56 protein-coding genes (2 of these 56 cut by a window edge) are annotated in these 56981 nt (G+C 62.4%); 30 read left to right on the forward strand and 26 right to left on the reverse strand.

Features of this window, described 5'->3' with window-relative positions; all coding sequences use genetic code 11:
- The 3 genes from NR193_RS10225 to NR193_RS10235 form a co-directional block, all read right to left on the reverse strand.
- A protein-coding gene (locus NR193_RS10225; protein ID WP_256750739.1) for a hypothetical protein crosses the window boundary here: on the reverse strand, positions 1-313 show its 5' portion. The gene continues 116 nt to the left of window position 1, outside the view; the window shows 313 of its 429 coding nt (coding positions 1-313); its start codon is at positions 311-313; the stop codon falls past the left edge of the window.
- A 73-nt stretch (positions 314-386) separates the two neighbouring features.
- Positions 387-623, reverse strand: a complete 237-nt coding sequence (locus tag NR193_RS10230) for a hypothetical protein (RefSeq protein WP_256750740.1) — start codon at positions 621-623, stop codon at positions 387-389.
- A complete protein-coding gene (locus NR193_RS10235; RefSeq protein ID WP_256750741.1) occupies positions 616-783 on the reverse strand; it encodes a hypothetical protein in 168 nt (55 codons plus the stop codon). Before NR193_RS10235 ends, NR193_RS10230 begins: the two co-directional genes overlap by 8 nt.
- Before the next feature lie 201 nt (positions 784-984).
- On the opposite strand from NR193_RS10235, the gene NR193_RS10240 reads away from it, so the two are divergent.
- Positions 985-2256 (forward strand): ATP-binding protein, encoded by a 1272-nt coding sequence (locus NR193_RS10240; RefSeq protein WP_256750742.1) that lies wholly within the window; start codon positions 985-987, stop codon positions 2254-2256.
- Positions 2257-2487: 231 nt separating this feature from the next.
- Here NR193_RS10240 and NR193_RS10245 read toward each other — a convergent pair whose 3' ends face one another.
- From NR193_RS10245 to NR193_RS10275, 7 genes are all read right to left on the reverse strand, one after another.
- Complete coding sequence (locus tag NR193_RS10245; protein ID WP_256750743.1) at positions 2488-4389, reverse strand: hypothetical protein; 1902 nt, start codon at positions 4387-4389, stop codon at positions 2488-2490.
- Positions 4386-6968 carry a sensor histidine kinase gene (locus NR193_RS10250; protein WP_256750744.1) on the reverse strand — a complete coding sequence of 861 codons (2583 nt, stop codon included), beginning with the start codon at positions 6966-6968 and terminating at the stop codon, positions 4386-4388. Before NR193_RS10250 ends, NR193_RS10245 begins: the two co-directional genes overlap by 4 nt.
- The gene (locus tag NR193_RS10255; RefSeq protein ID WP_256750745.1) at positions 6968-8131 is read right to left on the reverse strand and encodes a site-specific DNA-methyltransferase; all 1164 of its coding nucleotides are present in this window, start codon (positions 8129-8131) and stop codon (positions 6968-6970) included. Before NR193_RS10255 ends, NR193_RS10250 begins: the two co-directional genes overlap by 1 nt.
- Positions 8132-9446: 1315 nt before the next feature.
- Positions 9447-9974, reverse strand: coding sequence for a hypothetical protein (locus NR193_RS10260; protein WP_256750746.1), 528 nt, complete (start codon positions 9972-9974; stop codon positions 9447-9449).
- Positions 9975-10185: 211 nt separating this feature from the next.
- The gene (locus tag NR193_RS10265; RefSeq protein ID WP_256750747.1) at positions 10186-10401 is read right to left on the reverse strand and encodes a hypothetical protein; all 216 of its coding nucleotides are present in this window, start codon (positions 10399-10401) and stop codon (positions 10186-10188) included.
- 454 nt (positions 10402-10855) lie between these two features.
- Positions 10856-11662, reverse strand: a complete 807-nt coding sequence (locus tag NR193_RS10270; RefSeq protein WP_256750748.1) for a hypothetical protein — start codon at positions 11660-11662, stop codon at positions 10856-10858.
- On the reverse strand, positions 11663-12904 hold the full coding sequence (locus NR193_RS10275) for a site-specific integrase (protein WP_256750749.1): 1242 nt from the start codon (positions 12902-12904) through the stop codon (positions 11663-11665).
- A 236-nt stretch (positions 12905-13140) separates the two neighbouring features.
- Here NR193_RS10275 and NR193_RS10280 point away from each other — a divergent pair, with 236 nt between their 5' ends.
- Positions 13141-13689 carry a hypothetical protein gene (locus tag NR193_RS10280; RefSeq protein WP_256751021.1) on the forward strand — a complete coding sequence of 183 codons (549 nt, stop codon included), beginning with the start codon at positions 13141-13143 and terminating at the stop codon, positions 13687-13689.
- Between the two features lie 29 nt (positions 13690-13718).
- Positions 13719-14138, forward strand: coding sequence for an MAPEG family protein (locus NR193_RS10285; protein ID WP_256750750.1), 420 nt, complete (start codon positions 13719-13721; stop codon positions 14136-14138).
- A 36-nt stretch (positions 14139-14174) separates the two neighbouring features.
- Here the strand turns inward: NR193_RS10285 and rnd are convergent, their stop codons facing one another.
- The gene (gene rnd / locus NR193_RS10290; RefSeq protein ID WP_091577521.1) at positions 14175-15326 is read right to left on the reverse strand and encodes a ribonuclease D; all 1152 of its coding nucleotides are present in this window, start codon (positions 15324-15326) and stop codon (positions 14175-14177) included.
- Positions 15327-15402: 76 nt separating this feature from the next.
- Complete coding sequence (locus tag NR193_RS10295) at positions 15403-16647, reverse strand: MFS transporter (RefSeq protein ID WP_256750751.1); 1245 nt, start codon at positions 16645-16647, stop codon at positions 15403-15405.
- Positions 16648-16845: 198 nt separating this feature from the next.
- Between NR193_RS10295 and aspS the strand changes: the two genes are divergently transcribed.
- Positions 16846-18636: an aspartate--tRNA ligase gene (gene aspS / locus NR193_RS10300; RefSeq protein WP_256751022.1), complete on the forward strand. Its 1791-nt coding sequence runs from the start codon at positions 16846-16848 to the stop codon at positions 18634-18636.
- Between the two features lie 118 nt (positions 18637-18754).
- On the opposite strand, the gene NR193_RS10305 is transcribed toward aspS, so the two are convergent.
- Complete coding sequence (locus tag NR193_RS10305) at positions 18755-19945, reverse strand: hypothetical protein (protein ID WP_256750752.1); 1191 nt, start codon at positions 19943-19945, stop codon at positions 18755-18757.
- A gap of 103 nt (positions 19946-20048) precedes the next feature.
- Entirely contained in the window at positions 20049-20318 is a 270-nt protein-coding gene (locus tag NR193_RS10310) for a hypothetical protein (RefSeq protein WP_256751031.1), read from the reverse strand.
- On the opposite strand from NR193_RS10310, the gene parC reads away from it, so the two are divergent.
- Together parC and NR193_RS10320 are read left to right on the forward strand one after the other, a co-directional pair.
- Positions 20274-22526 carry a DNA topoisomerase IV subunit A gene (gene parC / locus NR193_RS10315; RefSeq protein ID WP_256750753.1) on the forward strand — a complete coding sequence of 751 codons (2253 nt, stop codon included), beginning with the start codon at positions 20274-20276 and terminating at the stop codon, positions 22524-22526. The two genes, NR193_RS10310 and parC, sit on opposite strands and share 45 nt — an antisense overlap.
- A 233-nt stretch (positions 22527-22759) precedes the next feature.
- The gene (locus NR193_RS10320; protein WP_256750754.1) at positions 22760-23974 is read left to right on the forward strand and encodes an AI-2E family transporter; all 1215 of its coding nucleotides are present in this window, start codon (positions 22760-22762) and stop codon (positions 23972-23974) included.
- Between the two features lie 128 nt (positions 23975-24102).
- On the opposite strand, the gene NR193_RS10325 is transcribed toward NR193_RS10320, so the two are convergent.
- The 3 genes from NR193_RS10325 to NR193_RS10335 all read right to left on the reverse strand — a co-directional run bounded on the left by NR193_RS10325 (position 24103) and on the right by NR193_RS10335 (position 26491).
- Positions 24103-24999 (reverse strand): DMT family transporter, encoded by an 897-nt coding sequence (locus NR193_RS10325; RefSeq protein ID WP_256750755.1) that lies wholly within the window; start codon positions 24997-24999, stop codon positions 24103-24105.
- Positions 25000-25117: 118 nt separating this feature from the next.
- Complete coding sequence (locus NR193_RS10330; protein WP_091577533.1) at positions 25118-25882, reverse strand: arginyltransferase; 765 nt, start codon at positions 25880-25882, stop codon at positions 25118-25120.
- A gap of 138 nt (positions 25883-26020) precedes the next feature.
- Positions 26021-26491 carry an RDD family protein gene (locus NR193_RS10335; protein ID WP_256750756.1) on the reverse strand — a complete coding sequence of 157 codons (471 nt, stop codon included), beginning with the start codon at positions 26489-26491 and terminating at the stop codon, positions 26021-26023.
- Between the two features lie 210 nt (positions 26492-26701).
- On the opposite strand from NR193_RS10335, the gene sthA reads away from it, so the two are divergent.
- Positions 26702-28090: a Si-specific NAD(P)(+) transhydrogenase gene (gene sthA, locus NR193_RS10340; protein ID WP_256750757.1), complete on the forward strand. Its 1389-nt coding sequence runs from the start codon at positions 26702-26704 to the stop codon at positions 28088-28090.
- A 134-nt stretch (positions 28091-28224) separates the two neighbouring features.
- Here sthA and NR193_RS10345 read toward each other — a convergent pair whose 3' ends face one another.
- Entirely contained in the window at positions 28225-28890 is a 666-nt protein-coding gene (locus NR193_RS10345; RefSeq protein ID WP_256750758.1) for an alpha/beta hydrolase, read from the reverse strand.
- Between the two features lie 202 nt (positions 28891-29092).
- On the opposite strand from NR193_RS10345, the gene NR193_RS10350 reads away from it, so the two are divergent.
- Positions 29093-30298, forward strand: coding sequence for an OpgC family protein (locus tag NR193_RS10350; protein WP_256750759.1), 1206 nt, complete (start codon positions 29093-29095; stop codon positions 30296-30298).
- Between the two features lie 20 nt (positions 30299-30318).
- Here NR193_RS10350 and NR193_RS10355 read toward each other — a convergent pair whose 3' ends face one another.
- Positions 30319-31395 (reverse strand): LacI family DNA-binding transcriptional regulator, encoded by a 1077-nt coding sequence (locus NR193_RS10355; protein ID WP_256750760.1) that lies wholly within the window; start codon positions 31393-31395, stop codon positions 30319-30321.
- A gap of 157 nt (positions 31396-31552) precedes the next feature.
- Between NR193_RS10355 and NR193_RS10360 the strand changes: the two genes are divergently transcribed.
- Complete coding sequence (locus tag NR193_RS10360; protein WP_256750761.1) at positions 31553-31696, forward strand: hypothetical protein; 144 nt, start codon at positions 31553-31555, stop codon at positions 31694-31696.
- A gap of 336 nt (positions 31697-32032) precedes the next feature.
- Here NR193_RS10360 and NR193_RS10365 read toward each other — a convergent pair whose 3' ends face one another.
- Together NR193_RS10365 and NR193_RS10370 are read right to left on the reverse strand one after the other, a co-directional pair.
- On the reverse strand, positions 32033-32407 hold the full coding sequence (locus NR193_RS10365) for a DUF423 domain-containing protein (protein WP_256750762.1): 375 nt from the start codon (positions 32405-32407) through the stop codon (positions 32033-32035).
- 41 nt (positions 32408-32448) lie between these two features.
- Complete coding sequence (locus tag NR193_RS10370; RefSeq protein ID WP_256750763.1) at positions 32449-33708, reverse strand: multidrug efflux MFS transporter; 1260 nt, start codon at positions 33706-33708, stop codon at positions 32449-32451.
- A gap of 182 nt (positions 33709-33890) precedes the next feature.
- Here NR193_RS10370 and NR193_RS10375 point away from each other — a divergent pair, with 182 nt between their 5' ends.
- Together NR193_RS10375 and NR193_RS10380 are read left to right on the forward strand one after the other, a co-directional pair.
- Positions 33891-34556, forward strand: a complete 666-nt coding sequence (locus NR193_RS10375) for a GntR family transcriptional regulator (RefSeq protein ID WP_256750764.1) — start codon at positions 33891-33893, stop codon at positions 34554-34556.
- A 132-nt stretch (positions 34557-34688) separates the two neighbouring features.
- Positions 34689-34922: a DUF982 domain-containing protein gene (locus tag NR193_RS10380; protein WP_244529578.1), complete on the forward strand. Its 234-nt coding sequence runs from the start codon at positions 34689-34691 to the stop codon at positions 34920-34922.
- 54 nt (positions 34923-34976) lie between these two features.
- Here NR193_RS10380 and NR193_RS10385 read toward each other — a convergent pair whose 3' ends face one another.
- Positions 34977-35123, reverse strand: a complete 147-nt coding sequence (locus tag NR193_RS10385; protein ID WP_091578098.1) for a hypothetical protein — start codon at positions 35121-35123, stop codon at positions 34977-34979.
- A gap of 191 nt (positions 35124-35314) precedes the next feature.
- On the opposite strand from NR193_RS10385, the gene NR193_RS10390 reads away from it, so the two are divergent.
- Positions 35315-36286 carry a glycosyl transferase family 90 gene (locus NR193_RS10390; RefSeq protein ID WP_256750765.1) on the forward strand — a complete coding sequence of 324 codons (972 nt, stop codon included), beginning with the start codon at positions 35315-35317 and terminating at the stop codon, positions 36284-36286.
- 131 nt (positions 36287-36417) lie between these two features.
- On the opposite strand, the gene NR193_RS10395 is transcribed toward NR193_RS10390, so the two are convergent.
- Positions 36418-37461, reverse strand: a complete 1044-nt coding sequence (locus NR193_RS10395) for an aldo/keto reductase (protein ID WP_256750766.1) — start codon at positions 37459-37461, stop codon at positions 36418-36420.
- Positions 37462-37733: 272 nt separating this feature from the next.
- Between NR193_RS10395 and ppk2 the strand changes: the two genes are divergently transcribed.
- On the forward strand, positions 37734-38654 hold the full coding sequence (gene ppk2 / locus NR193_RS10400; RefSeq protein WP_256750767.1) for a polyphosphate kinase 2: 921 nt from the start codon (positions 37734-37736) through the stop codon (positions 38652-38654).
- Positions 38655-38858: 204 nt separating this feature from the next.
- Here the strand turns inward: ppk2 and NR193_RS10405 are convergent, their stop codons facing one another.
- From NR193_RS10405 to NR193_RS10415, 3 genes are all read right to left on the reverse strand, one after another.
- Positions 38859-39506 carry a dihydrofolate reductase family protein gene (locus NR193_RS10405; protein ID WP_256750768.1) on the reverse strand — a complete coding sequence of 216 codons (648 nt, stop codon included), beginning with the start codon at positions 39504-39506 and terminating at the stop codon, positions 38859-38861.
- Positions 39507-39726: 220 nt separating this feature from the next.
- Positions 39727-40758 (reverse strand): porphobilinogen synthase, encoded by a 1032-nt coding sequence (hemB, locus tag NR193_RS10410; RefSeq protein ID WP_256750769.1) that lies wholly within the window; start codon positions 40756-40758, stop codon positions 39727-39729.
- An 86-nt stretch (positions 40759-40844) separates the two neighbouring features.
- Positions 40845-41669, reverse strand: coding sequence for a DUF2066 domain-containing protein (locus NR193_RS10415; RefSeq protein WP_256750770.1), 825 nt, complete (start codon positions 41667-41669; stop codon positions 40845-40847).
- Between the two features lie 189 nt (positions 41670-41858).
- On the opposite strand from NR193_RS10415, the gene NR193_RS10420 reads away from it, so the two are divergent.
- The 17 genes from NR193_RS10420 to NR193_RS10500 all read left to right on the forward strand — a co-directional run.
- Positions 41859-42902, forward strand: coding sequence for an enoyl-CoA hydratase/isomerase family protein (locus NR193_RS10420; protein ID WP_256750771.1), 1044 nt, complete (start codon positions 41859-41861; stop codon positions 42900-42902).
- Positions 42899-43321 carry a DUF6163 family protein gene (locus tag NR193_RS10425; protein ID WP_256750772.1) on the forward strand — a complete coding sequence of 141 codons (423 nt, stop codon included), beginning with the start codon at positions 42899-42901 and terminating at the stop codon, positions 43319-43321. The genes NR193_RS10420 and NR193_RS10425 overlap by 4 nt, the downstream gene beginning before the upstream one ends.
- 240 nt (positions 43322-43561) lie before the next feature.
- Positions 43562-44077, forward strand: coding sequence for a transcriptional regulator LdtR (gene ldtR / locus NR193_RS10430; protein WP_013896002.1), 516 nt, complete (start codon positions 43562-43564; stop codon positions 44075-44077).
- Positions 44078-44566: 489 nt separating this feature from the next.
- A complete protein-coding gene (locus NR193_RS10435) occupies positions 44567-45820 on the forward strand; it encodes a murein L,D-transpeptidase (RefSeq protein ID WP_256750773.1) in 1254 nt (417 codons plus the stop codon).
- 104 nt (positions 45821-45924) lie between these two features.
- Complete coding sequence (locus NR193_RS10440) at positions 45925-47565, forward strand: Na+/H+ antiporter (RefSeq protein ID WP_256750774.1); 1641 nt, start codon at positions 45925-45927, stop codon at positions 47563-47565.
- Positions 47566-47737: 172 nt separating this feature from the next.
- On the forward strand, positions 47738-49051 hold the full coding sequence (gene glyA, locus NR193_RS10445; RefSeq protein ID WP_091578113.1) for a serine hydroxymethyltransferase: 1314 nt from the start codon (positions 47738-47740) through the stop codon (positions 49049-49051).
- 78 nt (positions 49052-49129) lie between these two features.
- On the forward strand, positions 49130-49372 hold the full coding sequence (locus tag NR193_RS10450) for a hypothetical protein (protein ID WP_256750775.1): 243 nt from the start codon (positions 49130-49132) through the stop codon (positions 49370-49372).
- An 86-nt stretch (positions 49373-49458) separates the two neighbouring features.
- Positions 49459-49938, forward strand: a complete 480-nt coding sequence (gene nrdR / locus NR193_RS10455) for a transcriptional regulator NrdR (RefSeq protein ID WP_256750776.1) — start codon at positions 49459-49461, stop codon at positions 49936-49938.
- A 2-nt stretch (positions 49939-49940) separates the two neighbouring features.
- Entirely contained in the window at positions 49941-51065 is a 1125-nt protein-coding gene (gene ribD / locus NR193_RS10460; RefSeq protein WP_256750777.1) for a bifunctional diaminohydroxyphosphoribosylaminopyrimidine deaminase/5-amino-6-(5-phosphoribosylamino)uracil reductase RibD, read from the forward strand.
- A 68-nt stretch (positions 51066-51133) separates the two neighbouring features.
- The gene (locus tag NR193_RS10465) at positions 51134-51751 is read left to right on the forward strand and encodes a riboflavin synthase (RefSeq protein WP_256750778.1); all 618 of its coding nucleotides are present in this window, start codon (positions 51134-51136) and stop codon (positions 51749-51751) included.
- A 44-nt stretch (positions 51752-51795) separates the two neighbouring features.
- Entirely contained in the window at positions 51796-52167 is a 372-nt protein-coding gene (locus tag NR193_RS10470; protein WP_256750779.1) for a hypothetical protein, read from the forward strand.
- A 171-nt stretch (positions 52168-52338) separates the two neighbouring features.
- Entirely contained in the window at positions 52339-52794 is a 456-nt protein-coding gene (locus NR193_RS10475) for a 6,7-dimethyl-8-ribityllumazine synthase (RefSeq protein ID WP_256750780.1), read from the forward strand.
- Between the two features lie 5 nt (positions 52795-52799).
- A complete protein-coding gene (gene nusB / locus NR193_RS10480; RefSeq protein WP_256750781.1) occupies positions 52800-53300 on the forward strand; it encodes a transcription antitermination factor NusB in 501 nt (166 codons plus the stop codon).
- On the forward strand, positions 53297-54514 hold the full coding sequence (locus NR193_RS10485; RefSeq protein WP_256750782.1) for an MFS transporter: 1218 nt from the start codon (positions 53297-53299) through the stop codon (positions 54512-54514). Before nusB ends, NR193_RS10485 begins: the two co-directional genes overlap by 4 nt.
- A gap of 177 nt (positions 54515-54691) precedes the next feature.
- Complete coding sequence (locus NR193_RS10490) at positions 54692-55603, forward strand: ABC transporter substrate-binding protein (RefSeq protein WP_091578125.1); 912 nt, start codon at positions 54692-54694, stop codon at positions 55601-55603.
- A gap of 56 nt (positions 55604-55659) precedes the next feature.
- The gene (locus NR193_RS10495; RefSeq protein WP_256750783.1) at positions 55660-56826 is read left to right on the forward strand and encodes an ABC transporter permease; all 1167 of its coding nucleotides are present in this window, start codon (positions 55660-55662) and stop codon (positions 56824-56826) included.
- Positions 56823-56981, forward strand: partial view of an ABC transporter ATP-binding protein gene (locus NR193_RS10500; RefSeq protein ID WP_256750784.1) — the 5' portion only. Its footprint extends 780 nt past the window's final position; only the first 159 of its 939 coding nucleotides appear in the window; its start codon is at positions 56823-56825; the stop codon falls past the right edge of the window. The genes NR193_RS10495 and NR193_RS10500 overlap by 4 nt, the downstream gene beginning before the upstream one ends.

The following is a 56981-nucleotide window of genomic DNA, read 5'->3' on the forward strand; positions in this document are numbered from 1 at the left end:
TCAGCCACCTGGCCACGAATCCGCGGTGGCAGAAAACGCCGTCACGAGGGCGCTCCCAGCACAACAACGCTGCGGACCGACATGCCGCCAGATCCTCGATCTTCCGCACGATGGCGCGCGGATCGAGGGCGGCGAGCTGGGTAACATAGAGGTCCGCGTATTCATCGACGGTCGCAGTTCGAAACCATGGACCAGGTGCCAATTCACGGACGGCCGGCACGTCGTGATCAGCCTTCGGCGCCCGGCGGGCGATGCTGATCCTTGCGAATTGCGGCGCGAGCTTCGTGAAAAAGCTCGACGTTACGATCTTCATGGGCGCGCCTCACTGGTGCCCGGCCGCCATGGCAACCGGGCACCGCTCTCTCCGTGGTAGGGTCCCATTGCGATTATTGCCGGTCGCGCTTGATGCGCTCAGGGATTGGATCGGCTGGCATCTGAGCCCGCCACAGCGCACCCACGATCTGGTTGGCTTTCTGCTTGCCGGCGTGCGCTTCGAGGAATAGCGCGCCCGCGCACATCTGGGCGATGGCGACCCTCATCGCCTCGTCGCGGCCGCTGCAATTTTCGAGGTGGCCGAGTTCCGCCATCGCATCGAGGATGGCGACATGATCTTGTTCACGCATCGACCGTCTCCTTGACGTTCTCGGCCGCGCCGTCGGTCAGCACCGGCCTGCGCAGGGCGGGAGTCGCCGGCTGGGGGCCCTGGTCCCGCTCACCACGCTCCATGAACGCCGCAATGATAGGGCCGCGTGCAATTTTCGAAAGACTGATTGTGATCTTCATGATTTCTCTCCTGTGTTGCTGAAATTACTTATCTCATCCAGAAAATATAGTATAATCTAATTGACACGAAATGTAATTGGTCAAAAATGGTTATTTGGTCACCGGTATGGTTCCATAACACTTTGTAACCGATATGGAGACAGCGCGGCGAAACTCGCCTATCAAGGCTGCGGCACCGGCAGCATCGGGGGAAAGTGTCTCGTGAACGTCGAAGAGATGATCAATCGACCCATCGCCGAATGGACACTTCCGGACCTAACAGCGATCAGCTCTGCCAGCATTCCGGAATCTCAGAAATTGGAGTTCAAAGCCGACTTTGCACTTGGCAGCCAGGAAAAGTGGCGTACCCGCCAGGAACAAGTCTCATCCGGGAGCAGGGACGCATTGGCCGAGGAACTCGTCGCCTTTGCGAATGCGTTCGGCGGCATGCTGCTGCTCGGCGTGCGCGAGGAGAAGCAGGATGACGGCCGCAGGGTGTCCGCAGGGCTAGGCGATCCGATTCCACGTGTCGCCGAATGCGTCGATCGGCTGGAGAGCAGCCTGCGCGATGTCATCGATCCGCCGCTGTCGATGCTGGAGGTCCACCCGATACCATCGGGCGACGACGGATCGGGATACATCGCGATCAAAGTGCCCCAGTCGCTTTCTGCTCCGCACGGCGTCGGGCGACCGGCGAGGGCCTTTGTCAGGCGTGGCGCCTCCTGCGAGCCAATGACGATGCGCGATCTACAGCATGTCTTCTGGGAGGCGCGAACTGCCATCGATCGGGTAAACAACGTTTTCGATCGCCGTCATTTGCAGTTCGAGAGCGCGGTCGTTCGCCGCCACGTTGCCCCGTCGGTGCCGCCCCACGTGTTCTTTCGCATCACTATCGTGCCCACGCTCAGCTATCAGATTACGCGACTTCCCTTGGTCATAGGCGCAGCGCCGCCGCTCGGCTTCGATTTTCGTCCTACCCCATTTCTCACGCATCAACCCTCGATGTTGACCCTTTCGGCTCCCAATTGGCGGCCGAGGGCAGGCGGCATGAGTGCGACCCAAGAGGACGGGCGCGGAACAAGCCGCGAATTGACGATCTGGACCGACGGCACGTTGGAGTTGACGGGTATCCATATGTCGAGCGGCGATGGCAAATTGCATTTTCCTGGGTGGTATGCTGTCGGTGGGGTTTGGCTGCTGTTCAATTCCATGCGTTTCCGCCGACATCTCGGCCGCATCGAGGTTCCGCTCACAATGGAGGCCGAGCTGCGCGCGTCGAAAGACGGTCAGGTCGTCTTCAGCGACACAGGGCAGTCTTTTGACGGCGACAGCGCGCCCGCACCAAGAATTCCGGTCTTGACGGATCGGCTTCAACTCGGACGAGACGCCGAGTTCGATGAAGTCGCCCAACTGTTTGCCGAGCAGATCGGGTGGGCTTGTGGAATCAGGTGCGACTTTTCGGGTCTGAGGCTCGGACCCAACATTGCGGTTTAACCGAAGGCCATGCCATCACGTGTCCCATAATGCGTCCCAGATATTCATCCCGCGCGCCAAGATCGCCCGCCACCCCTTGGGATAGAAGCTCCTGGAGCGGCCCGGCCACAGAATGTCGACATATGTGCTTGGGTGTCGCTGTGTCACGAGCGAGAAGGGCAACAGACAGCGCCTATAGAGACTGATCGCTTGATGCCCAGCAGCCCTTGGGAAGAGGTACCTTGGGACAGGCTACTCTGCTGGTACCGGCTCATTGGCGGCAGGTGTTTGCGCAGGCGACTTCATGAAATCCAGGTCAAAGGCTCGTCTGTTTATGACCCCCACCATCCTGTCCAACAGAGCGTCCGCATAGGGGGAACGGATGCGACCTACGCGCCGCAAGCGCCAAGTCACGCGGGCAGGCCGATCCAGCACGACGACCTTGTTCTCCTTGATCTTGACTGCTTCCTCGAAAATCCCGGCCTCCACGTACTTGAACTCTTCGGGGGCGGCGAACGCCAACATCAACTCCCGCTGGAATGCCATACCATCCAACGCCTCGGCTTTCGGCTTACTCACCGCTTGGACCGCCTGGCCAGCTTCCTTCGCCGCTTTCGCAGCTGCTTTTTGGGCTGTCTTGAACTCGCGTATGGCTTCCGCGCTTGCCTTTCCGGCGGCTATCAATGCCCCGTACTGCTGGGTCCGTGTCGAATAGATGCTCTTCAGGCCAGGAAGCAGTCCGTTTGGCCTCTCCTGCCCCTCCTCGTAGCTGATTCTTCCATCCTTGCGGAAAGACGCGAGATCCAGGATCGAAAGCAGTACCGTGGCCGAACTACGGAAGTCGCAGACCTGGTACTTTCCGTCAATCGTCACGGGGAGCGTGTACTCCTTCTCCTTTCCGACCGATTTCACGTCTGTCTCGATAACCTCGACGAACGTGGCGACCGTGCCGTCGCGGGTTCCGCCGGGCCGAAGAGCGATGTCGCAAGGCTGACCCAACAAGACGAACCTACGGGACTTGGCGGACTTCGCCGTCGGCTCGGTAGTGTCCACTTGGAACACGTCGCCGCAGGCTATCGGCGTTAGTGCCGCGTTGATCAGCGAGTCGCTCTCCCATACCTCGGCCTTGCTGAAGGCCGCGAGCTCCGGACCGGCGAAGCTTCCTGTCGCCACAAGGGGAATTTCCCGCAAGTCGCGAAGCCGCTCGGAAGCCTTGAGAACCGCGTCGTCCGTGCCGAACATCTTTCGTATCTGCTGGGAGATGAAGCCGGTCAAGGCCCGCTCGATGACGTGGAGTTCGGACACACCTTCCCTGTAAGCCTGGTCCACGACGTGGCTATCCAGTTGCTCGGGCGCGATGCGGAGCAACGACGAGGCCGCATGGCTGAACGACACCGAGACTTCTTCCCTGGCTCTTACGAGCACCTCATGGACGCTGCGCCGTAGCCCGGCCCGCTTGATCGCTACCCGTAGGGCCTCTTCGACGGCCTCCGTCTCCGAATCCCCCGCTATCCGGTGTTTCGAGACGACGCAAAGCGCAACGGCCTTGGCGACTTCCGCCTCGAGGCTGTCCATGAGGCGTTTCTCCGTGCCGGCCTCGTCCTCTTCCGTCGCGTCGTGCGTCAGTATGAATGCGGTCCCCTTCGATCCGAGGCGGTGAAGGGCTACGACGATATCGAGTCCCCTTGTATCGTCTTTACCTCCCGCACTGTCCTTGAGATCGATCATGTAGCTTACGGCCTCGTCACCGGCGCCGCTGAGCTCCTCCAGCCGCGCATCGACACCGTCGAACGACCAGCGATCCGCCTTCAGGACGCCCAGCAACTTGCAGGCGCGCTCGATCGCGTCGGTCGTCAGTTCCTCGGTAGGATCGTGGTCGATGACTTGCTGGCGCTTCAGGAACTCCTGCCTGATCTCGTCGCGGCGCCCTTGATCGGCATCGGCAAGGATCTGACGCATAGCCACAAGCGCGTCGTCGGCGTTGAACTCGAACGCGGCAACCACGTCGCGCAGTTCGGGAAAATCACACTGTTTGGTAGTCTCGATGTTCTGCCACAGCATGTCGGCCAAGAGTGCTGCGGTGTCGTTGAAGTGGTCGTCGATCCAGATCACCCGGGAGGTACCGAGAAGCTTCAGCGCTTGCTCCAGGGTCATTTCCGGTCTCCAGTGAAAAGGACGGCGTGCAGATCGACGTCGAACTTGAACCGGCGGCCCGAAGGGTTCCGCTCGGTGTCCAATGATATTGTGCAGGCGTCGAGCGACAGTAGTTCGGATATGATGAACAGTCCCAGGCCCTGGCCCGGATCACCCTCGGGCTTGGTCGTCACGAACATCTCGAACAACGATTCTTCCACGTGGGGATCGACACCCTCACCACCGTCGAAGAGAACGAACCCTCTGCCATCGATCTTGACCGTGATCTTCCTGTCGACCGGATGCGAGCCACTCGTTGCCGCGCGACGTAGCCAATAGGCACTGTTCCTGACCAGGTTGTCCAGGACCTGAAGCAGACGGCTCCGGTTCATCCGCACGATAGTCGGTTCGGGAGGCAGGGCCACCTCGATGGCTATTTCGGATTTCTCCAGACTCAGGCGTCGGTTCTCGAAGTATTCCCCGACGAACTCGCCGAGAGAAAAGGTATCTTTCGTTGCCCTTGATCGGGGCAGCATGGGGTCGATGAGCGATGCCGCACCCGATATAGCCGAGCACGATGCACGTATCGCCCTCAGGTCCGGCAGGATGGATTGATGACCAGAACTGCCCTTGGTGGACTTCTCGATCGCGTTCGCGCGCTGGCGGATCTCCGCCAGATGCGTCCGCAGCTCGTGGGCTAGGCCCCGCGCGCTAAGACCGACTGCTGCGCTTTCGAACAGCCCAACCATCTGCTGCTGCTTATCGTCCATATCGCGCTTGAGACGCTTGAGGGCAGCGTCGGAACCGCCGGGCGGCACGATCTTGGACCTCACCTCGTCGATGGCGGCCATCGTCGCCTTCATGACCCTCATCGTCTCGTTGACCACGTCGGCGCCCGAGTCCAAGCCGCTTTCTATCCTCCTGATGCTGCGGTCAAGGTCGCTCGCCGCCTTGTCGGCGACGTCTTTCACATGCTGCGCCGACTGCAGGTTGCTGGAAATGTCGACGAGCGGGTCGACGCTGGCACCCGCCTGAATCGCGTCCCTGTCGTCGAGGTCCTTGACGTACTTGTCCAGCGTACGCCGGGTGTTCTCCATCGCCTCGCTGGCGAACCGCTGGCAACGCTGGGCGATGGTATGGAAACCGCGATAGGTAGCGTCTTCGACGAAGCCTTCCCGATCCGATTTCTCCACTAGGCTGAAGTTCTCGGCGCCAGTCAGGGCGAAATAGCCGACCGTATTGTCGACGCGCAGGCCGTATGTGCTGCCCGAGGTCATTTCGGAGGACAGTCCCAGCCAGTCCCCGGGAGACCGCACCTTGAAGCCGTCCCTCAGGATCGAGATCCCGGACATGCTCTTGATCACTGCCGAGTCGACACCGACACCAGCGGCTGCCGCCTCGTCGGGCCCGCGTTCGTTGAGGTGGAAGTAGTAGAACGATCCGGTGAAGGGGCCGGGATCCCGGGTGGATGCCAGACCCTCCTCGATGAAGAAGTCGCTCCAGTTAAAGGTACGCTCTATTTCCAGGTACCATGGCGCATCGTCGAACACTTCCACCTTGTCGTACTGCTTCATCCGGCCCGAAGACTTCAGGGCCTTGGTGAATCCTTCCCCACGGTCGGGACCGTTGAATGCCCGCTCGGTCTTGTGCTTCTGCTTGTCGTTGCGCTCCGACGCCAGCAGGCGCTTACGCATGAGCGCCCGGGCGACCAAGCGTCGGTTGCCGGTCTGGGGGTCGTCCTCCCACCTGAAATGGAATTCGGCGACTGCACGCGCCAGCACCTCGTTGGCCAACCCCGAGAGCGATTGATCGACCCCGTCCAGTACAATACCGACTGGAAAGGTCGACGTCGCCTCGAAGGGCGAGATGAGTTGCGCGAGGCTTCGCGTGATCTCATTCAGACGCCTTGGGCGACGCCACTCGGGCATGTCGTTGAGTCCGAGTATCGACACTCGGGTCCCCTTGAACCCCGCACTGTTGGCTTCGTTGCTGATTTGAACGGGGATCTGGTCCACGGTATCGGCGACGTCGCAGTCGGCCCAGCGGAACTGTGCCCGCCATAGATCGCTTTCTGGCGAGGTGGCGGTCTCGACCAGGAGAATGTCACCGAGCTTCATGGTGCCGAGACGCCCGAGGCCCTTGTCGCCGAGCGGCGTCCGCCCGCGCAATGTCTTTGCCTTGGGCCCCTCTGACGTCCGCTTGCGGGACTTGCTGATCACCAGCCACGACGACCGCAACTGGGCTGGGTCCAGGCCGTCGCCGGTGTCCTCGATCGTAATTCGACCCATGTAGTCGAGTTGTCTGGTGACCAAGGCGGTCGGATCGGCGGCGTCGGCGGGCTTTTCCGCATCTTCGCTTGGCTTCACAAGGACGTGGACGTTCTCGGCCGGAGCCGTAAACCGGGCCAATTTGCCGGCGGTGCCATGCTCGTAAAGCGTACCTTGCTCGCGAGTGTCGATCTCGATCCGACACCCGGGAGAATCCGCGTCGTACGAATTCTTGACGCACTCCAGGATCGCCTGCTCGACATCGGTCACGAGCTCGCGCCCGAGTTGGATGAGCACATGCGATCCGACACGGAGTTGGGGGGTGTCTTCCATCAGGCGAATTCGGCTACGAGCGTGGTCTCCGCGGTGATCATTGCACCCATGCTATTCTTGGACGGCATCCTCTTTGTCGGCAGTTTCCGCTTCACTGCGGCAATCGGCCGAGCGCCCAGATGGCTCAACATCTCGCTGCAGATGTCGTCGAACGGGACCTGCTGCCCGTTCGCCGTCCTGTTGCCAGTAGTAATAACCCAGTGGGCCTTTCCCGAAAAAGTATCCCGGAGGTTCCGGAGACCGTCTACAAAATCGAACATGAAGGCCGCAACCTTCCTCGTCCCCTCGGGCCGGTCGGATCGATCAGAGGCGAGGAATTTGTCCAGCGTTGGGGAGACCCCGCGTACCATTGCGGCTTTCTGTGCGACGTCCTTAAGCGACCCGCCCAGGCTGGCGGTATCGGTGGTGTGGGAGGTCGAGATGAGGCCGGGCGTTGCCTGCGGCAAGTCTCTAGCGTCTATCCAGCGCAATGCCAGGTAAGAGAATTGCCCGTAAGGTATCGTTGTCCGATTGTCCCCGTAGGGTGGGGAGGTAATTAGGAGGCGGTGTTTCCCAGTGTCGCTTTCAAGTACGACGTTCCTGACGTCGCCGCAGAACACTTGCACCCCCGGAGGTGTGGGTCTGTTGACGATCAGGAACCTGTATTCCGCGATCCGCTTCAACGCACGCCTGACATTCTCCTCGAAAGTCGGTATCACCGCCCCGCCCGTCTTATCGGTGTCGGCACGCTTATGGAGCTTGTAGGTGCTGGTCCGGCTGTTCGAGCATACGCGTATCGTCTCGGCGAGAAGCGTCCACATCACTTTGCGGCCATCTACGTCCTGCAGGCTAGCGATCGACCTCCGAAGTCGTGACAGCGCGATCGCGGCCGGTTGGTCAAACCACTTCTCTAGTCCCGGGAAATTGACATCGATCGTTTCGGTTATGTCCAAACGGTATGTCTCGACGACGTGCCGCGCCGCGCCCTCAATGTCGACACCGTCATCAATTGCGGCCTTCGCCTGGCATACTAGGACCGCAAGCGGATTGATGTCGATGCCGGTGAAATCCAGTCCGCGAATGAGGGCCTCGGTCAAAATGGTGCCCGAACCGACGAAAGGGTCTACGATCGCGCACTGCTGATCAACTGACTTTACGACCGCATCAATGATATCACCCTGCATGGATGGAACCATCATTGCCGGATAGCGCAGCAGCCCGTGTAGGTTAGGCCTGGAGTTCGTCCCGGTCTCTGACCACGAGGATGGCTGATCGTCCTGCATGCCTTTCAAACGACGTGACAACGAGCTCATTGGCATTAATTCCGGGCGTGCCACTACGGCACCATTTGAATGCCACTACGGCACCGTTTGAGTGTATCGGGATCTTTGAAAAAGACCAGGCTATTCTCCGCCTACGCCTTGCCCCCCAACGGGAATAGCAGATCGGTCCGAAGCGTATATCAAAAAGTGAAATCTTTTCTCAACGCCTTTGCGCCTGGGCCGCAGATAGATCTGTAGGTTCTCCGAGCCGTCCCCGAGCAGCAGGCACTAGCAACAGTTCGTTGCCAGCTTTCCATTTGGAAAGGCAGTTTTTAAGACGGCAGGGTCGGCGCCGAATATCGGAAATGAGGCGCAAAGCAGTCATGTACTCTTTCGCCTTTGAGGGTCTGCTTTGGGTCAGGTCACGACGATGCCCAGCCGGCCTGAATGTCGGCCGTTCCGCAGGGGACGGTTAGAGCATTCCGAACACTCCGAACACTCACGGGCGCGCGTGCGAGGGCCAGCATCTCGGACAACTCGGACACTCACGCGGGCGCGCGAGCCACGCACTCGATGCGAAGATCTACGATGTGGCGCTGTATCTCGCTTCATGGCCCAATTCCTTTTTTCAAGCGTGTATACCGTCTGGAATCCATGGCGTGTGAGGACTTGTTCGGTCATGAGCACAGTTTTGTAGAGAATGTGCTACCACTTAACCGTTCTTGGCAGGAACGGTTTCGCGTGGAGGGGGTAGGTGTCCTAGGTCACGAAACTAAGGCGCGAGTTCGACACGGCGGCGGTCTGCAGCCGCTACGGGATATCCTACACCTCGCTGGACCGATGGCTGCTGAATCACGGCCTCGGCTTTCCGCGGCCGAAACTGGGAGGTCGCCGGCGCTTCTGGCTCGAGAGCGAGTTCGATGCCTTCGACGGAGGTAGATGCAGGCCCTCGAATGCCGTCAATTCGCTGCGGGAGCAGGGCTAGGACATGCGAGGAGGGGTTGTCCGGTGTGGCGGGAAGACCCAGGATCGAAAAACGCCTGTACCGGGCTCTTTTTTCGATTTTCTCGTGCGAGGCATTCGGATTTCTCTTCTTCAAAGCGTCCTGCGTCGCGTTCCGGGCTTCTCGCGCGAAGGTCTTGGTTTGGTATCGGTATGGGTCTTGGTGTGTGGCCACCCTCTGCACACGGTGCCTAGGCACTGTGTGGACACTGGCACGACACTGTGTTGTGACGGTCTATGCACGGTGAGGTGAACCACGATGGGCGGGACCCCCGTATCCATTCGTGCCGGCCGTCATTGCCCTCCGCGCACGGTCCTCCGCCCTTTTGTCTCGTTCTGCAGCCTTCTCCATCGAGCGCTTCACCCGCTCGACGTCGGCTGCATAGAACGCTGCGAGGGCCTTTTCCTGGAGTCGTTGGCTGCCGATCTCCTTTAGGCGGCGCTGCGCGCCTTTCGCGTGATCGTCATTCATCGGTGGGTTGTGCTTGAACCATCGCTCGATCAGCACGATCACGGGTGGACCGTCATCGACATCGACAAGCCCTGCTGTGACCAGCGCGGCGCGGGCCTCGCGATACTCGCCGAGTTGCCAATCCAGGTCGACGCAGGCGTAGCCGTCAGGGAGTTCATAGCAGCCACCGCTCGTGACGTGCGCATTGGTGACCAGGTACAGAAAAAGGAATTTCTCTCTTTCTGTGAGCCCGGTGAAGCGCCTCGATCGCCATATGGCCGGCGAGACTTTGTTGAACTCGCGTTCGCTCATCGTGGCGCGCCACCGGCCGGTCTATGGCTCTCGCGGATTGCGTCGCAGCACTGCATCGCAGTCAGCCCAAACATCTCCCGGAGCGCCGGCATCAATGGTCGTGGGCGCTCGACCGGCGACACCGCGAGCAGGAACGCGACTGCTTCGTCGATGGCCGCTGTGTGCACGTGGCTGAGTCCAGTCGAGCCGCCTGTGGGGAGGTCGACCGCGATCACCTCCGCGCTCCGCGTGTGGGGTTCGGGGTGATCAGGCGCTTCAACAGCCAGGCGCGTGCGGTCGGCGTATGGATGATGATCTCTCGACCGCGCTTGGCGAACGGGAGGCCGTCTGCCTTCGAGCGCATCCGCGCGACCTGACGCTTCGTCAGGCCGTTGGCCTTCGCGAACTCGCCCTCGGTCGGCCATTCATCGAATATGCTGTGGTCCACTTGGGAGCTCCTTTTCGAGCGCCAAGCGGGCATGCAAAGCAAACCGGCTGGCGCAGATGAACGGGAAAAGTTCTCTGAACCATCGGGTCGCGGACCGCCCTTGCGGGTCTCAGTCGGCTCTCGTCTGCAGGACAGCGTCGAGGAGCCGAAACGCTCCTGTTCGATGCAGCTAACTTCGTTCAAATATGCGGAAAAAACAAGGTAGGCATTGGCAAGTTATTCACAGGGCCGGACGGCGATATCCCCAAAGCACCGCCCAAAAGCAACTTGCACAATTTGCACACTCACACACGCGAGTTGCGACGATTCGCTGACCTGGTGCTGACGCAGCCTGTCGAACTGCGGCGATGCATTTGAAAATGAAGGTGAAACGCTTTCAGCGCGGAAAATAATGGATTATCTGGAGCCACGTTGGACACGTTGGACACTCACGGGCGTGCGCGCGCGCGACCTGTCAGCCGGATCCGACCGCATCGATGACGACCCACCGCTTTTGGAACTCGGCCTGGTGGCCGCACTTCGGGCAGGTGGTCGCCACGTGGTCGACGAGCTCGAATTCATCGAACGCCCTCGTCTCGTTGCAGCCGGTGCACTCCCAGCGCACCGTCGAGTTTTCGACGTGGATCGTATCGCCGACGCTGAGCACGTCATACGTGCGGCCGCAGTCGCCGCAGATGAGGCGATCGCCGGGTTTGACCGAGGCGGTCCGGCGCTTGATCTCGAAGCCGCAGTCGCACGCGAAGAAGTAAAACTGCCCCATGTTGACGTGCCATATCGGCGACGCGATCACCTCTTTCAGCTTCGAGGCAACATCGTTGCAGGTCTCGCGCAGTTTGGTCGATGAGAACCCGGCGCCATCGATCGTTTGCTGTACCGACGGAACATGCAGTGCGCCGTTGCTGAGCGCGCTGTGGGCCTTGTTGGCCCATCGAACCGAGAACCGCCGCTCGGTCCCCATCGGCTTGAAGCGCAGCGGACCGCCATCTTCCCGAGCCGACCGTATTCCGACATCGCTCGTGGCTCGAGGATCTGCCTGCAACAACTCGTTCAGGACCTGCTTCGGTGTCCAGTGGCGAAGGCCGGATCTCGGAATCTCGTTGCGATAGGCCACCAGGAGACCATAGCAGAGCGATTCGATAGTCAATCGGAGCTCCAGCGCGGCATAACGAATGACGTCGTCGTCGTTCGTCGCGAGAAGGGCCTCGGCTTTGCTGAAATGATCCCGAGCCGCCAGGCGATAGCGAGTGCTGAGGTCATTCATTCACGCCCGCCGATCGGGCATCTGCAGGATTTCGGCGCCTTCGCTCGTGCTTGCGGCCTCGATCAAATCCGCTGCCCGCGTCATCGCCTCGCGAAGCGGGTCGTCGGCGAGATGGGCGTATCGCATGGTGGTCGAGTGGTTGCTGTGCCCCAGCGCGGCCCCGATCATCGGCAGTGAATAGCCGCTCCCCACCAGGGTGCTGGCGAAGCTGTGCCGCAGGTCGTGGACTCGCAGGCTCTTTATCTCCGCTGCCGCCAGCGCCGCTTCCCAGGCTGTGCGAATGTCATTGCGAAAGCCTTCCTTGCTCCGGCCAGGAAACACCCACGCCGAGGCGGGATCCTGTTCCTTCTGGATCTTCGACAGGACCTCCAGGACCGGGGCGGTGATGGGGAGACGGTGGATCTTCTTTTGCTTCGTGGTGGCGGCCGGCTTAGACCAGACCGCTCGTCGAAAATCGATCTGCTCCCAGCGCATGCGGCAGGTCTCGCCGATACGGGCACCGGTTAGCAGCAGCACCCGCATGATCGCTGCAGCCTGCTTGTCATGGAGTGCGTCGATGGCCTTGGCCAACCGTTTCGTCTCGGCCGGCGTGAGGTAGCGCTCCCTGCCTGCGAGGCTGAATTTCTTCACGCCCGCGGCTGGGTTCTCGCCCATGTACCACCGGCGATCGGGGTGCTTGGCGTAGCTGAACAACGTGGAAATCAGCGTGACGCACTGATTGGCCTGATGGCGCCAACCAAGGTCGGTCAATTTCTTGAAAAGCTTCTCGACGTCGGCCCGTTCGACGTCCTCGATCCGCTTTTTGCCGAGGGCAGGCCGGATATGGTTCTTCATCGCGAGTCTGTAGAATTTTCGGCTCGCCGGGCGCAGCGCGGGCAGGTGGTTCGCCTCGAAGTCGTCGCACAGGTCGCTGACCGTCTTGCTGCGCTTCTTCTCGTCCTCAGCTTGGCGGCGTGCCTCCTCGATCTCGCCCATCGGATCGCCGCCGAGGTCGACAACCTTCCGAAGCCGCTTCGCCTCCTGCCGAGCTACGCTGACTTTCCAGTCGCCAGCCGACCCAATTGTGTAGCGTCGCTCTTTACCTGAGCCGCGCACGCGATAGTTGAAGATGAAACTGCGAGCGCCGCCGGAGGTAACGCGAACACCGAATCCAGGCACATCGCCGTCCCAGAAAAGGCGCTGGCCCTTCCCGGGACTCGGTAATTTCGCTATCTCTTTGTCGGAACCGAGCTGTTCTGCCATTTTCGGTGCTCCTGTTCGAAGCCGTGTCAGCGTTGTGTCAGCGCAAGCAATGGTAAATTGTGGCATGTCAAAGGTAAAGAGTAGAAACCATCGGCAAGGCTGCGGCACACATGAAATCAATGGCTTATAAGAGAAAGGGCGAGAATCCCTTGCACGGCAAGGTGTTGAGCCAGGCGGATGGCGCGAAAGCCCGAACTATCCCGGCGGAGTCTGATCCGTACGGGTTTGGGCGAAGCCTGACAGCGACGATCCTGCGGCTTCCACGCCACGCGGCCGCGCTCTGTTTCCTGTCGGCGGCGATTTTCATCGCCATGACGGCACTGGAATTCCTCTACTTCCGCCAGTTGAGCGGCGGCCTGCCGTCACTCGATACGCGCTTTCTCGGTTTCACGCCGGACGAAGGCATGGCCTGGCTGACGTCGCTCGGCCGGCGCGGTGGCGAGATCATTCTCGTCTGGCACTACCTGACCTTCGATCTCTTGTTCCCGGCGCTGTTGTCGATGACGCTGGTCAGCCTGGTCCTCGCCACTGGCCGGCGCCTGAAGAACTTTCGCGTGTTGCCGGGGCAGATACAGTCGATTTTCGCGCTGGTGCTGGTGCTGCCCTACACGCTTGCCGACTATGCCCAGAACATCGCGGTGGCCAGCCTTCTGTCGGATTTCCTCTCGGCCAACCCGGATTCGCTGTCTTTCGCCTCGGCGCTAATCGTCACCAAATTCGCGCTTCTCGCCATCCCGGTCATCGTCATCGCCGTTTTCTGGCTGGTGGCACAGAAGCAACATTGACCTGATCCGGCATCAGGGCAGGAGGTTCCATGAACCAGACCACGATCTTCTGGCCTCTTCTGGCGCATGTGCTGCTGATCTACATTGTCTACGGCGTCATGGGCCGGCGCAGGTATGTCGCCGTCAAGTCAGGCGAGGCCAAGGTCGGCCAGTACAAGGTGCGCTCGACGGAGCCGTCATCCAGCGTCACCGTTGCCAACAATTTGATCAACCAGTTCGAACTGCCGGTGCTTTTCTACGTGCTGTGCCTGGTGCTGCATCTGACCAATGGCGTCAACTATCTGACCCTGGCCCTGATGTGGATCTTTGTCGCGTCGCGCTATTTTCATGCCTGGGTTCACCTGACCAGCAACAATCTGCTCCTGCGCAGCCGGTCTTTCTTCGTCGGGGCGGTGATTCTCTTGGTCGCCTGGATATGGTTCGCGCTTCACCTGCTCGGGGCCGTGTGAGCAGTTACCCCCTCGTGGGAGGGTAGCTTCGCAAACCTAGAGGTCGAACACCGCGATCTTGCGGTTGTCGAACTTGATGCCGATCTCGCCGCGCACCAGCTTCAGCGCCGCCTCGCCGAATACGGCGCGCCGCCAGCCCTGCAGGGCTGGTACGTCGGCGGCTTCTCCTTCGGCCGCGATGCGATCGATGTCGTCGCTGGAGGCCAGCACCTTCGAGGCCACGCCCTCCTTTTCGGCGACGATCCGGAGCAGGACTTTCAAGAGTTCCGCCGCCGCGCTCGAGCCCTCGGGGGGCTGGAAGTTCTTTGGCAGTTTCGGCATCTGCTCCTTGGGCAGGGCGAGGGCGGTGTTGACCGCGCCTAGCAGTGCCGTTGCCGTCGAGGAGCGCTCCCAGCCCTTCGGTGTCGTGCGCAGCTTGCCAAGGGCTGCCGCGTCGCGCGGCGCCTGCTGCGCCACCTCGTAGATGGCGTCGTCCTTGAGCACGCGGCCGCGCGGCACGTCGCGTTCGCGCGCCTCGCGCTCGCGCCATGCGGCCACGGTTTGCACAATCGCCAGTTCCTGCGGCTTGCGCAGCCGCATCTTCAGCCGCTTCCAGGCATCCTCGGGGTGCGGATCGTAGGTCTCGCGCGAGGTCAGGACATCCATTTCCTCGTTCAGCCAGTGGGCGCGGTCTTCCCGCGCCAGCTCGGCACTGAGGTGCTGATAGACCTCGATCAGATGAGTGACGTCGGCCAGCGCATAGTCGAGCTGCTTGTCGGAAAGCGGCCGGTGGCGCCAGTCGGTGAAGCGCGATGACTTGTCGAGCCGCGCGCCGGTGATCCGCTGCACGAGCTGGTCGTAGGAAACACTGTCGCCAAAGCCGCAGACCATCGCCGCCACTTGCGTGTCGAACACCGGATGCGGGACGAGGTCCCCTAGGTGGACGATGATTTCGATGTCCTGCCGCGCGGCATGGAAGACTTTGACCACCGCCTCGTTGGCCATCAGCTTGAAGAACGGCGCGAGGTCGATGTCTGGCGACAGCGGGTCGATCAGCGCCGTCACGCCAGGTGCGGCCATCTGGATCAGGCACAGGATCGGCCAAAAGGTCGTTTCGCGAATGAATTCGGTGTCGACGGTGACGAAATCCGACTTTTCGAAAGCGGCGAGAACGGTCTCGAGTTCTTTCTGGGTGGTGATGACGTGCATCAAATCGCTTTTGGCAAAGAGTAGGGCCTTCTTCAATTTCAGCCGGCAAGGCTTTCGTCAAGCGCCGGCACCGTCGTTACGACCCCACCGGACCGTCCGGGTCGCTGTTTCTTCTCGCCAGTCGCGCGAAAACCGTCGAGGTGCGCAAAAGCGCGGTGAAGCGACCCCGCTTGCCCGCCGGTACGCCCGACCGGGCCTGCATCCGGTAGAGAATGACGGCGATGAAGATCGCGTAGACCAGGGCGCTGAACACGAACAGCGCGCTCGGCCCGAAATACTGCATCGCCGTCGAGGCGGCGAACGGCCCGCCAATGGCGCCGAAGGAGTAGAACAGCATCAGCGCCGCGTTGATCAGCACGAACTCGCCCGTGTCGGCGCGGTCGTTGGAATGTGCCGCCGACAGTGAATAGAGCGGCATGGCGAAACAGCCGAAGATGAAGATGATGACGAAGTTAAGCGCCGGATTGCTGCCGGCGATGAACACCAGCGCCAGTGCTGCCAGCATCGCGCAGCAGGTCGTTATCAACAGCACCCGGCGCCGATCCCAGCGGTCGGAGAGGTAGCCGAGAGGATACTGGATGATGGCGCCGCCAAAGATACCGACGCTGACGAAGGTGACGACATCGGCGACCGACATGCCGATCTGCTCGGCATAGACAGGGGACAGGGTGCGAAAGGCGCTGTTGGTGACGCCGACGGCGATGCAGCCGAAGCAGCCGAGCGGCGAAATCCGCCAGACGCGCGCCAGGTCGAGCTTGACGTCCTCGGGCGGTGTCGGGTTGGAGCGGTCGCCGAGCGAGACCGGCACCAGCGAGAGCGTGATCATGATCGACATGATGGCGAAGATGGTGAAGCCGCCGGCGCCGAAAACGGGAATCAGGAACTGGGCGCCGGTCACGGAGCCGGTGTCGACCATCCGGTAGATCGCCAGCACGCGGGCGCGATCCTTGTTGGCGACGCCTGAATTCAGCCAGCTTTCGACGATGGTGAAGAGCCCGGCGAAACAGAAGCCGCCGACAAAGCGGACCGCGCACCACATCACCGGATCGAGGACCAGCACCAGCAGCAAGGTGCCGACCGAGGCGATCGCGGCCAGCGCTGAAAACGCCCTGATATGGCCGACCGCCTTCATGATGCGTGTGATGGCCAGGCAGCCGAGCAGGAAGCCGGCGAAGTAAAAGGTCCCCATCAGGCCGATGGCGGAGGCGGAAAACCCCTCCTGCGCGCCGCGCAGTGCGATCAGCGTGCTCTGCAGCCCATTGCCGCCGAGCAGGATGCCGGCAGCGAGAAGGAGCGGGAGCAGCGGGCGGATGGAGGACATGAAGGGGTGATCACGTGTTGGTGATCCTTCTTGGACCATCACCTTGGCCAATGCCAGCAGCAATTCCCGGCAAGACCTCTGCCGCCAGCCTCGCTTGCCTTGACAAATCCAGCCTCCCATGCGCTTTTCGCGCAAATTTTGGGCCGGGCTTTGACGCTTTGGCCCGCAACCCAGCACCCCGGACTTTTACCAATGACAATGCACCGCTACCGCAGCCATACCTGTGCCCAGTTGAGAAAGAGCGACGTCGGCTCGACCGTTCGCCTGTCGGGCTGGGTGCATCGCGTGCGAGATCATGGTGGCCTGCTCTTCATCGACCTGCGCGACCACTACGGCCTGACCCAGATCGTCGCCGATCCGGATTCGCCGGCCTTCAAGGTCGCCGAGACCGTGCGCGGCGAATGGGTTATCCGCGTCGACGGCGAGGTCAAGGCGCGCTTGCCAGAGACCACGAACGCCAACCTGCCGACCGGCGAGATCGAGATTTTCGCCCGCGAGATCGAGGTCCTGTCGGCGGCCAAGGAATTGCCGCTGCCGGTGTTCGGCGAGCCGGACTATCCCGAGGATATCCGCCTGAAGTATCGCTTCCTCGACCTGCGCCGCGACACGTTGCACAAGAACATCGTGGCGCGGACCAAGATCATCGCCGAGATGCGCAGGCGGATGGGTGAGGTCGGCTTCACCGAATTCTCGACGCCGATCCTAACCGCCTCGTCGCCGGAAGGGGCGCGCGACTTCCTGGTGCCGTCGCGCATCCATCCCGGCACCTTCTACGCGCTGCCGCAGGCGCCGCAGCAGTACAAGCAGCTGATCATGGTGTCGGGCTTCGACCGCTATTTCCAGATCGCGCCCTGCTTCCGCGATGAAGACCCGCGCGCCGACCGCCTGCCCGGCGAGTTCTACCAGCTCGACCTTGAAATGAGTTTCGTCGAGCAGGACGACGTGCTTTCGACCATGGAACCGGTGATGCGGGGCGTGTTCGAGACTTTCGCCAACGGCAAGCCGGTGACGCAGAAATTCCAGCGCATTCCCTATGATGTCGCCATGCGCAAATACGGCTCCGACAAGCCAGACCTGCGCAACCCGATCGAGATGCAGGCTGTCTCCGATCACTTCCGCGATTCCGGCTTCAAGGTGTTCGCCAATATCCTCGCCAACGACCAGAAGGCCGAGGTGTGGGGCATTCCGGCAAAGACCGGCGGCAGCCGTGCCTTCTGCGACCGCATGAACTCCTGGGCGCAGGGCGAAGGCCAGCCGGGACTGGGTTATATCTTCTGGCGCAAGGAGGGCGACAAGCTCGAAGGCGCCGGTCCGCTCGCCAAGAACATCGGTGAGGAGCGCACCGAGGCGATCCGCCAACAGCTCGGCCTTGCCGATGGCGACGCCGCCTTCTTCGTCGCCGGCGACCCGAAGAAGTTCGTCTCGTTTGCCGGTGCGGCGCGCACACGCGCTGGCGAGGAACTGAACCTTGTCGACCGCGAGCGCTTCGAGCTGTGCTGGATCGTCGACTTCCCCTTCTTCGAATGGAACGAGGAGGAGAAGAAGATCGACTTCGCCCACAACCCGTTCTCGATGCCGCAGGGCGGCATCGATGCGCTGAACGGCGAGGACCTGCTCGGCATCAAGGCCTTCCAGTACGATATGGTCTGCAACGGGTTCGAGATCGCCAGCGGCGGCATTCGAAACCATCTGCCCGAAACCATGGTCAAGGCGTTCGAGACGGTCGGGCTCGACCGCGCCACGGTCGAGGAGCGCTTTGGCGGCCTCTACCGTGCCTTCCAGTATGGCGCGCCACCGCATGGCGGCATGGCAGCCGGCGTCGACCGCGTCGTCATGCTGCTGGTAGGCGCCAAGAATCTGCGTGAGATCACCATGTTCCCGATGAACCAGCAGGCCTACGACCTGTTGATGAACGCCCCTTCGGAAGCGAGCCCCCAGCAGCTTCGCGAACTGGCGCTGCGCGTTGCGGTGACCAAGAAGGACGCATGATCGCGAGCTTCGGGCGACGTTTTAAAAAACAACCCGAACCGATTCTTTCGATTCGCTAATCCATAAAAAAAAGCCCGGCATTGCTGCCGGGCTTTTGCGCATGTCGAGGTCGCTTCGATCAGTCTTCGTTGGCCTTGACCGACACGCCGAGCGTCTTCGGCAGGTCGAGCGGGTTGGACATGGCGCCCGCCATGATCAGCGCGAACGGCACCGATGCCGGCGGCTCGGCCGAAACTTCGAGGCTCTTCGGATCGTCGAGATATTTGCTGACCGCGGCCGTCACTTGCGCTGTCAGTTCCGGGTTGTTGAGCTGCGCCATGCCGAACGGCACGATCGCCTTGGCCTGGTTGGCGATGTCCTTGCCGGACATGCCTTGCTGCTTGCCGACATACTCCAGCACCTTGTTGGTCAAAGAATCATCGTCGAAGCGGATCGAGGCGCTGTTGAACGAAAGCTGCTGCAGCAGGCCGAGCATGGCCATGCCTTGCGCCGAATTGTCGGCGCCTTCGGGCTGCGCCGCCATCTTCTTCTGCATCTCCTGCAGCGACTTGATGAAGTCCATCGTGTAGCCGCCGAGATCGAAGGTCATGCCGAGCGTGCCGGCGTTCTCGACGGAAATGTCGTATTTCGACAGTTCCATCTTGCCGTCAGCCGGCTGCCAGGTGCCGGCCATCTCGAAATTGCCCGCGATGTTCTGGTAGCCGAGCGCGTCGATGACTTCCTTGGATTTGGGGTCGTCGACCAGCGTCAGGTCGGCGTTGAACTTCTCCGTCGTGCCGGTGAATTCCATCGCCTTGCCGTCGGCCGGCGGTGTGATCTCGATGGCGAGCCCATCCATCGAAAAGGCGGTCTTGTCGGCGACCTTGACCGTCATGTTCGAGAGTTCGGCGGACTTGTACATCATCAGCGAACCCAGCGGGCCGGTGGCGCCGTCGGCCGGAACCGTCATGTCATGGATGACGAAGGGGCTGAGATTGAGAGTGACGCCATCCTTGCTGTGCTCGAACGCCGACGTCGAGACAGTCGCGATGTCATAGCCGCCGTTTGCCGCGGTGACGCCTTCGAGTTTGACGTCGCCGATGACAAGAGCTTCCTTTTCGGCCGCCGGTTTGACCGAGACGCCCTGCAGCACCATGCTGGTGTTGTCACCGGTTACGCCGGTCCAGGAGACGTCCACACCCTGGGCGGCAAGTGCTGCCTTCAGCCGGTCGGCGACCGCCGTATCCTGTGCGAGGGCCGCGTTCAGCGGCAGCGTGAGCAAAAAGGTCGAAAAAGCGAGTTTCTGGAGAGTCGAGCGTTTGATTGTCATCGCGAGTTCCCTGAGAGTGTCCTGAAATTGTTTTTTCAATTCTTTGCGCCATCACCATTCCGTGACGAACTGGACGGGAAAAAGGCGTGTCCCGGCACAATGGTCAAAAATCACGGCGAAAGGCAAATCCGATCCCACCGTCTTTGCGCAAACCGGTGAATTTGTCATGAATATCCGGTTGCCGGATGTCACTGCGCTTGGCCATAGAGACCGCATGTAACGAGTTGATGTTGGCCAATATCCTCCAAGGCACGGTTTGATGTTGCAGAACGGGCAGGACATCTGCCTGCCTCTTGCCGCGAATCATCCGCTCGGCTAGTCCCAGCCCATGGGAAAAAGGCTTTTGCCGCCTCAAGATGGCGGCGGCGATCATATCGAACCGGTCGATCTGAAGAAGGCGCTGGAAGAGCGCTATCTTGCCTATGCGCTGTCGACCATCATGCACCGGGCGCTTCCCGACGTGCGCGACGGGCTGAAGCCGGTCCATCGCCGCATCATGCATGCCATGCGCCTGCTGCGCCTCAATCCCGACCAGGGCTTTGCCAAATGCGCCCGCATCGTCGGCGAGGTGATGGGCAAGTTCCACCCGCATGGCGACCAGTCGATCTATGACGCGCTGGTGCGGCTGGCGCAGGATTTCTCGATGCGCTACCCGCTGGTCGACGGGCAGGGCAATTTCGGCAACATCGACGGCGATAACGCCGCCGCCATGCGTTACACCGAAGCGCGCATGACCGATGTGGCGACCGAGCTTTTGTCCGGCATCACCGAGGACGCCGTCGACTATCGGCCGACCTACAATGAAGAGGATGAGGAGCCGGTGGTCTTGCCCGGCGCCTTTCCGAACCTGTTGGCCAACGGCTCGTCCGGCATCGCGGTCGGCATGGCGACATCGATCCCACCGCACAACGCGGCCGAGCTTTGTGATGCGGCACTTCACTTGATCGAGCATCGCGATGCACCGGTGGCGAAGCTGATGGACTTCGTCCAGGGCCCGGATTTTCCGACCGGCGGCATCATCGTCGACAGCCGCGCCTCTATCCTCGAAGCCTATGAGACCGGGCGCGGCGGCTTTCGTGTCCGGTCGAAGTGGAGCCAGGAGGACCAGGGCAGGGGCACCTGGAGCATCGTCGTCACCGAAATTCCCTATGGCGTGCAGAAGGCGCGGCTGATCGAGAAGATCGCCGAGCTGTTGATGGCGCGCAAATTGCCGCTGCTCGAGGATATCAGGGACGAGAGCGCCGAGGACATCCGCGTCGTGCTGGTGCCGAAGAGCCGTTCTGTCGACCCCGGCATCCTGATGGAATCGCTGTTCAAGCTTACCGAGCTCGAAAGCCGTTTCCCGCTCAACATGAATGTCTTGTCGCGGGGCAAGGTGCCCAACGTCTTGTCGCTGAAGGGCGTTCTGCAGGAATGGCTCGAGCACCGCCGCGATGTCTTGATCCGCCGCTCGAAACATCGGCTCGGCGAGATCGAAAAGCGGCTGGAGATTCTGGCCGGCTACCTGATCGCCTACCTCAACATCGACGAGGTGATCAGGATCATCCGCGAAGAGGATGAGCCCAAGCAGGTGATGATGGCCCGCTGGTCGCTCACCGACACCCAGACCGAAGCCATCCTCAACATGCGGCTGCGCGCGCTGCGCAAGCTGGAAGAATTCGAGATCCGCAAGGAATTCGACGGCTTGAGCGCCGAGAAGAAGCAGATCGAGGCACTGCTTGCTTCAAACGACAAGCAATGGGCAACCATCAAATGGGAAGTCACCAACATCCGTGACAAGTTCGGCCCGGAGACCGAACTCGGCAAGCGCCGCACCCAGTTCGCCGATGCGCCAGAGCACGACCTGACCGACATTGCGCACGCCATGATCGAGCGCGAGCCGGTCACCGTGGTCGTCTCGGAAAAGGGCTGGCTGAGAGCCATGAAGGGCCATCTGGCCGATCTCTCGACCCTGACCTTCAAGGAAGGCGACAGCCTCAAGCTCGCCTTCCATGCCCAGACCACCGACAAGGTGCTCGTCTTCACCACCGGCGGCAAATTCTACACCATCGGCGCCGACCGGCTGCCCGGCGGGCGTGGCCACGGCGAGCCGATCCGCATCATCGTCGACATGGACAATGACCAGGACATCGTCACCGCTTTCGTTCACGATCCGAAGCGCAAGCTCTTGCTGGTCTCGCATGACGCCAATGGCTTCATCGTGCCGGAGGAAGAGGTGGTCGCCAACACCCGCAAGGGCAAGCAGGTGATGAACGTCAAGGCGCCCGATGAAGCGCAGCGCTGCGTGCCGGTCGCGGGCGATCATCTGGCTATCGTCGGCGAGAACCGCAAGATGCTGGTGTTCGCGCTTTCCGAGATTCCGGAAATGGGGCGCGGCAAGGGCGTGCGCCTGCAGAAATACAAGGATGGCGGCCTTCTCGACCTCAAGCCGTTCACGCTCGAGACCGGCCTCACCTGGCAGGATTCTGCCGACCGCACCTTCACCAGATCGCGCGAGGAACTGGCCGAATGGATCGGCGCTCGTGCTTCGGCTGGACGCATGGTGCCAAAAGGGTTCCCCAGGACGGGGAAGTTCGGTTAAAGCCGGGCATATCGCTGACTGACAGCCTGCCGGGTCCACGCTGCTTCGCAACGTCCGGGCGTTCGCCGGCCTTCACATGCCATCTGGCACGATGAATTCGCCTTCGGCGGACTAGTAGTTCACCCGCCCTCGAGCGGGGAGCGCAGCGGCTGCACCAGCACCATTTGGAATGTCGTCACGATTGCTGCACTATATCAGTGCATAAGTGGGAAGGTGTTGGGAGAGGCAGGCGTTTGAAGGAAGCAAAAATCCAGAAGCCGGAACGTCAGCAGCGCCTGTTTGGCCTGTCGACGCCGTTGAGGTCCGCCGTCATCCCGCCGCTGTCGGCGGCGCGCTGGCTGCTGGTGCTGATCGTCGCCGCCGGCGTCTACTTCTTTCACGGTTTCCTGTTTCCTGTGCTGGCGGCGCTTGTCATCGCTTTCGCCAGCTGGCCGCTTTATCGGCGGCTGCTGGCCGGCGTCGGCGGCAACCGCACCATCGCCGCGACCTTTGCCATCCTGTTCATCCTCGCCTTCCTGGTCATCCCGATCGCGCTTGCCGGCACCTACGCCATCAACGAGGTGCGCGAGTGGGTCGGCTGGGCGATCGAGACCAACCGGCACGGTGCCGTCACGCCGCACTGGATCGCCACGCTGCCTGTCGTGGGCGAGTGGTTGAACGAGCAGTGGACCACGAATATCGGCCATCCCGGCGGCATTGGTGAACTGATCCAGCTGGTCAGCGGCGCCAATATCGGCAGCATCTATCGCGGCGTGCTGGCTGCCGGCGGCAGTGCTTTCGGCCTGCTGTTGACGTTGTTGTTCATGATGATCGCGCTGTTCTTCGCCTATCGTGACGGCGAGCACTTCGCTGGTCAGGTCGATCGTCTTGGCGAACGCATCCTGCCGACGAGATGGGAGCGGATTTCGCGCGTCGTGCCGGCGACGATCTCTTCGACCGTGACCGGCATGACCGTCATCGCCATCGGCGAGGGGCTGGTGCTGGGCGTCGCCTACTGGCTGGCCGGCGTTCCGTCCCCGGTAACGCTCGGGGCCCTGACAGGTGTCATGGCGCTTATCCCCGGCGGCGCGCCACTGTCCTTCACCCTGGTCTCGATCTATCTCGCCGCCAGCGGCTCGCCCATGGCCGGGCTGGCGCTGTTCTTGTGGGGCGCGGTCGAACTGTTCATCGTCGACAAGACATTGCGCCCGAAGCTCGTCGGCGGGCCGATAAAACTGCCCTTCCTGCCCACCTTTTTCGGCCTGATCGGTGGCGTCAAGACGATGGGTTTTCTCGGCCTGTTCATCGGCCCGGTGCTGATGGCCCTGCTGGTTGCGATCTGGCGCGAATGGCTGCGCGAGGTGGAACTGGCCGATGAGGTGGTTCCCGATTCGCTGGCGGAAATCGAAGCTGGTCGGCGGATAGAGGTTCTGCCGGAGCCGGTCGCGGTGAAGAAAGCCAGCGCCTGATCCCGAATGCCGGCTTGCGCCATGACGCTAGAGCCTGTTCCATCCCGATGGAATCGGGATGGGGCTCTATCTCTTTGTTTGAGCATGATCTTTCCCGAAAACCGGATTCCACTTTTCGGGATCATGCTCTAGGCCGGATGATGTACCGCGAGGTCGGTACGGCGCTTGCGTCCCTCGTGCAGCTGCCAAAGCGAATGCGCGACCAGCGTGATGATCAGGATCGTGCCGCCGATCAGGCTGTTGCGGGTCGGTGTTTCGGCAAAGATCATCCAGACCCAGACCGGCGCCAGCACGGTTTCGAGCAGGTAGAACATCGCCACTTCCGGCCCTGAAATATACTTTGGCCCGTTGGCGAGACAGAAGAACGAGATCGGCATGACGACGGCGCCGTTGAAGATGATCCACCATGGCGCGTTCACCTGAATGCCTTCGCCGGTGACCATGAATGCCGCCAGCGCGAGTGGCAGAAGGACGCCGACCAGGGCCGTGAATCCCATATCCTTGCCGCTGGCGCGCGAGATGGTGATGGCAACGGCGATGAAGAAGGCCGAACACAGCGCCATGAAATCGCCGAACAGATGCCCGGTGCCGACAGAACCGCCGACAATGACCAGCACGCCGAGAATCATGATCAGCATCGCGGCGATCGTCACCAGCCGCGGCCTCTCCTTCAGGAATATCCAGGACAGCAATGCCGCGAACACGGTGTTGAAAGCCAGGATGAACACCAGGTTGGCGGTCGAGGTGTGATAGACGGCGGTGACGAAGGTGATCGAGGTCAGCCCGTAGCATATCGCCACGACGAGGCCGGACCAGCCGGGGATGAGCTGCGGGGCGTTCCGGCTGAGCGCGCGCCAGATCGACCAGATAATCATGGCAGCGACGAAGGTGGTGCCGGTGCGCAGCAACAGGATCGTCCAAGCGCCACCGTCGGCGAGGCGGATCAGCGGAATGTCGACGGTCAGTGTCAGTCCGCCAATGGCGGTTATCAAAAGGCCCTTCTGGTGGTCGTTGTGGGAAGACATGCGGCAACTTTCGCAATGAGATGCAGATGACCCGGCGCGATGGCGCACTCTCCAGCCAACCGGCTGAAAGACCAGCATCCCTGCCTTGAAACAGTTTAAGCGTGGATCGTGGAAAAACTCAGCGTGCAACCGCTTCGTTGGTGTAGCGCTCCCAGCCTTTCGGGCCGAGATGCTCCTGCGGCATGAAGCGCATCTTATAATTCATCTTGCGCGAGCCGTTGACCCAGTAGCCAAGGTAGACATGGGGCAGGCCCATCGCCCGGGCGCGCGCGATGTGGTCGAGGATCATGAACGTGCCGAGCGAGCGCTCGTCGAAATCGGGATTGAAATAGGAATAGACCATCGACAGGCCGTCCGCCATCTTGTCGGTAAGCGCCACCGCGATCAGCTCGCCTTGTCCCTTGCCGGTGATGAAGGTGTCGGGTCCGCGCCGCCGGTACTCGATCACCTTGGTGTCGACATGGGTGTCCTCGACCATCATGGCGTAGTCGAGCACCGTCATGTCGGACATGCCGCCACGGCGGTGACGGGCATCGAGGTAGCTGCGGAACAGCGAATATTGTTCGGTGGAGGGTTCGGCACCGTGCATGGCGCCGACGAGGTCGGAATTGTGCTGCAGCACGCGTTTCATGCTGCGGCTGGTGACGAATTCCTGAGCCAGGATACGCACGGAAACACAGGCGCGGCAGGTCTCGCACGCCGGCCTGTAGGCGATGTTCTGCGAGCGCCGGAAGCCACCTTGCGTAAGCAGGTCGTTCATCTCCGACGCCTTGTCGCCGACGAGGTGCGTGAACACCTTGCGCTCGAACTGGCCGTCGAGATAGGGGCACGGCGACGGCGCGGTCAGGAAGAACTGCGGCGACTGGGTCGGATGCTGCGTCATCGAGCCTTTGGATACACTCCTTCGAATCGCTCTACCTTTGGCGCGGACGGCGAAAAATTCAACAGGATTGTGAGGGCGTGGTTGAGACGACGCTTCACATTTGCGCCGAGAGGGCCTTCGGCGCTCCCGAAAATGCCGTCAGCGGTCGGTGCGGTTGACCACCGTGCCAAGCAGCAGATCGTGCAGCGTGCGCTTGCGATCGGCGAACAGAGTCACCAGCAGGACCAGCGGCGACAGGATGACGTTGCCAGCCCAGAACAGCACCGAATGGACGACGGCGGTGAGACCGTCGATCGGCCTGCCGTCGAGCCGGTCGAGGCGGATGCCCATCATCTTCATGCCCGTCGTGGCCTGGTCGGCGCTGCCCAGCGTGTTCCAGATGTAGAGGATGGCGACGGCCGGTACCAGGACGCCAAACAGCATCCAGCCAAGGCCGAGGGTCAGCAGCCCGAGGAAAAACACCAGTATGGCGAACGGGATGGTGAGCAGCGCGACAATGACATAGTCGATCACGAAGGCCAGGATGCGCCGCGTGCGCACGCCGTCATAGGCCCGCACGTCGTCGAGCCTGGTGATGATGATTTCTCCGTCGAGAACGCGCGCGTTCATGTCATTTCCTCGTAATAGGGCCCGACATAGGGTGCGGGCCGCTCGACATTGAAATGGTGAAGGCTCGCGGCGGAATCAAGATCGAGCTTTTCAAGGCGGGCAAGGTTCGAACGGCAAGGGATGCGGTGCGAATCGGTTGAATTTGCTTTGCGGATAGCATTAGCTTGCTGCGGCGCAACAAAGCGCGCAGGGGCAGAGGGACGGGGCACCATGGACTACGACATGCTGGTCATCGGCAGCGGGCCCTCCGGGCGCCGCGCCGCGGTGCAATCGGCCAAGCTCGGCAAATCGGTGCTGGTGGTCGACCGGGGCCGGCGTCTCGGCGGCGTATCGGTGCATACCGGCACCATCCCATCGAAAACGCTGCGCGAAACGGTGCTCAACCTCTCAGGCTGGCGCGAGCGCGGTTTCTACGGCCGCGGCTATCGGGTCAAGCAGGATATCTCGGTCGGCGACCTGATCGAACGCTTGCACAAGACGCTCGATCACGAGGTCGAGGTGCTGCAGCATCAGTTCATGCGCAACACCGTCAAGAGCGCGCGCGCCGATGTGAGATTTCTTGGCCCCAACAAGGTCAGCCTGACCACCGACACTGGCGACTACAGCGAGGTCGGTTTCGCCCATGCGCTGATCGCGGTCGGCACAAGGCCGCACCGGCCTCGCGACGTGCCTTTCGACAAGACCCGCGTCTTCGACAGCGACGAGATGCTGGAGCTTGACCGCCTGCCGCGAACCCTGACCGTGATCGGCGGCGGCGTCATCGGCGTCGAATACGCGACGATCTTTTCCGCGCTCGATGTGCCGGTGACGCTGGTCGAGCCGCGCAACTCGATCCTTGATTTCGTCGACCGTGAGATCGTTGACGATTTCATCCACCAGATGCGTGATCGCGGCATGACGATCCGCCTGGGCAGCGCCGTGAAGGAAATCCGGTCCAAGCCGGACACCGCCGAAGTGGAACTGGCCGATGGCCGCACCATTCGTTCCGAGGTCGTGCTCTACGCCGCCGGTCGCACCGGCAATGTCGGCAGCCTGGGGCTGGATATTGTCGGCATCGACGCCGACCCGAGGGGGCGTATCAAGGTCGATCAGCAGACTTTCCAGACCAGCGTGGCAAACATCTACGCCGCCGGCGATGTCATCGGCTTTCCGAGCCTTGCCTCCACCTCGATGGAGCAAGGCAGGGTGGCGGCCTGCCACGCCTTCGGCGTGCCCTTGCCGCCACCACCGGAAACCTTTCCCTACGGCATCTATGCGGTGCCGGAGATCTCGACGGTCGGCCAGTCCGAGGAACAGGTGCGCGAGAGTGGGGCTGCCTACGAGGTCGGCGTGGCGCGCTTCCGCGAAACCTCGCGCGGCCACATCATGGGCGTCAACACCGGCTTCCTGAAGCTGTTGTTCTCGATCGAGACGCGCCGGCTGCTTGGCGCGCATATAGTAGGCGAGGGGGCCACCGAGCTGATCCATATCGGCCAGGCGGTGATCAATCTCGGCGGCACCGTCGACTTCTTCGTCAACAACACCTTCAACTATCCGACGCTCGCCGAAGCCTACAAGATCGCCGGGCTCGACGCGTGGAACAGGATGGGGCGAGGGTAGGCGACCAGTTCATTCGGCCGCTCTCCCGCCATCGTTCCGCGGGTAGCGCGAGTGAAGGCAATAGCAGGCACATGAGTCAGTTTGAGCGCCGCACCCGCGCTCCATACCAGCCCTGGATGATGGTTTCGCCGCCGTCAACCATTCTCGTGTGACTGGGGCGCTGTCAGCCACTGCCTGACGATAGCCGCATCCGCGCCACCGAATTCGTGGCCCGACGGAACGATCCGGGCGTCAAGGTCGGCGCCGTGCTGGCTAAGCAGCGTCACCAGTGCCGGCGCGAAGGGCGCATAGGTCACGTCGGCGGCGCCGGCAATGATGAGCACACGCACCTTTGACAGATCCGTCGGCGGTACATCGTCCAACACCGGCATCGGCCGCAGCAATGCGGCTCGTTCGACCAGGCCGGGATGCAACAGCATAACGCTGGAAAGCAGATTGGCGCCGTTCGAGTAGCCGAGGAACGTCGCGCGGGAGAGATCGAGATCGTGATGCAGCGCCGCGTCGCCGATGAAGCCGGCAAACGCGTCCGCCTCGTCGCGAATGCTATGCTGCTCGAAGCGCGTCGGGGTGATCCGCGTGAACCAGCGGAAACCGTCTTCCTGGGCGATACGGCCACGCACCGCCACCAGCACCGCGCGCGGCGCGATCTGTTTCCCGAGCGGGACCAGAGTGGTCTCTTCGACGCCGGATCCGTGCAGCAGAAAAAGCACTTCACCGGTTGCATCGGCGGGCCGGTAGAGGCGGTAGAAAAAACCCAGATCGCGCCGCGGGGCGACGTCTTCGAAGGCTTCTTCAGTCACGATCACAGCCTTTTGATTTCGAATTGCTTTTGTTCATTTTGCCGGCTTCAAAACGCAATATTTTCAAGCTCCGCGAAAGTTGATTGAACCGGGCGCATTACAGTCCGTTTCTTCGCCGATATCATCCCCGTGGGAGGAATCGAAGGGGTGCGCCGGGGGTCGCATTGCCGGCATGAACAACCAGCTTTGAGGCCTTTTGTCGATGACCACCCCAATTTCCCCGGATCGCGCTTCTGCGCGTGTCCCCGACCGCGACACGCGCATTGATGTCTTCCGCGCTCTCGCTCTTCTGACCATCTATGTCGACCATGTGCCGGGCACCGCCTTCGAATATCTGACCTACAAGAATTTCGGCTTTTCGGACGCGGCCGAGGTCTTCGTGCTGATTTCCGGCATCTCGGTCGCTCTTGCCTACGGCAGGAAATTTCAGCCCGGCAACCGGCTGCTGGCGACCCTGAAAATGTGGCGGCGCGCCGGCGTGCTCTATGCCGCTCACATCGTCACCACCATGGTGGTCATGGCCTTGTTCTGCGCCGCGGCGGTATTCGCCAGGCGGCCGGAGTTGTTGAAGCTGATCAACATCGAGCCGCTCATGAAGAACACGCCGGAAGTTCTGGTTGGCATCGTCACGCTTGGGCATCAGCTGGGCTACAACAACATCCTGCCGGTCTATGCGGTTCTGCTGCTGCTGGCGCCGGTCTTCCTGCTCGTTGTCAGCCACCGCCCGTTGCCAGCGCTGGCCGCTTCCGGTGCGCTATGGCTGGTGGCGGGGATCTACCAGATCGCGCCGCCGAACTATCCCGAGCCCGGCTTCTGGTTCCTCAACCCGCTGTCGTGGCAGTTCCTCTTCAACATCGGCCTGGCGGGCACACTGCATGTGCGTCGCGGCGGCAGCATCCCGGTCAATCGCTGGGTGGTTGGCGCGGCTCTCGCTTACACCGTCACGGCGCTGGTGTGGGTGCACAGTCCGCTCTGGGGACAGATTTCCTGGCTTGGCCTGCCTTCCGTGCTGACCGGCTTTGACAAGACGTTTCTGTCGCTGCCGAGGCTGCTGCATATCCTGGCGGTGAGCTACCTGATCGTGGCGTTCCCGGCGATTTCCAACCTGTTTCGCACCGGGCGCGATCACCCGCTTGCCATATTGGGCAAGCGATCGCTGCCGGTTTTCATTGCCGGCACGGTGCTGGCCATGGCGGCGCAGGTGCTCAAGCAGATCAATCCCGGCGGGTTCGCCTATGACAGCCTGTTGATCGCCGCCGGCATCGCCATGCAGTTCGCGCTCGCCTATTATCTCGAATGGCTTTCAGGCCTCGGCTGGTCCGGAAAAAGCAGGCCGGTTCCCAACGCGACACCGCCCGTCCATGCATCCTTCGGCATGCCAGCCATGACGGCAAGGGTGAGCCGATGACGCTTTGAGGCGACCGGCGTTCAGGCCGGCGGGGGGCCGGATGAGGCCCGCACCACGAGGTCGACCGGCAGCAATTGCCGGCTGAGCGAGCCGTCATTTTCCAGGATCGCCTTGACGGCGCGGCGGCCCATCTCGGCGATCGGCTGGGCGACGGTGGTCAGCGGCGGCTCGGAGATCGCCCCTTCCGGGACACCGTCGAAGCCGACGATCGAAACGTCGCCCGGCACGGCGATGTCATGCTGTCGCAGCCAGTCCAGTGCATGCAGGGCGATCCTGTCCGACATTGCCAGGATTGCCGTTGGCGGCTCGGCGCCGCCGAAAATATGATCGAGGCCGGCCCAGACACTTTTCTCGTCATTGACGGTTTCGTAGATCGGCACAAGCGAGACGTCGATGTCGAAACTGGAGAGTTCCGCGAAATAGCCGCGCAGGCGGTCGCGCGTACCGGAATAGAGGGCCATCTCCACTTGTGCCTGGGTGGTAGGACCGAAGCCGGCGTCCGCACAGGGCAGGGCAAGCACGGCAAAGCGACGATGCCGAAGCTCGGCCAGATGACGAGCCGCCAGGCCGGCCCCGGCTATGTTGTCGATACCGATCGCCGCGACCGTCTGGTCGTCCGAATCGAGATCGAGCGCCACAAAGGGCAGCTTGCGTTCGCGTGCCAGTTGCACCAGTCGCGAATCGCCCTCCATGCAGAAGACGATGAACCCGTCGACCAGGGCGCTCTGGATGTTCCATGCTAGCTGTTCGCTGTTGGCGGCCGAGACCAGCGAGATCCCGGCGCCGGTCGCGTCGCAAGCCTGCGAAATGCTGGCCATCATCACCCGGGCAAAAGGGTCGTCGAAAAAATAGGATAAGGGTTCGCCGGTGGCGACGCCAATGGCGTTGACCTTGCCGGCGCGCAGCAGCCGTCCTTTGGGGTCCGGTCCGCCGTACCCCATTGCCTCGGCCGCCGCCTTGACCCGCTCGCGGACTTCCTCGCGCACGATCTCCGGACGGGCGAACACGTTGGAGGCGGTGCCGTGCGACACGCCGGCCGCTTTGGCGATGTCTGCCAGCCGGACCGGTCTTGTCTTTCCAGAGGTCAATGGCGCCATCTTCGTCTCCTGAACCCACATCATCTAACACTTTCGTTGGATCGGTTCAAATTTTGACTTGATCAAAGGTTCGGCGAGGGGTATGTTTGAATCGATCCAAGTGTGCAGTGGTTTAATGGATTGGATCGATTCAATCGGTGGTCGAGGGAGATGTGCCATGCACCCCGTCAATTTTCTGTTCGAGGACATCTATCGCAACGACTGGAGCCTCACCTCGCACACGGTGACGCAGAGGCGCCGTGGCATCGCCAGCCCATGGGTTCGTGAGTTGCGGTTCCTCGTGGAGCGCAAGCGGAGCTGAATGGCGCCGCATTTTCTTGCTGATCGATTGGATCGATTCAAATCTTTAAAGGAGAACACAATATGCATCCCGTGAGCTATCTGTTCGAAGACATCTACCGCAACTATTGGGGCATCTCGCCTGCTTGCCGCCGGCCGGAGGCGCGCCGTCCGACCAGGTTACGGCGCAATCGCGAATTGCTTGTTCCGCCGGAACGCTGCCAAGACTGATCATTCGGAAAACGTTTGACAGGCAGCGGCCTGGCATGGGTCTTCTCGGCCGGATCCAGTCCCAGGGCAGGGCGCCCCGAGGCATCATCCGCCTTTTCGGAACCGCTGGTGCGGGAACTCAGCCGGATCAGGAACGAGCCCGCCCCAGTGCCGAGGCCGCGATCACCAGCCAGCCGGCGATGAGCAAGGTGCCGCCGATCGGCGCCGACAGCGGGAACAATCGCGAGCCGAGGAAGTCTCGGGCGAGCAGGTCGCCACAGAACAAGAGAAGTCCGACCAGCAGGACCAGGCTGCCGATGCGCAGGATCCGGTTCGCGCCGAGCAATCCTGTGGCGAGGAAGACCGGCGCATGCATGAGCAGGAAGGATGCGGCGGTACCGACGAAGGCGCCGCCCAGATGCGCAGCCGCGGCCGACAGCGCCACGCCGGCGGCACCGCAGAGGCCGGCGGCCAGGATGAGGACGCGGCCGCTGTTGCCGGAAGACTGCTCGACCGTGCTCATATCCGTGGCTCCGTGACGTTCAAGGGATGCGGCCAATCCGGTCAGGACTTGCCGGGGTTGGTGAGCATGTCCTGCTCGCGGCGCGATTGCGCCAGCCAATTATACACCGCTCCGCCCGCCATCAAGACGGAGGTGCCGAGAAACACCGAGCGCATGCCGAAATGGCCACCGGCAAAACCGCCAAGCAAGGGGCCGGCGACCTGTCCGACATATTGGGCGGAGATCGAGAGTCCCAACACATTGCCGCCAACGCCATCGGGAACATTGTGGCGGATCACGCTGGTGATGCAGGGCAGCAGCCCGCCCAGCGCCAGGCCCATCAGGAAACGCAGGCCGATGAGTTGCCAGCTTTGCGTGACGAAGGCCTGCGGGATCAGCAGCAGGGCCGAGACGGCAAGCGCGCCGATGATGACGTTCCAATGGCCGATGCGATCGGCGAGCTTGCCGAGGCGCGACGCCGACAGGATGGCGCCCAGCGCCGCCGCCGACATGACGACGCCCGAGATCAGCGTGACGCGGCTCTGGTCCTCGATGAGCTGCTGCACATAGACGGTGATGATCGGCTCGATCGACATGGTGGCGAAACTCAACAGCATGCCGGTGGCCAGCATGGCGACAACAGGCCGTTTGTCGGGGATTTGTGCCCAACCGCCTTTTGGCTTCCCCTTCGATGCGGCATCCGTTGTCTTCGGCCGAGGATTCTCCTTGATCAGGAAGGTGGTCGCCAGGAAGGCCAAGAAGATGACGCCGCCGGACAACAGGAAGGTGGCGCGGATGCCGATCAGCGGCGGCAAGGCGCCGCCAACCAGCGGGCCGACCAGCGCGCCAGCCGTGATCCCGGCCGACAACAGTCCAAGCGCCCAGCCGGAACGCTCCTTGGGCGTCTGCATGGCGACGAGGATGGTCGATCCCGAGGAATAGCCGCCGGCAAAACCAATCAGCAGCCTCAGCAGCACCAGTTGCCCGACTGTCTGCACCATGCCGGTCAGCGACATGCAGATGGCCATGCCGAAACTGGCGCGAACCAGCATCGACTTGCGGCCATAGCGGTCGCCAAGGCGTCCCCAGAGCGGCGCCACCAGTGCCGCCGCGAAGAAGGTCGAGACATAGGCAATCCCGGACCATTGCACGATCGCTGCATGACCTTCGGCGCCGAGCTGCTCTATATAGAGCGGCAGGAACGGCAAGAGCAGCGTCATGGCGACAAGCGTCGAGAACGAACCGGCGAAGCATACGAACAGATTGCGCCGCCAGTGGACGTTGTAGGTGCTGTCGGTCGCCGGGGGCGTGTTCTGCGGCATGTCGAATGTCCTGCCCGAGCAACTCGGAGTAGCCTGTTGCTGCGGATACCATTTTGGGATACCAAGATGGTATCCGTCATGGACGCTAGCCTGGCCGCTGTCAATGCGACCCTCTCAAACGTGATCGGAAGACGCAGGCCGCAAGCCGGTCGCCAGCAAACGGCCAGAAAACGGGAACGACAATGTCGCAGATGCAGAGCGTCGAAAAACAGCTTCGAGAGATGATCCTGGGCCTCGAGATCGGTCCTGGCGAGAAACTGACCGAGCGTTGGATCGAAAGTCGCTTCGGAGCGTCGCGAACCCCCGTCAGGGCAGCGCTGCTGCGGCTCGAGACCGAGGGTCTTGTCGGCAGGGACGGTCGTGGCTGGACGGTGTCGCCCATCAATCTGGCTGAACTCGAGCAGATCGCCGTCTACAGGGAGGCGGTCGAGGTTGCGGCACTTCGTCTGACCTGTGCCTTGGCCGACAGGAGCGGGGTCGATGTCATCGAGGCGATGCTCGAATCCTGCGACAGCAACACGCCGCGCGAGGAATGGCATCGTGTCGGCATGGATTTTCACATCGAGCTGGCGCGCCTGTCGGGCAACGAGTTCCTGTTTCGCGCGGTCCGCGATGCCATGACGCGCCTGTCGCGGGCCCGTTGGCTGGAGGTTCGCGACGAGGCGGCGCTTGCCCGTGCCTGGGCCGAACATCGCGCCATTCTGGCGGCGATACGCCTTGGCGATGCCGATGACGCCGCGCGCCGGCTTTCGGCCCACATAGTCGGCAGCCGCGACAGGCTGGTGACGTCGCTCGCCAACGATAGGCGTGGTCTTCGCGCCAGGGGTTTTGCCGTCGTTGCCGCTTAGTGCGGCGGTTGCAGGGCAGGGCGGTTGCCGCGCAAAAGGCGACGTCCCGGACGCGAGATGCACTTTCGGCCTCGCTTCGCGGGCGTCGATGGCGTAAGAGCGGCGATGGAAAACAACCGATTTGAAACACCCGTGACGGTCAAGTCAGTCGCGGCGGGAAGCACTCAGCTCTTGCGCTCGGCCCGAGAGGCTTCCGACTACCTGCTCAACAGCTGGCCGGGCAAACGCAGCCCCAAGCATCGCGCGGCGCTGCAAGCCTGTCATGATGCGCTGGCTGGCGACAAGCCGGCGATGAACGCCAGGCGCGCCTTCATTGCCGCGGCGCGCGAAGTGGACGTCTTCGTCAGCGACAAGGCGACGGCCTGACGCGAGGCGACAATCCGGATTGAGGCACGGCCCGCATTCGCGGGCCTTTTGCCGTCATTTCGCTGCTTCGGTTTCAGTCTCGCTCTCGGGCTGCGAACGTTCCCGCGCGGCAACCTTGGCCGCCAGCTTCTCAGCCTTCTTGGCCGCCTTCTGGCGGTCGCGTTCCTTGCGTTCCTGATCGTAGTTTGGTGCTCGTGCCATATCGGCTCCTTTTCACTGCCTCGCGGCTCTGACCCTGCCTAGGAGCATTGGCCGCCAAACACAACAGTGAAGTGCCCGGCTGTTGGCGTCGATGATGGTCCGGGGCTTGCAAGATGCGCGGCACAATGGTGTAGGAGGAACCGGGGCGCCAAGGTATTGAGAGCTGCCCGCTTGTTTTGATCAAGTGAACCATGGCCACAATTGCGCGAACGACGGCAAGGGTTTTCTACTATGCGCGAAACTTTGCGCGCGATATCGTCCCGCAGGCGTTGTTTCGCCACAGGCTGGCCGCTCGCCTCGAAAAGGCAAGGCTCCCGGACGCTTCGGTTCGCCGGCGGCTGAATTACTACAACAAGCTGCAGGACGCGTTTACGCCCAGCGCCGATGCGGTGCGCATAGGCGAGCTGCCGTTTACGCCGACCATGTACTATTACGACCTGAAGGAATTTGCCCGCTACTTCGATCGCGGGCTGCTGATCGACGTGGAATACGGAGACGTCAGGAAGGTGCCGAAGGTGCCTTCGATCGTGAAGGATCGGCCGATCCTCGCCGACGACAGCAATGCGGTCATCATGAAGCTCGACAAGTTTCGTCATTTCCAGATGCCTGCCGACGCAACTGCGTTCGCCGACAAGCTTCCGAGCGTGGTCTGGCGCGGCGATCTCAACAATCCGATACGCACAAGGTTTCTGAACGCCGTGCGCGACTTGCCGTTCTGCGACGCCGGCTCGCACAAGCCGAACGCGCCGGCCGAGTACAGCAAGCCCTTCCTCAGCATCAGCCAGCATCAGCGTTATCGCTACATTGTCTCGCTCGAAGGCAATGACGTGGCGACCAACCTGAAGTGGATCATGAACTCGAAGTCGCTTTGCCTGATGCCGCCGCCGACCTACGAGACATGGTTTGCGGAAAGACAGCTCGAAGCGAATGTTCACTATGTGCCGCTCGAAGCGGATTTCTCGAACCTTGCCGAGCGCGTGGCGTATTTCGAGCGGCACCCGGAGCAAGCCGAGCGCATCATCAAAGCTGCGAACGCCTATTGCAGGACATTCGCGAACGAGCAGGCCGAGCAGGCGATCTCCCTCCTGGTGCTCTACAAATACTTCGTCCTCAGCGGCCAGATCAAACCGGACGCCGAAGTCTGGCGCTACATCACGGGCTGAAGCAATTCCAGGAAAAGTGTGAAGCGGTTTTTCCAGGACAAGCGCGTAGCGCTTTCCCTTGGGGATTGCGTCAAAAAGATAGAAGTTGCCCCGGCGGCCAGCGCCGGCCGGGCTCCTCGTCGAACCCCGCGTCACAGACCGCTTCGGTCAATCACGAGATCGGCGGCGCCGAATCGGTCCCTTGCCGTCAATTGCTGGTGCCAATAGGGGTAGAGCAGCGGCGGCCGGCTGACCGCGTCCAGGCGGTTGCGTTCGTCGTCGGTGAGCACAAGGCCCGCGGCCGCGAGGTTGTCCTTGAGCTGGGCTTCGTTGCGCGCGCCGATCACCAGCGACGAGACCGCCGGCCGGCCAAGCAGCCAGGCCAGTGCTACCTGGGCCGCCGACACGCCGCGCTGCGTACCGATATCGACGAGGACATCGACGATGCGCCACAACCGGTCCTCGTCGCGGATCGGCGGCTCGGACCAGCCGGCGAGCTGTCGCGCGGTCGGGCTGTCGCGGCGGTATTTGCCCGACAGCAATCCTCCGGCGAGCGGGCTCCAGACCAGCACGCCCAGCCCTTGGTCGACCGCAATCGGCAGCAGCTCGTACTCCGCCTCGCGCGCCTCCAGCGTGTAGTGGATCTGCTGGGTGACGAAGCGCGGCTGGTGATGGCTATCGCTGATGGCGAGCCCCTTCATCACTTGCCAGCCGGAATAATTGGAGCAGCCGATATAACGGACCTTGCCTTGGGCAACCAGCGTGTCGAGCGCGGCGATGGTTTCTTCCAGTGGCGTCACTCCGTCCCACTCGTGCAGGAAGTAGATGTCGATGACGTCGGTCTTCAACCGCTTCAGGCTCTTCTCGCATTCGCGGATCAGGTGATAGCGCGACAGGCCTTCATCGTTCGGACCCTTGCCGATCCGCATCCGTGCCTTGGAGGCGATCAGCACGTCGCCCTTGCGCTTGCCGCCGAGGGCCTCGCCGATGATCTCTTCCGAGATGCCGTTCGAATAGACATTGGCGGTGTCGATGAGGTTGATGCCGGCGTCGATGCACAGATCGATCATCCGGCGCGCCTCCTCGAGGTCGGTCTTGCCGACTGCGGAGAAGGCACCGGCGCCGCCGAAGGTCATGGTGCCCATGGTCAGTGTCGAAACCTTCAAGCCGGAACGGCCGAGAGTACGGTATTCCATGTCAGTCCTCGCGATTGCATTGGGGAAAGTGATGCCGGGGAAGGCGCCCCGAATGTGGCTGCTATTTGTAGGACAATTTGCACGACTTGTCGCCATGCCACGACGCCCGATCGATCATGCCTCGTGGGATCTGCAGCGCGGCCTGGACCCTGGCCGACTGCAATAAAACCGTCATTGCCGGCCTATATCAAGTCGGCTCAGGGTCCTTTTCCTGCCGAGGCGAGGGCGCCTGCCAGGATCGCGGATGGCAGCTTGCATGCGGAGCAGCGCAGATGAACGAACCCACACTGAAATCCGGGGCCAAGGACTGGCTTGAAGCCGAACTCGCCGACACGCTCGACGAGGACTATGAGCTCGAAATGTCGGAGCCGGCACTGTCAATGGAGATCGCCAGGATCTACAAGAACGCCCATCCGCCATCGATCGATCGCATGCAATATTTTCGCGACCTGATCAGTCTGCAGTCCGAACTGATCAAGCTGCAGTCCTGGGTCGCCTATCACAAGAGGAAGCTGGTGGTGATCTTCGAGGGCCGCGATTCCGCCGGCAAGGGTGGCGTCATCAAGCGCATCACGCAGCGGCTCAATCCGCGCATCTGCCGTGTCGTGGCGCTGCCGGCGCCCACCGAGCGCGAGAAATCGCAATGGTATTTCCAGCGCTATGTCCCGCATCTGCCGGCCGGCGGCGAGATCGTGCTGTTCGACCGCTCCTGGTACAACCGCTCAGGCGTCGAGCGGGTGATGGGATTTGCCGAACCGGAACAGGTCGAGGAATTTTTCCGCGACGTGCCGGAGTTCGAGCGCATGCTCGTTCGCTCCGGCATCACCGTGGTCAAGTACTGGTTCTCGATCACCGACGAGGAACAGCAGATGCGCTTCCTGATGCGCATCCACGATCCGATGAAGCAGTGGAAGCTGTCGCCGATGGACCTGCAGTCGCGCGTGCGCTGGGAACAGTACACCAAGGCCAAGGAAGAGACCTTCGCCCGCACCAACATTCCCGAGGCCCCCTGGTTCATCGTCGAGGGCAACGACAAGAAGCGGGCACGGCTGAACTGCATCGACCATCTGCTCAAGCAGATGCCGTATGAAGAGGTGCCGCACGAGGAGATCACGCTGCCCGAGCGTGTGTTCAATCCCGAATACGAGCGCCAGACACTGCCGCGCGAGCTTTATGTGCCGGAGAAATATTGAGGTAGACGAAGCTGCGATCTCCCCCCTCGTGGGGGAGATGCCCGGCAGGGCAGAGGGGGGCGTGCGGGATTGCCAGCCTCTCCACAGCCTGTCGACGACGGTCGGAATGCAAAGTCGCTACGGATTGAAGCGCTGGAGGGACAGCGCCCCCCTCTGGCCTGCCGGCCATCTCCCCCACACGCGGGGGGAGATTAGGCTCTCCACCTAACCGCGCTTGATGACAACATGGGTGGCAAGCGCCGTCGCCACCTGTTCGGTGCACTGGTAGCCGAGCTTGGGCATGTCGAGGCCGGCAAAAAGGTTCTCGCCGGCCCCGAGCAGCACCGGCGAGATCGCCAGGTGCATCTCGTCGATCAGCTTTTCCTGCAGGTACTGGCGGATGGTGGCGACGCCGCCACCAACCCGCACATCCTTGCCCGCCGCCGCCGCCTTCGCCTGCTCGAGCGCCGAATGGATACCGTCGGTCACAAAATAAAAGGTCGTGCCACCTTCCATCGTGATGGGCGCCCGCTTGTGGTGCGTCAGTACGAAAACCGGCACATGGTAGGGAGGGGTGTCGCCCCACCAGCCTTTCCAGCTGTCGTCAGGCCATTCGCCGCGGATCGGCCCGAACATGTTGCGGCCGAGGATCCAGGCGCCGACATTTTCGAAACTGCGCGCCGCGAACGCCTCGTTGATATCGGTGGTGCCGCCATCTTGTCCGAGCACCATCTTACGGAAGGTGCGGGTATCGACAAACCACTTGTGCAAGGATTCCCCGCCGACGCCGAGCGGATTTTGCAGATCCTGATCGGGACCTGCGCCATAGCCGTCAAGCGACAGGGTGAATGCGTTGACACGCAGCTTGGGCATGAAGGCCTCCTCGACAACCGATCGTATTTTGCAAGCAGCTGTTTTTTAGCAAACTGATTGCAAAATGCAAGCGGTATTTTTTGGACACGAACAAGCCGAAAGCACCTGGTCCAACGACCTTCGCTCTGGTTTCCCAGCCGCTAGCCGGAAATTATCCTTGATGTCGAGGCGGATCGCCGGCATTTGCTCGCCGCGACCGGCCGTCCGCGAGAAAGGAAAGTTATCCCTTCAGCAGTTCCGCCACTTCAGGTGCGAAGTAGGTCAAAATGCCGTCGCAGCCGGCACGCTTGAAGGCGAGCAGCGATTCCAGCATCGCTTTCTCGCCGTCGATCCAGCCATTGGCGCCGGCCGCCTTGATCATCGAATATTCGCCCGACACCTGATAGGCGAAGGTCGGCATCTGGAATTCGTCCTTCAGCCGCCGGATGATGTCGAGATAGGGCATGCCGGGCTTGACCATCAGCATGTCTGCGCCTTCGGCGATGTCCTGCTCGGCCTCGCGCACCGCCTCGTCGGAATTGGCGTGGTCGATGTAATAGGTCTTCTTGTCGCCCTTGAGCAGGCCGGCGGTGCCGACCGCCTCGCGATAGGGGCCGTAGAAGGCCGAGGCGAATTTGGTTGCGTAGGACATGATCGCCACGTCCTGGAAGCCATTGGCGTCGAGCGCGTCGCGGATGGCGCCGATGCGGCCGTCCATCATGTCGGACGGCGCGATGATGTCGGCACCGGCAGCCGCCTGGATGACCGCCGCCGCCGCGACCTGTTCAACCGTTTCGTCGTTGACGATGATGCCGTCGCGCAAAATGCCGTCATGGCCGTGGCTGGTGAACGGGTCGAGCGCAGCATCGGTGATGATGCCGATCCCGGGCACGGCGTCCTTTATCGCGCGCGTGGCGCGGTTGATGACGTTGTCGGGGTCGAGGATGTGCGAACCGGTCTGGTCGCGCAGCGAGATGTCGACATTGGGGAAGGTGGCGAGTGCCGGAATGCCGAGCTTGGCCGCGCGTTCGGCCTCCTTGACGGCAAGGTCGATCGACAGGCGGAAGACGCCGGGCATGGCGGCGATCGGCTCTCGCACTTGTCTTCCGTCGACGACGAAGATCGGCCAGATCAGGTCGTCGACCGTGAGCCGGTTCTCCTGCACGAGGCGGCGCGACCAGTCGGTCTTGCGCATGCGGCGCAAACGACGGCTGCCGGTGATGTCGTCGACGCTGCGCGCGCCGGCTGGCTTTGTCGGGGTGAATTTGTTCATCGCCAAAACTCCAGATCGGCGGCTTTTACCACGAGCCCTTGCCGCTGACCAATGCGACACGTTTGTGCCAGCGATCCGGTCGCGTCCTATTTCGGTTGTCCATTGCCCGACAGGATCTGCGCCGCGCCCCTTATGGCGACGCGGAACGCCTCGTCGAAGCTCACCCCACGCACCTGCCAGCGATAGGTCTTGCCGGCCACGGCAACCCGCCAATCGGCGATCCACCCTAGCTCCTTGTCGCTCCAGACGATGCTGCCGGCAAGCGCCTGGTCGGCGCCTGCCTTTCGGGCGAGCCGGTCCAGACCTGCCATGTCGGCGGCGCGCTCGGCTTTCTCGTCCATGCCGGAAAGGAGCGAGGCCGGTGGAAATGCGATGTGCATCATGAGCGGGCCGGTCGCGTTGACGAAGGATTCGCGCATCGCCTGCCCTGGCGGGTCATCAGCCGTCAGCGCGAAATGCCTTGTACCTTGCTCGGCCGTGAGGAACAGCGCGAGCCGTGGCCGCTCGCCAAGCCACGGCTTGCTGCCGAGCTCGCCAAGCACTTTGTCGATGACCGCCGGCTTGTACAGGCAGGTGAGATCATGCGGCCGGTCGTGCGTGCCTTGCTCGTCATGCACCGGGATGCCTTCCAGCCTGTCATGATAGCGGAAGGAATCGACAAAGCTGCCGGCCTTGTCGCGCAGGCCAGCCATTTCGGGTTTCTTCGGCAGCCGCTGGTCGCCGGAAACCCTGACCAGCACCCGGTCCAGGCAGTCTTTGAAGCCGATCTGCCTGTTCACTTCGCCCTGGCCGGTGACGATGGTCTGCGACTGATAGAGCTCGTCGGACGTGGCGGCGAAAGCCGTGCGCGGTGCAAGGCCGGCGACCATTAGCGCGACAGTCAACAGCATGAGACGAAAAAATCCGGACATGGCCAACCGTCCCCCCGAACCCGTCGGCAGCGCACGGTATCGGCGTGTGGCTGGTAACGGCGGTCATCTTCGTAGCACCGGCTGCCGCCGGTCGCCAAGACAGCGGCCGACGGACTGCTGCCATTGACGCACCCATGCGCCGCCTTTAGCACTTCAGTCCCGCAGGCGCGGGGGAGGGATTCTCTGGCGATGGATTTTGGTGGAGGCGACGAAATTCGCTTCGAACGGTTGGGCAGGGCTGGCGTCGTCACGCTGACGCGGCCGCAGGCGCTCAATGCCGTGACGCACCGCATGGTCAAGGCGCTGGGCGAAGCACTGCATCGCTGGGAGCGCGACGACGGTGTGGATGTCGTGATCGTCAAGGCCGAGGGCAGGGCGTTCTCGGCCGGTGGCGATATCCTGCATATCTATGAAGCCGGCCGGGCTGGAAAGCCGCCGGTCGAGTTCTTCGCCGACGAGTATCGGCTCAACGCCCAGATCGCGCGCTTCAAGAAACCCTATGTGGCGCTCATCGACGGCATCGTCATGGGCGGTGGCGTTGGTATCTCCTTCCACGGCTCGCACCGGGTGATGACCGAGAATGCCCAGTTCGCCATGCCGGAGGTCGGCATCGGCTTTTTCCCGGATGTCGGCGCCAGCCATCTGCTGCCTGATCTCGGCGGCTCGTTCGGCATGTATCTGGCGTTGACCGGCAATCGCATCCGCTATGGTGACGCGCTGTGGTCGGGGCTGGCCACCCATACCATCAAGGCCGAGGACCAGGCCGGCTTCCTCGACCGGCTGACGCTGACCGGCGATCCCGAAACGGTGCTGCGCGGTTTCTTCGCTCAGGCGCAGCGCGAGACCGACAGCCCGACGCTACAGGCGATATCCAGCCATTTTGCGCAACCATCGCTCAAGGCCGTCATCGATAGCCTGGAGCGGGCGGCAGGCACCGATGATTTCGCGGCAAGGACGCTGGCGACGATCCGCACGCGCTCGCCGACCAGTCTTCGCGTCGCCTGGCGCCAGATCAGCGCCGGGCTGACACTGTCGATGGACGATTGCATGAAGATGGAGTTCCGCATCCTCAACCGGATGCTGGCCGGCCATGATTTCTACGAGGGCATCCGCGCCGCCATCATCGACAAGGGTTCGAAGCCGCAATGGCGGCCCGCCAGCCTCGGTGCGGTGAGCGAGGCGGATGTCGACGCCTATTTTGCTTCGCTCGGCGAACGGGAGCTCGAACTGTGAGCGAGGTGACCTCCAGACGCGTCGTGCTCCAGCCCTCGACGGTCGAGGTGATATTCGCCTGGTTCCAGCGCGTCATATCAGGCTACTGCCTGCTGTTCGGCATCTTGTACTGGATCAAGCTGATCGGTTTCTATCCGGGCTCGCTATGGCGTTTCGACCTGATGCCGGTGCACTGGCAGGTGGCGGCGGTGGTGCTGGCCGTGTTCTTCCCCTTCGCCGCTGCCGGCCTGTGGATGCTGGCCTCCTGGGGACCGGTGATCTGGTTCATCTGCGCGGTGACCGAGATCGTCATGTATGCCGGCTTTCCCGAGCTTTTCGGCTCCCGCCCGTTGATCGTCGTCTCGCACACGGCGGTGGCGGTGCTCTATATCGTCTTCCGCGTCGTCATCCATATGCAGAAGCGGCCGGTGCGAGGGTAAGGCCCGGTAGACGCCCGCGCGGTCTGACAGGCCGTGAATTCGGCCCCCGAGATCCTTGGCTAAATCTTTAGGTTAATTATCCTTGCTCGGGTGACCGTTCGTTAAGCCTCTTTCGAAACCTCTTACCGGTAAGCTCTTGTTAGCCCTAGCGTTTAAGTCGAATTTTATGAGTATTCGATAGTGTCGCGATCAAGGTGAAAAACAAAAAATCACCAGGGCGACAAACGAGAGGCAAAGACAATGATCAATTCGCGTCCGGCGGCGAAGACCGCCAACGTATCCGACGATCGCCGCGAGGCTATCCGTTCGCTGTACATGGAATCGCTGCAGCTTGTTGAGCGGCTGCACCGCCGCCTGCTTGACGTGATCAAGGACGAGTTCGACCGCAACGGCCGTTCCGACATCAATGCCATCCAGGCGCTGCTGCTGTTCAACATCGGCAACTCCGAGCTGACCGCCGGCGAACTGCGCTCGCGTGGCTATTATCTCGGCTCCAACGTCTCCTACAATCTGAAGAAGCTGGTCGATCTCGGCTTCATCAACCACCAGCGCTCGCGCATCGACCGCCGTTCGGTTCGTGTCTCGCTGACGCCGAAGGGCAACGAGGTGGCTGACGTCGTCGCCGGCCTTTATGAGCGCCATGTCGGCTCCATCGAGCAGGTCGGCGGCATCAACACCGACGAATTCAAGCAGATGAACCGCGCCCTGCAGCGGCTCGACCGCTTCTGGAACGACACCATCGCCTACCGGATGTAAGGCGCATCCGGCGCATCGGATCTGGCCCGCGCCAAAGAAGCGCGGCCGAAACAGCGACCTTCAGTCAGGGCCGGGGCCGAAAGCACCGGCCTTTTCTTTTTGGGTTTGCCGATTGTCGGGGTACGGCTGTCAGCGGACAGAACTTTGCGTGCTTGCCGTTGTCCCATCAATGGCTGGTAGTTCACTGGTGATGTCATGCAGCCGATCGGTACCGAAAGAGCACGGGTCTTTCATTTCGCCGCGACAGCCGGGCCAAATTCGGTCGGAAGCCACGTTGCCGCCATATTCCAATGGAACCGAGGATGCCGGTGATGCTGTGGTGAAAGCCGTGCCTTCACCCGGAACCCGTATCGTGCCTCGCGCGTTTGTGGCCGAACTGATGCGGACATGGTTGGTCAATTGTTAAGGTTGCCAACTCTAGAGTGCGGGCAAGATTGCCCGATAACCGAATGCAGTAGATCGAACGCTACAAGAATGTCTGGAACGTCCATGAGAACCAGCCGCCGTTTTTTCCTCTCCGGAGCCTCCGCGCTCGCAGCAGCGATGGTCGCCGGCGGCGCCAATGCGCAGGATGTGATCGGGGATATCCTGAAATCGTCGGCTCGCGGCAATTGGGACGATCAGTTCGACGCCCGCGCCAGCGAGGGCGGCAAGGTGGCCTCGACACTGCCGATTTTCAGCCTGCAGACCGTCGCCTTCACGGAGCAGGCGGTCGCGCAGTATCAGAATATCGTCGCGCAGGGCGGCTGGGTAGAGGTCCCCGCGACCAAGAAACTGGAACTCGGCGTCGATGATCCGGATGTCGTGCCGTTGCGCAAGCGTCTGATGGTTTCCGGCGACCTGGCGCAGAGCGCCGGAGTGTCAACGGCCTTCGATTCCTATGTCGACTCGGCGGTCAAGCGCTTCCAGTTGCGCCATGGCCTGCCGGCTGACGGCTCAATGGGCAAGTACACCTATGCCGCGATGAATGTCTCGGCGCAGATCCGGCTTGGCCAGTTGCAGACCAATCTGCAGCGGCTGAAGGAGAAGGCCGGCACGCTGGGTAGCCGCTATGTGCTGGTCGACATTCCGGCCGCGCAGGTCGAAGCGGTCGAGAACGACCGCGTCGTGCTTCGCCACACCGCGATCGTCGGCAAGATCGATCGCCAGACGCCGATCGTCAATTCCAAGATCAACGAAATCATCGTCAATCCTTACTGGAACGCGCCGGTTTCGATCGTGCGCAAGGACATCATTCCGCTGATGCGGAAGGATCCAAACTATCTGAAGGACAGCCATATCCGCCTGTTCGCTCCGGACGGCAGCGAGGTCGATCCGCTCAATGTCGACTGGTCGACCGACGACGCGGCGAAGTACCGCTTCCGCCAGGATCCGGGCGCGGGCAACGCGATGGCCTCGGTGAAGATCAATTTCCCAAGCCCCGACGGCGTCTACATGCACGACACCCCGCAGCAGAGCCTGTTCGGCAAGATGATGCGTTTCGATTCCTCGGGCTGCGTGCGCGTGCAAAATGTGCGCGACCTCGTCACCTGGATTCTGCGCGACACGCCCGGCTGGGATCGCCAGCATTTCGAGGCGGCGATCAAGACTGGCGAAAACACGCCGATCCAGATTACCAACCCGGTGCCGGTGCATTTCCTCTATCTCTCGGCCTGGTCGACAGGCCCGGGCGTTGTGCAGTTCCGCGACGACGTCTACGCGCTCGACGGCGCCAACGAGCTACAGATCACGTCGTCGCTCTAGCAGGCTTCTCGGTATCGCAAAGGGCCGCCTTCGGGCGGCCTTTTCTTTTTCCGGACGGACCGGAGCTGTTTGCGCATGGTCCGGAAAACACACGGAAGCGCGCCATGCAGGTCGCCGTCTTCATCCTGGTCGTGCTCGTCTTCGTCGCGGTTTCCGGCGCGCTGGTGCGCCTGGTGCGGGTGCCGTTGCCGGTGCTGCAGATTGCCATAGGCGCCGCACTCGCCTGGCCGGTGCGCGGCATCCATGTCGATATCGATCCGGATCTGTTCCTGCTGGTGTTCATTCCACCGCTGCTGTTCGCGGACGCCGTTGCCGCGCCGAAGCGCGAATTGATGGCGCTGCGCGGGCCGATCCTGGACCTTGCCATCGGGCTCGTCTTCTTCACCATCGTCGGTTTCGGCTATGCCTTGCACTGGCTGGTGCCGAGCATCCCTCTGGTCGTCGCTTTCGCGCTGGCCGCCGTACTGTCGCCGACCGACGCGGTCGCGGTGTCCTCGATCGTCGACAGGAACGTCGTGCCGGCGCGGCTGATGCACATCCTCGAAGGCGAGTCGCTGCTCAACGACGCATCGGGCCTCGTCATGTTCCGCTTCGCCGTAGCGGCGGCATTGACCGGAAGCTTCTCTTTCGCGGCGGCCTCGCTGAGCTTTCTCTATGCCGTGGCGGCCGGCATCCTGGCCGGCGTGGTGGCGTTGATCGTCGCCGCCAAGACGCTTCAGCTCTTGAGCCGGATCGGCGGTGTGCCGGCCGAGGCGCAGGTGCTTGTCATGATCCTGATACCCTTCATCGCCTATCTCGGCGCCGAACATGCCGGCGCCTCCGGCATCCTGGCGGCGGTTACCGCCGGCTTGCTCACTGGCGGCTCCGGCATTTTCCGCTATCTTGGCGTCTCGGCGCGCATGCAGACGATGTCGCTGTGGACGACGCTGTCCTTCGTCTTCAACGGCGCGCTCTTCATCCTGCTCGGCCTGCAACTGCCCGATATCATCCGCAACGTTCCGCCCGAACTCACCAGTCGGCATTGGCTGCTGGAGCCGGTCGCCACGGTCCTGGCTCTGACGCTATGCCTGATCGGCCTGCGCTTGCTGTGGATCTGGATTGGCGATATCGCGCAGGCAATTGCCGCGCGGCTGGGCAAGCGCAAGGCCAAGGCGTTCGGCCTGCGCGTCCGGCTCGCCGGTTCGGTGGCAGGCGTGCGCGGCGCCGTCACACTGGCCGGCATCCTGTCGTTGCCGCTCGCCATGCCGGACGGTTCGCCGTTTCCGGCGCGCGATGTCGTCATCTTCCTCGCAGCCGGCGTCATCATCTGCTCGCTCACCATCGCCAGCCTTGCCTTGCCGAAGATCGCGCGCGGGCTGGTGGAACCGGGCGCGGACCCGGCTGCGGCCGAAGAGCGCCGGGCGCGTGTCGGCGCGGCCAATGCGGCCATCGCCAGGATCGAGAGCATCGCCAACGACGCAGGCGAGGGCGAGGTGGCGGAGGCCAGGCTGGCCGTCGCCGACAGCATCGTTGCCGGCTACCGGCGACGCATCGCCGCCTCCGACGAGGCCGACGAAGCGCGCGCCGAGGCCCGCGAAGCCGGCAAGCTGGAGCTCGAACTCAGGATCGCCGGCATCGAGGCGGAACGCACCGCGGTCCGGGCAATGTTTCGCAGCCGCGAGATCAACGATCATACGATGCGGGCCCTGTTTTCCGAGATCACCCTTACCGAAGCTTTGCTGAAGGGCCGGGAAAAAAGGAAATAGCGGTCTGGCGGCCCTTCTGCCGCAAACCGGCCAGCAAATTTCGCGCTGCAAACGTGGCGAGGCGAAAGCAACTGTGTTAATGGCGCGGCGAACCCAAAGCATGTCGCCCAAAAGTGTGCAGCGGTTTTGGGCTCAACAAAGATCGACCCCCGAACCCCGAGGATTTCAAGCCATGGCAACAGCAGCGGCAGTGTCGAACAAATTCGAATCCTTCTTCGAAACCACGCTTGCCGATGCCGATCCGGAGATTTTTGGCGCCATCCGCAACGAGCTCGGTCGCCAGCGCCACGAGATCGAGCTGATTGCCTCTGAAAATATCGTCTCGCGCGCCGTGCTCGAAGCGCAGGGGTCGATCATGACCAACAAATATGCCGAGGGCTATCCGGGCAAGCGCTACTATGGCGGCTGCCAGTTCGTCGATGTGGCCGAGGAACTGGCCATTGAGCGGGCGAAAAAGCTCTTCGGCTGCAACTTCGCCAACGTCCAGCCAAACTCCGGTAGCCAGATGAACCAGGCGGTGTTCCTGGCGCTGCTGCAGCCCGGCGACACTTTCATGGGCCTCGACCTCAATTCCGGCGGCCATCTGACCCACGGTTCGCCGGTCAACATGAGCGGCAAATGGTTCAAGGTCGTCTCCTACGGCGTGCGCAAGGATGACCATCTGCTCGATATGGACGCCATCGAGAAGACCGCCCACGAGACCAAGCCGAAGCTGATCCTGGCCGGCGGCACCGCCTATTCGCGCGTCTGGGACTGGAAGCGCTTTCGCGAGATCGCCGATGCGGTCGGCGCCTACCTGATGGTCGACATGGCTCACATCGCCGGTCTCGTCGCCGGCGGCGTGCATCCGTCGCCGCTGCCGCACGCGCATGTGGTCACGACCACCACGCACAAATCGCTGCGCGGTCCGCGTGGCGGCATGATCCTGTGCAACGACGAGGAGATCGCCAAGAAGATGAACTCGGCGGTGTTCCCCGGCCTGCAGGGTGGCCCGCTGATGCATGTCATCGCCGCCAAGGCGGTTGCCTTCGGTGAAGCGCTGAAGCCGAGCTTCAAGGTCTACGCCGAAAGCGTCGCCGCCAATGCCAAGGCGCTGGCCGCAAGCCTGAAGGAAACCGGGCTCGACATCGTCTCCGGCGGCACCGACAACCATCTGATGCTGGTCGACCTGCGCCCCAAGAACGCCACCGGCAAGCGCGCCGAGGCAGCGCTCGGCCGCGCCAACATCACCTGCAACAAGAACGGCATTCCGTTCGACCCGGAAAAGCCTTTCGTCACCTCGGGCGTGCGTCTCGGCACGCCGGCCGGTACCACGCGAGGCTTCGGCCAGGCCGAGTTCCGCGAGATCGGCAAGCTGATCGCCGAAGTGCTGGACGGTCTCAAGGTCGCCAACTCCGACGAGGGCAATGCCGCTGTCGAAGCGGCGGTCAAGGCCAAGGTGATGGCGCTGACCGACCGCTTCCCGCTCTATCCCTATCTCGGCTGACGAGACTTGCGGTCTCGCCGCCTTGTCACGACGACAGGTGCCGTCGCGGCAAGGCGGGCGTGACCGACAGGGGCCTCGATGGATGCGCATGCCGCTGGCGCCGACCTTTGCGGTCATCGCTCTGCTGGCACCAAGGGCAATCCCGCCGGCTTTCGCGAGGCCTGTCTGGCCGGGGTGAAGACCATCCCCGCCTGTCTCGCCTTCCTCGGCGCCTGCTGCCTGTTCATCGACAAGGTGGACTACCGGCTGGCCGTGCCTGGCGGCATCGCCGTCCGGCTGATGGCGGCTCTCGCAATTTTCCTTGCGCCTCGCTATCTCTGAGGCGCGGAGGGCTGTGCATGCTTTGCCATCGTTGTAAAAAGCACTAAGCCTTTCGTCCCACGAGATTCGCGAACCCAAGGCTCTCCATGCGCTGTCCCTATTGCCAGTCCGAAGATACGCAGGTGAAGGATTCGCGCCCCGCCGAGGATGGCGCGGCGATCCGCCGGCGGCGTGTCTGCCCCGATTGCGGCGGCCGCTTCACCACCTTCGAGCGCGTCCAGCTACGCGACCTCGTGGTGGTGAAAAAGTCCGGCCGAAAAGTGCCGTTCGATCGCGACAAGCTGCTGCGCTCGGTGGAGATCGCCGTGCGCAAGCGCAATGTCGATCCGGAGCGCATCGACCGCGCGGTGACCGGCATCGTGCGCCAGCTCGAAAGCTCCGGTGAAACGGAAGTGGCCTCCGGCGAAGTCGGCCGGCTGGTCATGGAAGCACTGAAGTCGCTCGACGATGTCGCTTATGTGCGCTTCGCCTCGGTCTACCGCAATTTTCGCGAGGCCAAGGATTTCCACGAGTTGCTCGGCGAGCTCAAGGGAGACGAAGTGAAGGGCGAAGAGGACGCCAGCTGAGCATGACCGCAAGCGACAAGACCGGACAGGCCGCCCTTGATCGCCGTTTCATGGCAGCGGCGCTCAGACTGTCGCGGAAGAATGCCGGGCGCACCTCGACCAATCCTTCCGTCGGCACGCTGATCGTGCGCGATGACGGCGCCGGGCCGATGATTGTCGGCACCGGCGTCACCGCGGTCGGCGGCCGTCCGCACGCCGAGACCGAGGCCCTCGCCGAGGCGGGCGAACTGGCGCGTGGCGCCACCGCCTATGTCACGCTGGAACCTTGCGCCCACCATGGCCGGACGCCGCCTTGCGCCAACGCGCTGGTCAATGCCGGTGTCGCGCGCGTCGTCGGTGCCGCCAGCGATCCCGATCCACGCGTGTCCGGCAAGGGCTATGCGATCTTGCGCGCGGCGGGCGTCGAGGTGGTCGAAAAGGTCCTGGCGGTGGAAGCCGCCGAGCAGATGGCCGGCTATCTGATTCGATCATTGAAAAAACGGCCCGAAGTGATTCTCAAGCTTGCACTTTCCAGCGACGGCAAGATCGGCAGGGAAGGCGAGGGGCAGGTGTCGATCACTGGTGATATCGCCCGTCGCGAGGTGTATCTGATGCGGGCCGAGGCCGATGGCATACTGGTCGGTATTGGCACCGCGCTGGAAGACGATCCGGCACTGACGGTGCGGCTGCCCGGACTGGAGAACCGTTCGCCGGCGCGCATCGTGCTCGACAGGCAGATCAGGTTGCCGGAGGCCTCCAAGTTGGTTTCCGGCGTTGACCGTGTGCCGCTCTATGTCGCCGCTTGCCTGGAAGCCGATTCGCTGCGGCGGGCAGCACTCGAACGCGCCGGCGTGCGCTTCATCGGCACCGAAACACATGAAGGCGGCGTCGCGCTGCCGGAGCTGTTCGAGGATCTCGCCGCGCTCGGCATGGCAAGTGTTCTGGTCGAGGGTGGCGCCAGGGTGGCCAAGGCTTTCCTGGCCGATGAGCTGGTCGACCGCATCGTGCTGTTCCAGGGGCCCGAAGCGATCGGCGATGACGGCATTGCATCACCGATCGACGTTGACCATATCCCGGCAGGATTTCGCAAGCTTCGCGACATGCGTTTCGGCGAAGACAGCTATGCAGAGTGGGTAAGGGATATCTAGATCATGATCCCGAAAAGTGGGAACCGCTTTTCGGATAGGATCATGGTCAAACAGAAAGATAGGATCGGATGTTCACCGGGATTGTCACCGATGTCGGCACTGTCGCGGCCGTCAAACCGCTCAGGGAGGGGGTGGGGCTGCGCATCGACACGGCCTATGACCCCGAGACCATCGCCATCGGTGCTTCGATCTCCTGCGGTGGCGTCTGCCTGACGGTTACGGCCTTGCCCGACAGCGGCTCGAACGCGCGCTGGTTCGAAGTGGAGGCCTGGGAAGAGGCGCTCAGACTGACGACCGCGATAGGTTGGAAATCGGGCACGCGGATCAACCTGGAGCGGGCGCTGAAGATCGGCGACGAACTCGGCGGTCACATCGTTTCGGGTCATGTCGACGGCATGGCCGAGATCATCGAGCGCAAGGATGAGGGCGATGCCGTGCGCTTCACGCTGGAGGCGCCGCGCGACCTGGCGAAATTCATTGCGCCCAAGGGTTCGGTCGCGCTCGATGGCACCTCGCTCACCGTCAACAGGGTGGAAGGCATGCGCTTCGACGTGCTTTTGATCCACCACTCGCTGACCGTGACGACCTGGGGCGAGCGCAAGGTCGGCGACCGCGTCAATCTCGAGATCGACACCATGGCCCGCTACGCGGCACGCCTGATGGAGGCCGCGAAGGAAGGTTTGTAGTGACCAAATGGCGGATGCGCTGAGAGCCTTTCCAAGGTAGGAAATTGATCAACGATCCTGAGAACCTTGTCTTTGAAGGCGTCAGACACCTCGATAGTTCAAAGACCTATAAAGATCTGCTCTCGGATAATGTCGAAGAGCAGATCAGGGCGATTCTAAGCATATCATGGAATGACGACTGGCATTTTGCGCAGGATGTTTGCTTTAAGTATGCACGCCATCATAATTCTCATGTGCGCAAAATTTCCATTATCGGATTGGGTCACGTCGCGCGAATCCATGGCGCAATCGATATGGATTCTGTTTTGGCGCTTGTCGGCGATCTTCGCCGGGCCGGACTTGATCCCGGCTCCATCGAAGAAATGTTTGATGACATCATGGTCTTTATCGCGCGGCAGGGCCGACGACCAGTGTAGGTCGACGGCAACCTGCTTAGAACGCTGAACTTGCGCTTGTTAGCGAAGCTGATCGCAGACGAGGAATTTTGAGCGGTTGCCTGGAATTTCGACCCAGGGTCACCTTCGGAAAGCTTGCGAACTTGTCGGCTTCGGCCTAAGTCACCGGCTCCGCCGGAAACGTGAGCCAAAATGCCCAGGAACAAGAAACTCAAACTGCTGATCATTGAAGCGCGCTTCTATGACGATCTGGCGGATGCGCTGCTCGACGGCGCCAAGGCCGCGCTCGACGAGGCAGGCGCCAAATACGATGTCGTCACCGTGCCGGGCGCGCTGGAAATTCCGGCTGTGATCTCATTTGCGCTCGACGCCGCCGAAGGCGAAGGTGCAGAGTATGATGGGTACGTTGCGCTCGGCACCGTGATCCGCGGCGAGACACATCATTTCGACATCGTCGCCAACGAATCAGCGCGCGCCCTGATGGATCTGTCCGTGCAGGAGGCCATCTGCATCGGCAACGGCATCCTGACCACCGAGAACGACGAACAGGCCTGGACCCGCGCCCGGCGCACGGAAGGCAACAAGGGTGGGTTTGCGGCCCGCGCCGCACTGACCATGATCGCGGTGAAGAAACGGCTCGGAGCCTGAACGGCGTGACGCAATCCGGAGACAAGGACCGACCACCGGTGCGCCAGGCCAACAAGCGTGGCGCTGCCCGTCTGGCTGCCGTGCAGGCGCTCTACCAAATGGATGTCGCCGGCAGCGGTGTCTTCGAGATCACAGCCGAATACGAGGCCTTTCGCCTCGGCAAGGAAGTTGACGGGGCGCTCTACCGCGAGGCCGATGCGCAATGGTTTCGCGCCATCCTTGCCGGTGTCGTCGAGAACCAGAAGACCGTCGATCCGATCATTCGCCAGGCGCTGACCGAGGACTGGCCGCTGTCGAGGCTCGACTCGACACTGCGTGCCATCCTGCGCGCCGGCGTCTACGAGCTGATGAAGCGCGAGGACGTGCCGGTGGCCGTCATCGTTTCCGAGTATGTCGACATTGCCAAGGCCTTCTACGAGGAAGACGAGCCGAAGCTGGTCAATGCCGTACTCGACCGCGTGTCACGCCGGGTGCGTGGCGAAGGGCGCGGCAAGGACGCATCATGACGGCAATCGCCGTCGAGGCAGGCAAGGAGGCGCGTCGCACCGCGTTGATCCTCGCCGCCTCGCAGGCGATCGTTGGCTCGGCTGCGCCCATCGCCATCTCCATGGGTGCGCTGGCCGGGCAATATCTGCTTGCCGCCGACAAGTCGCTGGCGACGGCGCCGATTACCGGTTTCAACCTCGGCGTGGCGCTCGGCGCGCTCCCGGCAGCGGCCATCATCCGCAGGCTGGGCCAGCGCGGCGGTTTCATGACCGGCACTGTCGTTACCGCGTTTGGCGGGCTGGTCGCCACCCTGGCGCTTTTCCATGACAGCTTCTGGCTGTTTGCCTTCGGCCTGCTGCTGATCGGGATCGGCGGCGCCTTCGTCCAGCAGTTCCGTTTTGCCGCCGCCGACAACGCGCCGCCGGCGTTCAAGGCGCGCGCCATCTCTTTCGTGCTGGCCGGCGGTATTGTCACCGCCATTCTCGGGCCGCAGATCGTTATCTTCACCCGCGAATTGTTCGCCCCCGTGATGTTTGCTGGCTCGTTCGCTTCCATCCTGCCGCTGGCCGCGGTCGGCGCCATCGTCCTGTCGTTCCTGCGACTGCCGGCGAAGGCAACAGGGAAAGCGGAAATCGCCGACAGCGACGCCAGACCGTTGGCTGAGATCGTCACGCGGCCGCGTTTCGTCGCCGCATTGTTCTGCGCGGTCGGCAGCTACGCGCTGATGAGCTTCGTCATGACCGGCGCCCCGCTGGCCATGGTTGGCTGCGGCCTGTCGGAGGACGATGCGACGCTGGGCATTTCCTGGCACGTCATGGCCATGTTCGCACCGAGCTTCTTCACCGGCTCGCTGATCCATCGCTTTGGCGCCGAGCGCATCGTGGCCATCGGCCTGATCCTGTTGATCGGCTGCGCCATTGTCGCCTTGTCGGGTCTGGCACTGTGGCAATTCTGGACAGCGCTGATCCTGCTCGGCCTTGGCTGGAATTTTGGCTTCATCGGCGCTACGGCGATGGTGGCGGCCAGCTACCGGCCGTCGGAAAAGGGCAAGGTGCAAGGCTTCCACGACTTCGTCCTGTTCGGCTCCGTGGCCTGCGCTTCGCTGATGTCGGGCATGGTCTACAACGCCTGGGGCTGGGAGATGCTAAACTGGATGATCTTTCCGGTCACCGTTCTGTGCTTCGTGGCCCTCGGCGCGCTGAAGCTGACGGGCACTCGCAAATCCGACGCCTGATCCCCGATCGCTTTGCTTGACACGATGCTGTCAGGATGGACTCGGCGAAGGCCCCGCCGCGCGAACAAAATTATTGCGCCGATCCCTGTTCTTATGAAACCGTATGCCCCGACTGCGCGTTTGGGCCATGCTCATATGCGGCCACCGAATTTCGGTTCATTGCAAGGGGATTTCACAATGTTTTCAATCAAGGCTCTGGCCGGCGCTGCGCTTGCGCTCGGCATCACCGCTGCCTCCGCGAGCGCCCAGGTGGTTGTCTCCTCGAAGATCGACACCGAGGGTGGTGTGCTCGGCAACATCATCCAGCTCGTTCTCAACGCCAACAACATCAAGACCACCGACCGTATCCAGCTCGGCGGCACGCCGGTGGTGCGCAAGGCGATCACCGCCGGCGAGATCGACATCTATCCCGAATACACCGGCAATGCCGCCTTCTTCTTCGAGAAGGCCGACGACCCGGTCTGGAAGGATGCCGCCAAGGCCTATGAGACGGCCAAGAAGCTCGACTATGACGCCAACAAGATCGTTTGGCTGTCGCCGTCGCCGGCCAACAACACCTGGGCGATCGCGCTGCGCAAGGAGGTTGCTGAAACCAACAAGCTCGCCACGCTCTCCGACTTCGGCAAGTATGTCGCTGGCGGCGGTCAGGTGGTGCTGGCGGCTTCCGCCGAGTTCGTCAATTCGGCGGCAGCACTTCCGGCCTTCCAGACCACCTATGGCTTCACGCTGAAGCCCGAGCAACTGATCACGCTCTCCGGCGGCGACACGGCGGCGACCATCGCGGCGGCCGCTAACCAGACCAGCGGCGCCAACGCCGCCATGGTCTACGGCACCGACGGCGGCATCGCGCCGTCCGGCCTCGTCGTGCTCGACGACGACAAGGGCGTGCAGCCGGTCTACCAGCCGGCGCCGATCATCCGCGAAGCGGTGCTCAAGGAACATCCCGAGATCGAGACGCTGCTGAAGCCGGTCTTCGCCAAGCTCGACCTCGTCACGCTGCAGGAACTGAACGGCCGCGTCCAGGTCGGCGGCGAGCCGGTCAAGGGCGTCGCCGAAGACTTTCTGAAGAAGAACGGCTTCCTGAAGTAGAGCGATTTCCGGCGCGCCGCATTCGTGGCGCGCCGGATCGATTGACGGGGGAGGGCGTGCCTATCCGCTTCGACAAGCTCGGCGTGGTCATTGCCGCGATAGCAGCCTACGCGGCTTTCGCCGCGCCCTTTGCCACGTTCCGTGCCAACCGCATCGTTCCAGGCCAGGCGCGTTCGATTCTCGAAGCGTTGCCGCCAGCGACCGGGCCGTTGCTGCTCGCCATCGTTGTCGCTGCCGCACTTGTCGCGCTGTTCAAGACGCCGCTGCTGCTGCGCCTTGCCGCCAGCGCAGCGGCACTTGCCGCGCTCGCGCTGCTGATCGGCGTCGCCGGCACATTTCTCACGCCTGCCGGCAACACCTTTGCGAGAATTTCGCCGGCCTCCGGCTTCTGGATCCTCACCTTTGCTTTCACGCTCTTGCTGGCCGACGTTCTGACGAGGCTGGAGCTTTCGCCTTGGGCACGTGTCGGCGTGCTTGTAGTGGCTGGCGCGGCGGTCGCTCTGCTGTTGATTTCGGGAAGCTGGAACGACCTGTCCATCCTCAAGGAATACGCCAACCGCGCCGACAGCTTCTGGGCCGAAGGTTCCAAGCATGTGACGCTGGCACTCGGTTCGCTGCTTGCCGCCGTGATCGTCGGCCTGCCGCTCGGCATCCTTTGCCATCGCGTCGAGAGGCTGCGTGCGAGCGTGCTCAACGTGCTCAACATCATCCAGACCATTCCCTCGATCGCGCTGTTCGGGCTATTGATCGCGCCACTCGGCTGGATCGCGTCACATGTGCCGGGGGCTGCGGCGCTCGGCATTCGCGGCATCGGCACCGCGCCGGCTTTCGTCGCCTTGTTCCTCTATTCGCTGCTGCCGGTGGTAGCCAACACGGTGGTCGGCCTCGCCGGCGTGCCGCTCGCCGCCAATGACGCTGCCCGGGGCATGGGCATGACCGACAGGCAACGCTTGTTCGGCGTCGAGTTTCCGCTGGCCTTTCCGGTGATCCTCACCGGCATCCGCATCGTGTTGGTGCAGAACATCGGCCTTGCCACCATTGCCGCGCTGATCGGCGGCGGTGGCTTCGGCGTGTTCGTCTTCCAGGGCGTTGGCCAGACGGCGATGGATCTGGTGCTGCTCGGCGCCCTGCCGACCGTCGCGCTCGCCTTCGCCGCCGCCATCATCCTCGACGCGGTGATCGAAATGACCTCTACCAGACGACGCGAGGCAAGCCCGGCATGATCGAGATCGAAGGCATTACCAAGCGCTACGATGCGACAACGGTGGTCGACGACGTCTCTATGGTCATCGAGCCACGCACCATCGCCGTCATCGTCGGCACCTCCGGCTCAGGCAAGACGACGCTGCTTCGCATGATAAACCGGTTGGTCGAGCCG

This window comes from Mesorhizobium sp. Mes31, from assembly GCF_024519675.1.
In the GTDB taxonomy this organism is placed as follows: domain Bacteria; phylum Pseudomonadota; class Alphaproteobacteria; order Rhizobiales; family Rhizobiaceae; genus Mesorhizobium.

Bases quoted from the DNA above. Each gene is read 5' to 3' on its own strand.
- NR193_RS10230 (WP_256750740.1), bottom strand. From the start codon at position 623: ATGCGTGAACAAGATCATGTCGCCATCCTCGATGCGATGGCGGAACTC.
- NR193_RS10235 (WP_256750741.1), bottom strand. From the start codon at position 783: ATGAAGATCACAATCAGTCTTTCGAAAATTGCACGCGGCCCTATCATT.
- NR193_RS10245 (WP_256750743.1), bottom strand. From the start codon at position 4,389: ATGACCCTGGAGCAAGCGCTGAAGCTTCTCGGTACCTCCCGGGTGATC.
- NR193_RS10250 (WP_256750744.1), bottom strand. From the start codon at position 6,968: ATGGAAGACACCCCCCAACTCCGTGTCGGATCGCATGTGCTCATCCAA.
- NR193_RS10255 (WP_256750745.1), bottom strand. From the start codon at position 8,131: ATGCAGGGTGATATCATTGATGCGGTCGTAAAGTCAGTTGATCAGCAG.
- NR193_RS10260 (WP_256750746.1), bottom strand. From the start codon at position 9,974: ATGAGCGAACGCGAGTTCAACAAAGTCTCGCCGGCCATATGGCGATCG.
- NR193_RS10270 (WP_256750748.1), bottom strand. From the start codon at position 11,662: ATGAATGACCTCAGCACTCGCTATCGCCTGGCGGCTCGGGATCATTTC.
- NR193_RS10275 (WP_256750749.1), bottom strand. From the start codon at position 12,904: ATGGCAGAACAGCTCGGTTCCGACAAAGAGATAGCGAAATTACCGAGT.
- NR193_RS10285 (WP_256750750.1), top strand. From the start codon at position 13,719: ATGAACCAGACCACGATCTTCTGGCCTCTTCTGGCGCATGTGCTGCTG.
- rnd (WP_091577521.1), bottom strand. From the start codon at position 15,326: ATGCACGTCATCACCACCCAGAAAGAACTCGAGACCGTTCTCGCCGCT.
- NR193_RS10295 (WP_256750751.1), bottom strand. From the start codon at position 16,647: ATGTCCTCCATCCGCCCGCTGCTCCCGCTCCTTCTCGCTGCCGGCATC.
- aspS (WP_256751022.1), top strand. From the start codon at position 16,846: ATGCACCGCTACCGCAGCCATACCTGTGCCCAGTTGAGAAAGAGCGAC.
- NR193_RS10305 (WP_256750752.1), bottom strand. From the start codon at position 19,945: ATGACAATCAAACGCTCGACTCTCCAGAAACTCGCTTTTTCGACCTTT.
- parC (WP_256750753.1), top strand. From the start codon at position 20,274: ATGGGAAAAAGGCTTTTGCCGCCTCAAGATGGCGGCGGCGATCATATC.
- NR193_RS10310 (WP_256751031.1), bottom strand. From the start codon at position 20,318: ATGATCGCCGCCGCCATCTTGAGGCGGCAAAAGCCTTTTTCCCATGGG.
- NR193_RS10325 (WP_256750755.1), bottom strand. From the start codon at position 24,999: ATGTCTTCCCACAACGACCACCAGAAGGGCCTTTTGATAACCGCCATT.
- NR193_RS10330 (WP_091577533.1), bottom strand. From the start codon at position 25,882: ATGACGCAGCATCCGACCCAGTCGCCGCAGTTCTTCCTGACCGCGCCG.
- NR193_RS10335 (WP_256750756.1), bottom strand. From the start codon at position 26,491: ATGAACGCGCGCGTTCTCGACGGAGAAATCATCATCACCAGGCTCGAC.
- sthA (WP_256750757.1), top strand. From the start codon at position 26,702: ATGGACTACGACATGCTGGTCATCGGCAGCGGGCCCTCCGGGCGCCGC.
- NR193_RS10350 (WP_256750759.1), top strand. From the start codon at position 29,093: ATGACCACCCCAATTTCCCCGGATCGCGCTTCTGCGCGTGTCCCCGAC.
- NR193_RS10355 (WP_256750760.1), bottom strand. From the start codon at position 31,395: ATGGCGCCATTGACCTCTGGAAAGACAAGACCGGTCCGGCTGGCAGAC.
- NR193_RS10360 (WP_256750761.1), top strand. From the start codon at position 31,553: ATGCACCCCGTCAATTTTCTGTTCGAGGACATCTATCGCAACGACTGG.
- NR193_RS10365 (WP_256750762.1), bottom strand. From the start codon at position 32,407: ATGAGCACGGTCGAGCAGTCTTCCGGCAACAGCGGCCGCGTCCTCATC.
- NR193_RS10370 (WP_256750763.1), bottom strand. From the start codon at position 33,708: ATGCCGCAGAACACGCCCCCGGCGACCGACAGCACCTACAACGTCCAC.
- NR193_RS10375 (WP_256750764.1), top strand. From the start codon at position 33,891: ATGTCGCAGATGCAGAGCGTCGAAAAACAGCTTCGAGAGATGATCCTG.
- NR193_RS10385 (WP_091578098.1), bottom strand. From the start codon at position 35,123: ATGGCACGAGCACCAAACTACGATCAGGAACGCAAGGAACGCGACCGC.
- NR193_RS10390 (WP_256750765.1), top strand. From the start codon at position 35,315: ATGGCCACAATTGCGCGAACGACGGCAAGGGTTTTCTACTATGCGCGA.
- NR193_RS10395 (WP_256750766.1), bottom strand. From the start codon at position 37,461: ATGGAATACCGTACTCTCGGCCGTTCCGGCTTGAAGGTTTCGACACTG.
- ppk2 (WP_256750767.1), top strand. From the start codon at position 37,734: ATGAACGAACCCACACTGAAATCCGGGGCCAAGGACTGGCTTGAAGCC.
- NR193_RS10405 (WP_256750768.1), bottom strand. From the start codon at position 39,506: ATGCCCAAGCTGCGTGTCAACGCATTCACCCTGTCGCTTGACGGCTAT.
- hemB (WP_256750769.1), bottom strand. From the start codon at position 40,758: ATGAACAAATTCACCCCGACAAAGCCAGCCGGCGCGCGCAGCGTCGAC.
- NR193_RS10415 (WP_256750770.1), bottom strand. From the start codon at position 41,669: ATGTCCGGATTTTTTCGTCTCATGCTGTTGACTGTCGCGCTAATGGTC.
- NR193_RS10420 (WP_256750771.1), top strand. From the start codon at position 41,859: ATGGATTTTGGTGGAGGCGACGAAATTCGCTTCGAACGGTTGGGCAGG.
- ldtR (WP_013896002.1), top strand. From the start codon at position 43,562: ATGATCAATTCGCGTCCGGCGGCGAAGACCGCCAACGTATCCGACGAT.
- NR193_RS10435 (WP_256750773.1), top strand. From the start codon at position 44,567: ATGAGAACCAGCCGCCGTTTTTTCCTCTCCGGAGCCTCCGCGCTCGCA.
- NR193_RS10440 (WP_256750774.1), top strand. From the start codon at position 45,925: ATGCAGGTCGCCGTCTTCATCCTGGTCGTGCTCGTCTTCGTCGCGGTT.
- glyA (WP_091578113.1), top strand. From the start codon at position 47,738: ATGGCAACAGCAGCGGCAGTGTCGAACAAATTCGAATCCTTCTTCGAA.
- NR193_RS10450 (WP_256750775.1), top strand. From the start codon at position 49,130: ATGGATGCGCATGCCGCTGGCGCCGACCTTTGCGGTCATCGCTCTGCT.
- nrdR (WP_256750776.1), top strand. From the start codon at position 49,459: ATGCGCTGTCCCTATTGCCAGTCCGAAGATACGCAGGTGAAGGATTCG.
- ribD (WP_256750777.1), top strand. From the start codon at position 49,941: ATGACCGCAAGCGACAAGACCGGACAGGCCGCCCTTGATCGCCGTTTC.
- NR193_RS10465 (WP_256750778.1), top strand. From the start codon at position 51,134: ATGTTCACCGGGATTGTCACCGATGTCGGCACTGTCGCGGCCGTCAAA.
- NR193_RS10475 (WP_256750780.1), top strand. From the start codon at position 52,339: ATGCCCAGGAACAAGAAACTCAAACTGCTGATCATTGAAGCGCGCTTC.
- NR193_RS10485 (WP_256750782.1), top strand. From the start codon at position 53,297: ATGACGGCAATCGCCGTCGAGGCAGGCAAGGAGGCGCGTCGCACCGCG.
- NR193_RS10490 (WP_091578125.1), top strand. From the start codon at position 54,692: ATGTTTTCAATCAAGGCTCTGGCCGGCGCTGCGCTTGCGCTCGGCATC.